Here is a 57671-nt window from a genome sequence, read left to right as displayed (position 1 = left end):
CGGCGTCGAAAACGATGGGGCGCATCCTCTTGGTGTGCGGGTGTGCGAGCCCGTCGGCACACTGCGCCCAACTGTTGGCGAGCGCCGGTAGCCGGAAAACCGGGCAGGTCTTGCGCAGACCGGTGGGGTCAGGCCAGAGGCCGGGGACTTCGGCCGGGATCAGGGCGGGTTGACCGGCCAGGTCCAGGCCGACGCGAACCACGTTCTCGATGTGCTCGGGGGTGAGGTTCAGCTCGTGTTGGGTGTCGTTGAGCTGGGCGGCGAGCTTTTCCAGTTGCTCGCGCAGCTTGCGCTCGAACTTGAGCATGCGGCGTACCGGCTCGGCCTCCTGCTCGGCCCGCGAGGTGTCGAGATGGAGACGACGGCCGAGCATGGCCTCTTCGACCTGGCGTGCGATCACGGGGCCGACCTTCCCGAGATCTTCGCGAATCGTCTCGACCTTGAGCGCCGCGCGCATCAGGAATTCGAGATCGTCTTCCAGCTCCGCGGGCTTGTCCGAGATCTGCGCGGTCTCGAAGCCGCGGCCGACGAAGTGGTGGATCTGCACCTCGGCGGCCTTTTGGCCGTGCCGATCCACCCGGCCGTTGCGTTGCTCCATGCGGTTGGGGTTCCAGGGGATCTCGAAGTGGATCAGCCGCGAGCAGTGGTTCTGCAGATTGACACCCTCGGAGGCGGCATCGGTGGCGAGCAGGATGCGCACGGCAGATTCCTTCGGGTGGGCCTGGAAGGCGGCCTTGATCGGCTCGCGCCGATCGTTGGGCATACCGCCGAAGATCATCTCCAGCCGGCCCTCTTCCGCAAAGCCTTCGCGGGCCAGCAGGTCATACAACCAGTTCTGGGTGGCGCGGTACTCGGTGAAGATGATGACGCGCGCCTGGTTCCACTGGCCGCCGGGGCGCAGGGTGTCCTTCAGCCAGTCGATGAGGGTCCGGGCCTTGCTGTCGGGGCGCAGACTGGTTTTGGCGGCGTAGGCGCTGAGCTGTCGCAGCAGTGCCTGTTCTTCGGCGGAGATCGGCGAGAGGGCCTGACTGACGGAACCGACAACCTCGCCGGTTTCAAGCTCGTACGCCTCATCGTCGGCGTAATCGTCGGAGAAATCCTCGATGTCGCGGGCGACCGCGGCGGTGCTCGCGGCTGCTCGGCGGCCGACGCTGGCGATGTGCTTTTCCAGTGTGATCCCGAAGGCGGCAGGCGAGGAGAACAGGCGCTTCTTGAGCAGCTTGAGGACGAACTCGGCGGCCATGCGCTCGCCGTCGGAGGTGGCCTGTTTGAGACGCAGCGCGGAATAGGTCTGCAAGGCGCGGTGGGCTTGGCGTTCCTCCTCGGTGTAGGGCACCTCCAGGTGTTTGACGACCCGTTCGGCAAAGCGCCGGCTGCCGTCCCAGCGCAGTTTCAGCTCCGACTTCATCCGCCGGACCATGACGGCATCCAATTGATTGCGGTCGGGTGTGACGGCACGGGCGAACCGCTGGCTGTCGAGCAGCTCCAGCAGGGCGGCAAAGCTCTCGCTGTAACCGTTGTGCGGGGTGGCGGAGAGGAACAGCTTGTGCTCGAAGTGCGGGGCCAGCAGGCGAATGGCCAGGGTGCGCATGGAGTCGGTGGCGTACTTGCCGCGCCCGGAGGGGGCCACGTTGTGGGCCTCGTCGACGATCAGCAGATCATAGGCCCGCGGGTAAGCGGACTGCTCGCCGGCCGGCAGGGTCTCGCGCAAAGCGCGCAGGGGGCGCTCTCGTTTGAGGTAGTCGATGGAGGTGATCAGGCGCGGGAAGTGGGACCAGGGGTTGACGTGGATGCCACGCTTACGGCGGAGCTGGCTGATGCTCTCGCTGTCGACGATGCGGAACTCCAAGCCGAACTTGTCGCGCATCTCCTCTTTCCACTGCACTTGCAGCGAGGACGGGCAGACGATCAGCACCGAGCGAACACGGTGGCGAAGGATCATCTCCTGGACCACCAGGCCGGCCTCGATGGTCTTGCCGAGCCCGACGTCGTCGGCGATCAGCAGGTTGACCCGCGGCATGGATAAGGCGCGCACGACCGGATCGAGCTGGTACTCGTCCACCTCGATACCGCTGCGGAAGGGGGATTGCAGGGCCTTGTCGTCGGCCTGCGAGACGGCGCCCCAGCGCACCGCGTCGAGGAACGCCTGGAGGCGCTTGGGGTGATCGAAGGTGTCGGGATCAGGGAGCATGGACTTCTCATGCACCGCGGTCCCCGGCTCCAGCTCCCAGATGACCTGAAGCTCCTCGCCGAGACCGTCGTCCTCGACCGAAGACAGTCGAATCAGGTTCGTGCGCCTGACGGCGTCACCGCCGATGCCGGGCGCGGCGGGAATGATCTCGGTGACGACGAAAGGTCGCTTGCGAACGATGGCGAGCTGACCAACGACGGGTACCGGCAACATGGTCTCTTCCTTTGCCAAGTACATGGCGCGTTTTCCACTAACATACCATCAAGTCTAAATCAAAACGCATGCGCAGGTCCTTGGCCATTCGCCGATCTCGGCCTATGCTGCGCCCTCCTCCACTTCAATCGGCATTGTCGAATGAGGGTATCCCGATCCGGCCCGGATCGGGTATTGAGAACGCCATCGGCATCGTGCGAGACACACCGACACCGCCCCCCAGTCAAAACAGGTCCGCAGCATCGTGACCGCGCCGTTGTCGACAGGCGCCCCGACCGAGCCGCTCAGCGGTGCCGTCGAGCGCGTCACCTACCACAGCCCGGAGAGCTGCTTCTGCGTGCTGCGGGTGCAGGTGCGCGGTCAACGCGATCTGGTCACCCTGATCGGCTCCGCGGCCAGCGTCTCCCCCGGCGAGCATCTCGAAGCCGAGGGGCATTGGGTCAACGACCGCCAGCACGGGCTGCAGTACAAGGCGACCAACCTGCGGATCGTCCCGCCGCGCAGCCTGGAGGGGATCGAGCGCTATCTCGGCTCGGGGATGGTCAAGGGCATCGGGCCGCACTTCGCCCGCATCCTGGTTGCGGCCTTCGGCGAAGATGTCTTCACCGTCATCGAGGAGACCCCGGAGCGCTTGCTCGCACTGCCGGGGATCGGTCCCAAACGCCAACAGCGGGTGACCTCGGCCTGGGCCGAGCAGAAGGTGATCCGCGAGATCATGGTCTTTCTGCAATCCCACGGGGTCGGCACGGCGCGCGCGGTGCGCATCTACAAGACCTACGGGGACACCGCGGTCGAGAAGGTCCGCGAGAATCCCTATCGTCTGGCGCTCGACATCTGGGGCATCGGCTTCAAGACCGCGGATGCAATCGCCGAGCGCCTCGGCATCGCGCGCGATGCGCCGATCCGGGCACAGGCCGGGGTGCGGCATGTGCTCCAGGAGCTCTCGACCGAAGGCCACTGCGCCGCCTGGCGGGATGACCTGAGCGCGCAGGCCGCGCGTCTCTTGGAGATCCCCGCCCCGATCATCGCGGCGGCGATCGACAGCGAGCTGGCCGAGGAGCGCCTGGTCGCCGAGACGATCGAGGACCGTCCTGCCCTGTTTCTTGCGCCCCTGCAGCGCGCCGAGCGCGGGGTCGCCGGTCATCTGCGCCGGCTCGCGCAGGATCCGCCGCCCTGGGGTCGGATCGACGCCGAGAAGGCCCTGCCCTGGGTCGAGACACGCACCGGGCAGGTGCTCTCGGCCTCCCAGCGCACCGCGGTCGCGACGGTGCTCGAGGCCAAGGTGGCCATCATCACGGGCGGCCCGGGAGTGGGCAAGACCACGGTGGTCAACAGCCTGCTGCGGATCCTCGCGGCCAAGGGTGTGGAGGTCCTCCTGTGCGCCCCGACCGGGCGTGCCGCCAAGCGGCTCTCCGAGTCGACCGGGCGGGAGGCCAAGACCATCCATCGGCTGCTCGAATTCGACCCGCAGGTGATGGGCTTCAAGCGTGATGCCGAGCATCCGCTGGAGGCGGATCTGGTGGTGGTCGACGAGACCTCGATGGTCGACATCGTGCTGATGAATCAGTTGCTGCGCGCCGTGCCGAGCTTTGCGGCGCTGCTCCTGGTCGGGGATGTCGATCAGCTCCCCTCGGTCGGACCCGGTGCGGTGCTCGCCGACCTGATCGCCTCCGGCACCCTGCCGACCCTGCGCCTGACCGAGATCTTCCGCCAGGCCGCCGCCTCGCGGATCATCGTCAACGCCCATCGCATCAACGCCGGTCACCTGCCCGAGGCGGCGGCTCCGGACGGCCTGAACAGCGACTTTCATCTGATCCGGGTCGACACCCCGGAGGCGATTCACGATCGGCTGCTGCGGGTGGTGACCGAGCGCATCCCGGCACGCTACGGTCTGGATCCGGTGCGCGACATCCAGGTGCTGACCCCGATGAACCGCGGCGGTCTCGGGGCGCGGGCGCTCAACGTCGCCCTGCAGGCGGCGTTGAACCCGGAGGCCCAGCCGCGCATCGAGCGCTTCGGCTGGACCTACGCCCCGGGCGACAAGGTCATCCAGCTGGTGAACGACTACGACAAGGAGGTGTTCAACGGCGACATCGGGCGGATCCGCACGATCGATCTCGAGGAAGGGATCCTGACCATCGACTTCGACGGGCGCCCCGTCAGCTACGAGACCGGCGAGCTCGACGCCCTTGCACTCGCCTACGCCACCAGCGTGCACAAGGCCCAGGGCTCGGAGTACCCGGCGGTGGTCATCCCGCTGGCGACCCAGCATTACACCTTGCTGCAGCGCAACCTGCTTTACACCGCGGTGACCCGCGGCAAGCGGTTGGTGGTGCTGATCGCCCAGCCCAAGTCGCTCGCCATGGCGGTGAAGCAGACCGGGGCCGGGCGGTTGACGCGGTTGCGGGAGCGGCTAGGGAACGGGTGAGGTGGTTGACCAGATCAAGGAACCCCGGAGCATGCGATCACCTGTGCGTCTCCTGGACGATCGAGCGATCAGGCGCGCCGATCCGGTCCAGGACTGCGGGGCGGCTGCATTCGGCAAAAACCTTACGCCCGGCCAAGACGCTCCAAGGGCAGGAAGACGCGCGTTGGAGACTCCCACGGCTGCTGATGCCACCGATCACTTCACGCCGGGAGGGGCAGATTCGTCGCGTTTGTTGCTGAAGGGAAGGCCCCAGGTTGCGGAAACTCGGATCTCGCCAACGTCCGAGGTCGGTGGAGCTTCGCTCATTCGAGCGTCAAAGCACTTCGTCATCCTCGTCCGCAATTGGACTGCCATAGATGTCTCCGTCGTCGTCCTCATAGTCGAATACGTCATCTAGGTCATCCATCTCAAGAAGCTCCGCGACAGTCTGAGCGTTGTGCTTCTTAAGTGCATCGGGTTTCGGCGCAAACAGGGGCGTCAGCTTTGCCGCATCGTTGTAAAATCGCACGTCAAGCTTACGAAGTTCTTCGAAGTGTTCGTTTTCTCGAATGTGGGTGTCCGACATACCTCCCCAGCCACGCACACCAGCTTCATAGCTCAGCATCCATAGATCCTCCCATAAGGCTTCGGAGCGCTCGAAGTTTCGCCATCGAGTCGGCGCCGGCAATTTGGGGAGCTGGCCAGTGGCTGCAAGATCAAGAAGGATCAGAACGCAGATGGAAGAATTCATTTCTGCGACGAGGTCCACGCTCTGCGGTGAAAGGGTTAGCCCGAGTTCCTTGCACATCCAGAGACTCCAAGTCACTTCACTGTGATGCTCAAGGGGTGCGTGCTCTTGAATTAGTGCGTTCACGAGGCGGGACAGGCGGCGCTTGTCAATGGTATAGCCGATGCTGGAATAAGTTGACAGCAGGCGGGCAATAGACTGAAGAGCGACTGGGTGCGACGTCGCAGCCAAGCAAAGTTGCGCCTCAAACGCGGGCCAGTTTTCCTTGCGTACGATGATAGAGCCAGCGCGACGCAGCGCATAGACCAATACGCTCCCGTCCCTGTGACTTCTGGCAAGTTCACGGGCGAGCTCAAAGTAGTGATTGAAGTCGTTTCGCTGCTTTTGGCCTCTGTGCGCTATAGCAAAGCTCCTCAACTTGTGCGTCCACCCATCCTCATCTAATTCTTCAGTCTTGCAAATTCTGGTCTTGTCAAAGTTGATTTGAAGTTCGAAGTCCTTGAGGCACCGTACAAGCTGGGCTAGCGCTGACTCTGCTGCAGAGTAGTTTTCGAAGAAGAAGTAATAGTCATCCACATACCGAAAGCCAGCAGGCGTTGCGCCTAGCCTCTTGCCAAGCTCGACGTCTATTGCGGTTGCGATGCACTCCGCAATGATGTGTGAAGTGTCCGGTCCGATGGGAAGACCAAACGTTTGCTCGTCTTGGCACTGTCGGACAACAAGGTCAAGCAGGTTCCCGTAGTACGTCGGCGTGATGTCCCTGTTCTTCTTCGAAATCGCCTTGCCGTGCAGGGCCCACGGGATGGAGTGCGTGTAGATTGTGGGAAAAAATCTGGATATGTCAGTGCGGAGCACATACCTGAATCCGGCTCCCTGCGAGAGCCTCCGCTCGTAAAGAGATTGCATTGACGGAAGCGCCGCCGCGCGCGTCGTGTCACGGCGAAATCGCGGGTGACTTGCGCTGATCTTGGAGCGGCGGAAGTGGCGGACTATGTCTGCCCAGTTGGCGACGAGAGCGCGACAAAGGTACGCCTGTGCGACCGGGTTTGGAACACTGGTTGCCCGCCGCTGGTGTCCTGCGCGCGCGACACTAAAGACCTCTGCCTTCGTAGGTGGTGACTTAGGCACTTTGACGCCACGCGCGGCGGGTGGCAGTCCATCCCAGACTGCTAGCACGGTCAGGTGACGCATCGCGAGATCAGCGGTAGTGAATGCGGGCGGCAGTTGGGAGGGGAGAAACCCTAAACGTAGGAGTCGTTCTACGCGGTCCATGTTCGAAGTCCTCCTTATTGGCGGCATGAAAACTTGCCTGTTATGGGCCGAAATTGACACGCCTGATTCGACGGAATCCTTAGTTATTCCGCTAGACGGATTCACTAATTGTTACACTACACAGACTCTGTCTAGCACCTTCTCTCGCTGACATTGGTCAGCGCCCGCTGTCCCTGCGATTGCGGACGCCGACCGACGAATCACCGGTGTCCGGCATTGGACGAAGGTACCGTTCAGCGATCTAAACCAGGAGACTACAAGACGCGCTTTAGGGTCATCCACGACGCTGATACTGGGGCGCGCGCTAACGACCCAAGCCGGCCAGTCCCGGTAGACCGCCAGGCGTCCGTTCCGGAACCAGAAACAGCCGCCCCGACTCTGCGATTGCGCGGCTGAGCCCGGCAGCCCGCCCGGCCCCTCTCGCTCAATTCACTCCCCTTGCACCTTCACAGGGTAGTACGGGCTTTGTTTCAACCAGTCCAACTCGACCTTCAGTCGACCATTCGCGGTTTAAGGGCGCTCAACGTCGTCGGTGGCGCCCGCTGTCTTTTCCCCGTGCTTGGTCGCAAACTGCGTCTCGGCCTGCTCTTGGATCGTCGCTTCCACTGACCCACCTGCGCCGGGTGAACACCCATACTTCGGACCGATCTCGTTGATCCTCTTCGCCACGCGGGTCATCTCCAGCCCGACCCACGCCTTGAACGCACTGTTTAACTCTTACGCTTCGATTCGGCAGTGCTCATAACGCCGGCCACTGCGATGATTCTGCGCTGTAGGGTGGACAAGCGAAGCGCAGTCCACCAGCGCCGGCGCGGGGTTCGGTGGACTTCGCTCCCGCTCGTCCACCCTACCTGCCGCGATTATGAACGTCGCCCTTCGATTCACCCAATCTCTCTCGGCCGCTTTCGGTTAGGCGCAAGGCAACGCTATTGTCCGGTTCTCGGCATCCACTTTACGGAAGCGGAAGGTGTTCGTGAAATATCGCGACGACAAGTTTGTCTTCTGACTCGGATACCGGAGGATGTAGATGCACGCGGTTGCGGTCGCCGCGCAGCTTCGCGTGCCACTCGCAATAAAGCGTTCTGCCTCCAAAAACGCGCTCTCGGGCCTCCCGGCACGTTTTGTCCCGCCGTACGTCCAATGCCTCCGGCGCCACCACGATACCGTAGGTATTGAATCGCTGCTGGATGAGCTTCGCGGATGGGTCGCCGGTCCTGGTCGGCACCTCATCCTCTTCGCGGATCGCCGGCGGCGGCGCGGTAAACGCCCAATGGCCGTGGTCATCCAGCACGGCCAGAAGTTCCCGAAGCGGCTCGCGTACTCCCGAGTACCCGCCAGCAAAGTCGCCGAGGCCGCGCCAGATTCCATCGACGAAACAGAGATCCGGGAAGGCATGTGTTGCCAAACGTTCCAGAGTAGCCTCGCAGTCGTGTTCCACGTCCATCGCCGCCCGGAAAAAAGCACGGTGCCCCGACTCGTCGATGACCCAATGTACATTCGCGATGCAGGCGGCAGTCACCGTTGGATGCACGCCCGCGCGTCGTAGCCCGAGACAAGCCACTGCATGCCCCGAGCGAACGCTGTGGTGCGCCCATGCCACGTCGGGATTGTCGGACGGCTGAGAACCCGATACAGATATCTCCGTATGCTCCGGTATGCCCTCTGGCCAGGCTTCCTCGTCCAGATAAAGGGGCGCCCGACCGAGCATGGCGGCAAGCTCCTGGCGCAATTCTGGTGGCAAATCGACCGGGCACTCGGGCCCCCAAAGCTCCCAAACGCTCAGACCCCAGAGCACCGATCGAGTCTGAAGATCGTCCCCAATCCAAACCCGCTCCCGACGCCCTTGGGCGATAGTCACCCGGTCAAGCAATCGCCCGAGCGCTATCTCGATCTCGGCCGCCGACCACCCGTCGAACTGCCACTCGGCCCCGTCGATTACGAACGCCACAAAGCGCCTCAGCGCCGCCGGCGCACGCGGCCGAGGGCGGCCACGTCGATCTGGTACTGGTCGAAGAAACCCGGAGGCCAATCCGAAACACCGCCGCTTGGGGTGAACCGCAACGGGGTGGTCGCGCAGGCATCGTTGTCGTCCGAACCGAAGAAATGGATGATCGCGTCGTTGTGGGATAGAAATGCATGCTCGCCGATCGCCCGCCGAATGCCATTTAGCACGTGGTCGGAGTGCGTCTCGACAACCACTTGAACACCGTGACCCGCGAGCCAGGCGAGGAAGACGCCCATGCGAGACTGCCCAGCCGGATGCAGATGAGCCTCCGGATTTTCAATGAGCAAGAGCCCTCCGCGCAAGGCAATCAGCCCCGCCAGCACGACGGGTAGTGCATAGGACACACCGAACCCCATGTTGGGTGCGCTGACAAACTCACCGCCGGGCGCACCGAAACGTAACGACGCAAACAAACCGTCTGCGTGCGCGACTGTTTCGATTTGGATCGGGCGCACGATCTCCGAGAGCCATGCCTCCAACTCGTACTTCAGAAACGGCACGGCGTCCTCGGACCGATCCGGGTGCAGTCGATCAGCTTGCTCCATCGGGTGACCCCCAAGAGCCGCAAGCACTTGCGCCGAAAACTCGCCGTGCACTCCGACTTCCAACTGCGCATCGGATACCGGTGACGCACGCAATACACTGCGGGGGCCTAGTCTCTCCGCGCCGAGATAGGTAAAGGCCCGGGGCTCTGAATGAATGTCGAAGGCAATCCCTGCAGACGCTTTGGAATCCACGATGTTGAGAAATAGAGCGTCAGGCGCTTGTGCAGGCACCACATAGCGCCAAGTGGCAGGTGATCCACAGAAATCGCCATTTAGCGAAAAGATAATGTCTCCTGTCGACTTGCGATTATGAATATCCTCTGCGGTACCCAGTTCCAAGCAAAACGGCCCACCGTTAAGCTGCACTGTTCCACGCTCTGCGTCCAGCGCGGAACGGCACAGTAGCAATGCCTGAATAACCGAAGTCTTGCCGGTACCGTTAAGGCCGGCCAGCACCACTAGAGGAGCAAAATCAAAGTTGTCATCAGCGAAACGCTTGAAACCGAAGATCTCCATTCGGTGAATCATTGAAGCGCCTCGGCTAGTAACTCGCGCGTTTTGTTGAGCCGCAGATCAATCGCACCTGAATCGCCGGTGCCGACGGTCACAGCCCGAACATAATTGGAATCGCCGAATGCCCCAAGCAACGCTTCTCGAATTCGGTTCGCTCGCGGCTTGAGTTGCTGTAGTTCATAGCCAGAGAAAGCGATGCTCTGCGCCTCGAAAACAGCTCTGTTGATAGGACCCCGACGAAGTGTTTCTGGATTTAGGCGTCGGAAAGCCTCATGTCCGAGGATACCCGCCGCGTTTATCATGCCGCGATTGAAGGCGTCGCTGAGTTCATTAAGATGGCAGTCTGACAACGCAGGCCCATTTGTCGAACGACCGTCGATTCGCCGAGTATATTCGACGAGATAAGCGTCAAGATTCTCGAACTTGCGATACTCGTCCGCCGAAAAATTCCAAAAGGCGCAAAAACGCAGCGCGAACTCTCGATCGGTCATACGCTTGCTGTCGCGGAAACCGCCCGGAGACGCCTGTGTTGATCCGCGATAGAAATAGAAATCAGTGGCTATGTCAAAAGAATTAAGTTGCACCAACTCATGGAGAAACCGGCGCGATCGATCTTTGCTCATCGCATGTCTTATCTCTTGAGCCGACAACGGCTCTCCCAACGTATTGACACGCCCGAAAATATCGTACTTGATCTCGTCGGGGGTCTGGGGCTCGATCACGTGCACCACAATTTGGGTGGTCCGAATCCGGCGCTGCAGTACGGGTGTCAGGTTCGAGTACGTGCGACCGTGCAGCTCACGAAGATATTCGAGGTCGGTTTTATCCAATGTGTGTTGGCCGGCCATAAACAAGCGAATGGTCGTCAGGCGCTGCACGCCGTCGACAACCTGGTAGGTTCCATCGCGGTCCTGATTGAAATAAAACGCTGGAAGAGGGATGCCAAGCAGAACCGACTCGACCAGACGGGTTCGTTGCCGCTGCTTCCAGACGAAGTCTCGCTGAAAGTCGGGTGCCAGATCGATCTCCTTTTCTTCGATCTGGTCCACGACCTCACGCAACGTGAAGTTCTTGGTGGTAATCCGTATCTTATTGGGATCCCATGGCTTTATGGGGGCAGAGTCCGACCGCGTATCCTCCGCGTCCAGATCGTCGAGGGAGTCCGGGAAATCGACAATCGGATCTTGGGCTGACATTTTGGAGCCTTCACTCGGCATCGTAAGCTGGCGCGTCATGTTGCCTTGGGTTTTGGTAGGTTACAAGTACACGAGCCTAGGACAGGGCTCCGCCTGTAACGGTCACCACCGCTCGGCGACAGGGGCGCGCGCCCGCACTCCGGAAGGGTGGCTCGGACGATGCCCGTCAAGCCGATTGTCTTTGCCAACACCGGCGGAGAGTATGTGGATCGAACGGTCTCGTGTCGTGTTCGACGCAACAGACCGCTGCGGAGTGCTTATCGGCTGCTCGCTTGGCGGGCGCCTGTGTCCCAATTTGGCCGTCCAGAGTCGCTCACAGGGTTGACTGCGACAGTCCGCTACGCGTCCGGAGCGGTCGCTCAGGACGTGGCGCCGAGCGGTAGTTCCGAGTCGTCTCCTCGCCCGACCACGTGAACTAGATCGACAGCAATGCCCGCGTACCGGGTCGCCGGCCGAGCTTGACCTTGTCTCCTCAGGTCGCGACAGGGTTGCGGTCTCCGTGGCCCATTCCCGTCGCGAACCCTCCTCGCATTCCACTGGCAACCATAATCCATCGACGGCGAACCAGCAGCCGAGATCGCATGCCGCGTACCCGCTTCGCTCCACGGTAAGGGTTGTGCTCCGGCGGATTATCGTCGCCATCGGCGGCGCTCAGGCTCGACTCGACCTCCCGATGCGCCCCGACTGTAACTTCCGCGGCACCACGCAAACTTACGCCACCTGACGCGGAACCCCGCGATAGAGCCGATCCACCCGGTCCCGGACCCAAGCGGGACGCGCGAGGAGAATGTACGCGAGCAGCACCGACGCAAGGGGGACTGCGAAGGCCGCGGTGTCTATGACGACGATCGGCAGGGCCAGAACCAGACGGTGGCCGAGATGCATGACGACCTCGGGGTTGGCAGGGTTCACGATGCGGGCGGGATTTCGGGCCAACTCCTGCGAGGTCGAGGGTTATTCCATCGGCTGCAGGCCGAACGCGAGATGCCCTGAAACAGCCTTCGGGCACTCGGGATCGGGGCCGACGCTCGGCGTCCGACCCGGCACGGGCTCGCGGTACGGCCGATCCGGACAAGGCGGTTCCGGTGTCCGGCCGGCAGATCCGCGTCGATCGGCGCCGGTCTCGATGCGTTCCAGGATCTCCTCGTCCGTGGCGGTATAGACCAGATCGAGGAAGGCGCCGATCGGCTGCGAAGCAACCCGCACCTCCCCGACCTCAAGGCGCGCCTCGCCGCTGCCGTGCCGCCCGGTCAGGAGGCGCGTCAGGCGCTCCCGACGGCGAGGGTCGCCGGCTTGGGCGACCGGCAACCCGGTCACGACCACGTCGATGGCGCGCTGCCCCGTCAGCCGAAGCGCGGCCAGGGCCAAGGCGTGATAGCTCGGGGTGGCCGGATAGTCTTCGTGCAGCGGGCGCTGCCAGTCATCGAAGCGCTCGGGCTCGATCGCCGCTGCCCGGAGCACGCCGTCCAGATCGACCGGGACCGGCCGATCGGCGGCCGCGCCCGTCGCGCTCCCGGCCTCCTCCTCCGCGCCGATGCGCTCGCCCAGACTCTCCCGCGGAGCGGCCCCGGCCGGGTGCAGGATCAGTCGCTGCAGGTCTCCGCGAGGCCCTGCCGCGATCTTCACATTCGAATAGCCGATATCCAGTCCGACGACGTACATGGCTCCGCCCGTTGGGTTCACACCGAATGCACTGGCGGTACACAAACGCGCTTCACGCCGTCGCCGTCCCGATGCATTCCGATGACAAGGTTCACAAGAGATCCGCAATCGGCGCACAAGAAGGCGACAGTGAACGCTCGGCATTCTTGGCGTCGAGGCGGTGCAACGCCAGCCGTTTAGATGGCACGAAAACGGTGTCTTTCCGGGCGGTGCCCGACGCATCACGCGTGCTAACCTCCCGGCGCCGAACGGCAATGGAAAACGGCTGTCGATCGCGGGAAAGAGAAACAGACGCGACCCGCAGGGCCCGCTGTTCTCACTTGCCGCGGGCAGCTTCCGGTCAGGGCAGGCAGTGCCGTGGTTGCTTGGTCGGTCGGCGCGTCGCACTCGCTGTTTCACCAAAGATAAGAGGGTGCGAACGCCCGGCCGGCGTGCCGCCTGCCCACAGGCTCGAGGCAGCCTTCCGGGCAGGCCCGCTCGGCGCAACGGGCAGGAGGCCGAGGATGACGACGCCACGGAGGAGGATGCGGCGCCGAGTCATGTCGCGGAGGCGCTCGACGCCTGGGTCGCGCGCAACCTGGCGGCCCTGTAGGAGCGCGCCGAGCAAGGCTGCAGCGCCTTCGAGCAACGCCTGGCGGAGGCCGGTCGCGGACTTCCCCGCAGTGCCCCTGGCAGCGCCCGCTCGTGGAGGATGCCGAGCAGGGATTCGGCGCGATCCGCGCCGCCGCGCGCCAACTCGCCGAGGTGCGCACCCGCTTTCGGGCCGCCGCCAAGCGGTGCCGCAAGCTCGGTCTGGACGGAAACCAGAGCGGCGTTTTGCGCCGTCCGGCGACATCCACCCGATGGATGAGCGAATAGGAACGCCCGTCCCAAACGATCAGGGATCAACCCATGACACGACGACCGAACGGCAATACGGAAGACGAGAACGCGCTTGCGCCTTCCGATCGAGGGAAGCGCGACACCGCAAGCGTCCGAGCGACCACGGCACTGCCTGCCCTGACCGGAAGCTGCCCGCGGCAGGTGAGAACAGCGGGCGCTGTTTCACCAAAGATAAGAGGGTGCGAACACCCGGCCGGCATGCCGCCTGCCCACAGGCTCGAGGCAGCCTTCCGGGCAGGCCCGCTCGGCGCAACGGGCAGGGACGCCGAGGATGACGACGCCACGGAGGAGGATGCGGCGCCGAGCCATGTCGCGGAGGCGCTCGACGCCTGGATCGCGCGCAACCTGGCGGCCCTGCCGAGCAGGGATGCAGCGCCTTCAAGCAACGCCTGGCGGAGGCCGGTCGCGGACTGCCGCGTAGCGCATGGGGTCGCATCGGCGTGCGGGTGCGCCCGCAGCGGGCCGACCGCGCCACCCCCGGCGCCTTCTCAATCGAGTGGGTCACCTACCGCCATGTGCATGCAGACCGCCGCGGGCGTCGTCTATCTGTCGGACGACATCCGCATGGGCGACGGAGATCGCTACCCGAAGAGCGCCTTTCGCGGCATTGCACGGGACTGGCAGCGCCCGCTCGTGGAGGACGCCGAGCAGGGATTCGGCGCCATCCGCGCCGCCGCGCGCCACATCGCCGAGATGCGCATCCGCTTTCGGGCCGCCGCCAAGCGGTGCCGCGAGCTGGGTCTGGACGGCGACTCGCGGCCGTAGCGGGCGGTCCACCGCAAAGCAGACCCATCCGCGCGGTTATCGCCATGGCCGGGCGCATCCGCGACGGTGCAGGATGCCCCGATGACACTCTTCGATCTGTTTCGCCGGTCCAAGCCGGCCGCACCGCCGCCCGCACCGGGTTCCGATGCGATTCCCGAATCGGCCCCCGATCCCGACGAGGACCTGCTGCGCTACCCGCCCTTCATCAAGGGGCTGCCGGCGTCCGACGTGGACGCGCTGCTCGCCAGGCAAACCGAATTGATCCGGGGCCTGCAGGACGGGGTAGGCATGACCGACACGGATGACCGCGACCTCGTCCGGCCGGTCGTACGCCGCCTCGATCCTTGGGCTCGTGATCCAGCGCGAAGACGTGGAGCATCGACGCCTGCGCGGCGAAGAAGCCGACCTCCAGAGAATGGCGCAGCAGCCCGCCCGAGCTGCGGTGATGATGAGTCTCGGAGGCGGCGACCCGCTGATCCTGGCGACTATCGGGCAGCGCTACCGGTTCGAGCTCCTGCATCCGGGCCAGCCCTTGGAGCCGGAACCTCAGACCACGCTCGGGCCTAAAAGCGGCATGCCGCTGCGCCTGCACCGGCGCACGCCGGCCCGCAGGGCGGCCTGATTTGCGCCACTCCCCGTCGCGCGCAACGCTGGACTTCAGCGGCTTGCTCTCGATCCCGACGCCTCGGTTTCGAGACACCGACCGAAGCTCGCGAGGACACCCTGGCCGGGCAACCCACGGCATGAGACCCACCGCAGGCATCGCCTGATCCCGGACTGCGGGGCGTCGGGGGTTCGGCCAAGAGCCGTCTCCCATCGACCGCAAGTGAGCGACTCTTGAATCCCGAGAGCCGACGAAAAAGCATATCGTCCGGACTTTCCGGTCTCGAGGGTTGACTGTGGGAGTCGCTACCCGGAAGGCAGAGCCGGTCCCCCTCCAGGTCAGTGCTTTCTCCGACGCCTGAGCCCGATTGCGCTAGAGCCGCTTGCACGGCGCCGCGTCGAGCGCTGCGCGCAGAATCTCCTGCTCCAGCGCCGCGGAAGGATGCCGGAATCCCCCGCGCGCGACGAAGCGGCTGCCGGCGTCAACCACGGCTTTCTCCGCGTCCACCCTTCGAGGTATCACGGGATCTATGGCCAGTTCCGCCAACGCCGCGTTCCGGCGTATGAACGCATCGCGGTCCAACCGCCCTTCGGCATCGAACCCGAGCATTTCGTAGACGAGCCGGACGATGGCGTAGGGTGCCCGATCACGCACCTCCACGATCACCTCGGCCATCCGCACGCGCTGGCCCGCGAAGCGCTCCAGTCGGTGGCTCTCGGGGTCATCGACCATGCGGGAGAACGTCGCGCTGGCCAGCCGGTAAAGGGTGTCGTCCGGTCCGAGGATGTAGATGCGGGTCGAGTAACTCACGCTGACCGTCCTTTTTAGGCCCAGGGTCCGTCCGTAGCGTACCGCACCGGTCACCAAGGCATCCGTGCGCCGTCGCATGGGTAGACACTACAGTCGTGTGACCGCCCTCGGAGCACTCAATGCCGGTCCGCCTGGAACAGGGAGGGTCGTCCCACCCCTCTGGCCAGGCAAGGGGCATCGTGATGACGATTGATCCGGAGCTGCCACCGCCGCTGGAGCACCCGTTTAACTGACGCTCTACTACGGTTGTGGCGACCCTAACTCGACGGGTTATTGCTTGGGATCTCGCGCAGCCGCCAGTTCGGCTCGCGACGCCCCACGTCCAACGAGGGAATCCAAGCAGAAGCTCCGCCGCCGCTCGCCGACCGCCGACCGTCGGCAGGAGCCGTCTCCCATCAACCGGAAGCGAGTGACTCTTCGATCCTGTTGGCGTTCCGTCGCGGCCGATACATGGGGGTTTTGGCCCAAACCGCCGAAACCCCCACTTTGGATGACTGCATCGCCCTGCCCGACATGGATTGCAGCCTGAGGCTTGCCGACGTCGATGAGCGGGGGCATTTCCAGCTCCGCCCGAGCAGCCCACGAGCCAGCATCCATAAGGCGGTCAGACGCCGGCGAGACAGGCTGCCTTCCACCCGGCATAGCGCTCGACCAACCCCTGTAACGCCTCGGGCTCATAGGCCCGCAAGCCGCTCAGGATGAGGGTCTTCGCGCCCTGCCCGACCGGCTCCCCGGCGGCAGTCAGGCGGAACCCGAGTCGGGCCTCGCCGCGCTTGCCCTTCACCTCCAGCTCGGTCGATTCCAGAGCAATGTCCACGTCGGGGCAGTCCAATCGGTCCAGCTCGAACGACATCCGGTCATAGATCACCAGGGGCCGATCCGGGTTGATCATCACACCCTGCTGCTCCATGAGCGGCACCAGGATGTGCGGAAAATTCCGACCCGGAAAGGCCACGTAGCGGCGCACCAGCGACTCAATCATGATCGAATCCCTGGTCACCGGTCCCGAACGCTCGACCTCGAGGCAGGGCTTGCCGTCGGCCGTCTCGACCACGACGCGGGCGTCGCTCTGAATGACATTCAATGCGGCATCCGCTCCGACCATTCCGGTGAAGCGAAAGGTCATCCGACTCGCAAGACCACATCCGGCGAGGACAAGCGCAAAGAGGAGATCGCCGGGGGCACAGAAACGCGGATTCGTCGCATCGTGGATCGGATTGAAGTCACCCGCGACCTCCTTGGCGAAGGCGCTGCCTTGCGGCGCGGAGATGCGCAGTGTGCCGTCTTCGGCCGCGTGGAATGGATCGAGAAACATGGCTCAAAGCTCCGAGGTCTGGGAGGCCGGACGACCTGCCACTGGGGCGAGGAAAGGACATCGACCGCGCGAGGGGTCGGGTTGGCGCTGATTGCCCTCGGGGAACACTGGCGCTTTGTGCCCACGCACCACGCGGTTCATCCCCGCAGACGCGGGGATCAATTGGAGAAGCAAGCGCGCGCCGGCGCCCCGGCAGTGTCGAGGTTAAGCCTAGATGCCGCTTCAGATCCACTAGGAGACGTTGGCGTTGGACAACGCCGCCCCACCATCAGCGAGATGAGCCATAATCAAATGCCACGTTCGAGAGAGCCTCGTCCTGCTTGGGTAACCCTATATGAACAGCGGAGACGGGGATGCCGCGGCGACAGCGCTTCATCGACGGCGAACGGATCCGGAAGGCTCGCACGCTGCGCCGTGTCGAGCCGATCTATGAAGTCCTCGCGCAAGCGCTGGCAACGATTCCGGATCTTCGCTTCATCAAGCTCTTCCCGGGAAGGCTGAGTGCCTCGAACCAGCTATCGACTGATGGGAAGCAGAGTCCAGTCGTGGCGGTCGGCGCTGAGGGGATCATCGGCGTCGAGTTACTGATCGACACGAAAACCCACGTGGTGCAATTCTACGGAATGACTTCCGCGCAGCAGGGCTGTGGGCGAATGATGGTGGAAACCGTTGTTGCCGCCACTCCCTCGGACTGGTTACTCGCCGTGCCCTTTGACTGGAGCGGCGGTTTCTGGGCGCACATGGCGGATGAATACCCGCGAATCCAGATATTCTGACGCCGTGCCAGACCCTGCAAGCACGCTGCCGATCCCGAGTATCACCGAAGCGGATACCGCGGAGTGCCTCCGAACAGGCTGATTCGCGTTTAATCGGACGAGCCGTTCGATGTCGAGCAAAGGCGGCTGACGACCCAGAACGACCACCGAGCCGAGCCAACCGACCAATCGCTGTGTTCCAGGAAGCCGTCACCGGTCGTTCGCAGCGTGGTGACTCCTCAATCCTGATACCGGTCACGCGCCATGCGGCGACTGACGGACCGGTCAGGACCCAGAGGAGACATCGGCGCTGCGAACAACGACGGCGGCATTGCAACCCAGAGCGGACATTGGGAGAGTAGGCGTCCTCATCACTGACGCCGCCGATCGCTCCCGCCCGCAGACCTCCCGCATGGGACGATGCGCCGGCGCCGGCGCCGGCGCCGGAGCCGATGCCGGACTGGGACCTCCCCGGCCAGCGCGAGCCCCACTTCGCGTTCGATCAGCGTATCGCCTGATAGCCGCTCTTAATCCTCCGCAAAGAGGGTGCCATCTCCGCCGTCTCGCGCTTACGCGCTACGCCCCAACATCTCGTCCCATCGCTCGACAAAGTGCGCGCTTGCACTGACCACGAGGTCCGTCGGCCACTTGGTGGGCGCTTGATCGATCTTCGAGTCCCCGCTAGCCTCACTTTTCAGGCCGCACAGGACGTGCAAAAGCGCTTGGATTCTCTATCCGTGCCCACCTCTGGGGTCGCGAGATTCAAGAAACGAAGAACAAACCGCACCTATCCGGTTGCCTCCCACGCCGCCTCCTGCGGTGGCGCCGTGCCGGCTGGATGGATCCAGGTGCCCTGGTAGATTCCGGCATAGGGCGGCCCGGCATTACGCGTTCCAATTCGCAGCGCTGCGTCGAACGCAGCCGCCGACCAGAACCGACGATTGAACCGGAAGACGAACTCGTTCAGGTAAGCCTGAAGGTGCTTGGAGCTGACCCCATGATGTGTGCCGAGAAGCCCTTCATCCAGGTTGCCAAAAACAATGTGGATCATTGGGAGGTGCGCGTGGTAATTGCGTGGTCGCGACGCACGGCGACACGCTCTTGGGCATACCCGGCGACCTCCATAGGAACGTATCCAGTCCAACCGTCAGTGCGCAAAATCGCCCCGGGCCGCACGGTCGCCGGAACAAAGGGTACCAGCGTTTACTGCTTACGTTTTGCAATAACCTGAAGCCTGAGCCGCCCCGCAACGACATTCCGGCCATGTCCGCCTTTGGCGGACTTCGGTTCTGCCTTCCGCCGGCTACCTTTTCGCGCAGCGCCTTTCGCTTCCTCGTGCGATTGTCCTCGGATCAGGTTCGGATCCTTACCCGCGAACGGAATGGATTGACGTGGGTGAACTTCGACGGCGCCGATGACCGGCGTCTTGTGGCGAACTCCTTTTCCTTCACCTTGCGTCGCGCCGCCAACCAGCATCTCGCCGACTTCGACGGGATACTCACTGCCGATCAAGTCCCGGTTGGGGCGCACCATCGCAGCACGCAGCATATGGAGCATTTGGAAAGCTGTTTCATAACCAGACATGCCCATCCACTTCTGGAACCGGAGGGCGCTCATGACGGGAGGGCCATGCGTCACAAGATAGGCGCGCCAAAACCACTTGGATATGAGAACCTTGCTACGGTGCATGACGGCGTTCGCTGTTATGCTCGTGTCATGCCTACAGTTCCGGCAGCGCACAACCCCCGGTCGGTGGCCAAGGCGAAAGGGTTCGCCAGTGACGCCGCAGCGCGGGCACTCGACGCCATTGGCAAACCCTTGCGCGTACGGGTAGTCGATACAGGCCGCATCGTTGGGGAAGTTTCGCTGGAGCTTGGGAAGGGACTTCGGCGTTGTCAAGTACCGGCGGTACAGTATTCGGCATGCGCGCAGAATATGCCTGTCTCGCTGTGGGAAGCAACCGGGTAGGCATGGAACAGACTACTGCTCCGCGGTAGAAATCCCGAGACCGTTCTCGGCGCTCAAGCGGCAAGGGGTTTGCCCTGATAGGTCCAGCGAAACGGCTTGGCCATCGTGGCGTTGAAGACGTCGATGAATTCGGACATCTTCTTTTGAAGGTCCTCGACCGACGTGAAGCTGCCGCGACGAATGACTTTGCGCGCGAGGATCGAGAACCACATCTCGATCTGGTTGAGCCAGGAGGCATGTTTCGGGGTGAAATGAATCACGATGCGGTGGCTCGGGTCGCGCAGGAATTTCTCGCGAGTGGGTACCGACTTGAGGATGCCGCGTTTGCCTTTGACGCCGAGGTCGCCGGTGAAGCCGATGGCCTCGGCGACGAGGCGCACCACGGCTTCGGCGACGTGGATGTTGAGGTTGTCCATGATCGGATGCCAGTGCGTGGCGGCGTCTTGACCGGCGAGCAGCTCGGCGAGCCACCGGGCGAAGTCCGCCTCGGTGCGGGTCGGTCCGAGCCGATAGGTGACTTGGCCGGTGGCGACATCGAAGGAGGCGATGAGGGTCAAGGTGCCGTGACGGATATACTCGAACTTGCGTCGCTCCGCCCGCCCCAAGCGCATCGGCAGGGTCTGGGTCGCCCGCTCGAGGGCCTGCACCCCGGTCATTTCGTCAATGCTGCGCGTCTGGATCCCGGCGGCCGCACGCTCGGGCGCCAAGCGGTAAGTCTCGCAGACATCGCGGCATTTCTCCTCGAACTGCGCATCGCGCGGACTGTTGATCCAGCCGCGGGTGCGATGCGGCTTCAGGTCGACCTCGCGCAGGAAGCGACCGATGGAGTGGGCGGAGATCTCCGTGACGATGCCGCGCGCGATCGCCTCCTCGGCGAGCGTGGCGTGGGTCCAGTGCGTGCGCTGCGCGCCATGGGGAGCGAAGCGAAGGCGCTTAGTCCCGGGTAGGCGTGGGCGCGAGCGTGTTGCCGCAGGTGAGTGCGGTCAGCCAATTTGATGGTGGCGCGATCAAGTTGCGTGATGGGGGTCGGCGAAGCGGTCTCCCCGCCTCGCGCGACCGGCGTGTCGAGCCGGCATCGCGCGATGGGTCAAGCGCGGTGATGGGAATCAGAATAACAGCGGATCGTCGAAGTCCGGGGCGTCATCGAACAGATCGGGTTGTCGCCGGTGGTGCTCGGCGGCGTGCTCGGCGTGATACCGACACAGCTGGCCGAAGTAGTGGCCTTCGAATTGGAAGAGCAGTTCCCTGAGCACCTCGATCAGGGCAACAGCGGCCTCGTCGGGCAGCGGCGGAAGGTCGATCGGTTGCAGGGTCTGGCGGGATTGTGGTTGTGTCATGGGCTGCTCCGAGTCGGTCAACGTGGCAAGGCCGTGCGCCGCGGGGTGGCGGTGGCGGGCGGGGTGAAGACCTCGAGGAAGAGCGCCTCGTCGAGGTGGGGGCGCTCGGTTTGGGCGGCGACGGCGAGCAGCTCGGCGGCCAGGGTGGCGAGGATGCGGTAATTGCCGGCGGCGTGGTCGCAGAGGGTGTGTTGCAGGGGCTCGCTCATGAGGGCGGCGTTGCCGGCGCTGGCGCACAGGTGTTGCAGGCAGGCGAGCAGCTCCTCGCGGCGCGCATGCTCGGTGGCCAGACGGGTGCGGATGCGCGAGCCCAAGGGCAGCAGCTCCTCGCGGCGCAGGTGATCGGTGAGGCGGGTGTCCCCGGCGAGGACGACGCACAGCAGGGGTTGGGAATCGAAGCGGGCGCTGGCGAGCAGGCGCAGCTCGTTGAGCACGGCGGGACTCATCTCCTGTGCCTCGTCCACCAGCAGCACGGCACGCCGACGCGTCGTCTCCAGATGGCCGAGCCAGGTGGCACGCAGCGCCTTGAAGCCGCCCCAGCGGTTGTGCGGACGCAGCGGGACGCTGAACAGCTCGCCGAGTTCGCGGTAGAAATCCCCGAGGCTGCTTTGGGGATGGTCGATGGCGCCGACGCTCAGATCCGGGAGCCGGGCGAGACGCTCGGCGAGCAGACGCAGCACCACGCTTTTGCCGGTGCCCGGTTCGCCGTGGATCATCGCAAACCCGCCTTCGCGGATCTGCGCCTGCTCGATGCGCCATAGGAACTGCTCCACGCGCGGGGGGATGTAGAGGGCCTCGATCGGCAGCTCCGAGGAGAAGGGATGCCATTTCAGGCCGTAGAGGGCGAGCAGTCGCGCATTCATCGGGTGTCCTCGGCGGTGTTCAGAGGCAGATAGGCCGGCGGCAAACCGGTGGCGGCATGGGTCTCGAGGAGCTGGCGCAGCAGCGGCGCGATGCCGCCGGGCGCGCTCGGTTGCGGGGCGGGCGCGCCGGGCACCAGCGCACGGCGGGCCTCCCCGGCATTGGCGGCCTTATCCAGCGGGCGCACGGGACTCAAGATCACGCCGCCGTGCGGATCCACCAGATCGACATGGGCCAGATCCCAGCGCGCGTAGCGCAGATGCACCGTCTCCAGGGCGCGGTAGCGCGCGGGGATTTCCAGGCGGATGCCGGCCAGGCTGACGGTGCCGTCGGCCTGGCGCTGGCGCCGGGCGACCTCGATGCGAAAGGCCGCGCGCAGGGCAGCGGCGTCCGGGCCGGGGCGCGCCACGGTCGGGCCCTCCAGATAGCGCGCCAGCGGCGTGGTGGCCAATTCCGAATGGGTGCTGCGGTGATACTCCTGCTCGACCCAGGCTTGGGTGGCGCGGTTGAGGGTGTCCAAGCTCAGCCCCGGCTCGCCTTCGAGCATCGCCATCAGGCGGCCTTCCACGCGGCCCCAAAAGGCCTCCTGCTTGGCGTTCTGATAGGGCGAATAGGGCAAGGTGGTCTGGTGCAGGACGCCCAGACGGGCCAGTCCGGCGGTCGTCTCCTCGGCCAGCATCGCCGCGCCGTTGTCGGTCATCAGGGCGCGCGGCAGGCCGCGCTTCATGAACGCCTGCGACAGTCCATGCACCAGCACCTCGGCGGTTTCCTGCGTGTACCACTGCAGGTGACAAACCAGGCGCGAGCGATCGTCCATGACCCCGAACAGCAGCGGCGTGAGCCAAATTCCGGACGCCGTGAGCACCTTGCGCGAGCCGTGATGGAAATCCAGGTGCCAGAGCGCCGAGACGTGCTCGACCTCGAAGCTGCGGACCTCGCGTTGCTCCAGGCGATCGCGCGCGGCCAGCGCGCCGGCGGTGTCGCGCTTGGGGGTGGCGCGACGCACCATCCCCTGCGCCTTCAAGTAGCGCCGCACGCTCGGATAGGACGGTACCGCGGTGGCGGTGCCGGCGAGGGTGGCGGCCAGGTTGTCGCGATGCAGCTGGGCAGTCCAGCCGGGATGGTCGCGGTACTGCGCCTGCAGGGCCTCGCGTGCGGCGGGCAGCACGCTCGGGAAGGCCCCGCGGTCGGCGCGCACGCGATTGCGCAGCACCGCCACCGGATCGGGCGCGGCGCGCGCCGCGTAATACCAGCGCTCCAGGGTCGACACGCCGAACCGAACATCCAGGCCGGTGACGGGATGGCGCCAGGTCTTGGCGGCCAAGGCGGCGAGTGCCGCCTGCAAGTCGCCGTCCGACGGCGGGGCGGCGAGCAAGGGTCCGATGATCGCAAAGCGCAGGCGGGCCCAACGCTCGCGTTGCGGAACCTCGATGGGGATCGGCATAGGGGTCTCCCGGCCACGGTGCCGGGGGTTCCGGCACCTTCGCGATCAGCCTAGCGGGGTGCCCCGGCGCCTTCGAGCTGCATCCTCTGCGTGGCGTCAGCCGCCCTCGTGCAGCCTGCACGAACGACTCGTCAAGGGACTCAAAAAGCGCAGCAACGCCACCAGGGCGTCCGCGGCATCACCGAGGAAGCGCTCCAGCAGACTCCCCGGCGCCTGCTGCAGATCCACCGGCGGCACAAAGCCCCCCTGCGCGCCGCACCACAGCGGGGTCTGCGCCAACTGCTCCCGCCACCAGGCCTGCCAGCGCCGCAGGGTGCGGATCGGGACCGCCAACGTCGCGGCCAATGCTGCCGCTTGGGGGTGATGTCCGCGATGACGCACGCAGGCCAGCACGACGATGAGGCCGAGATAGACCCGCCGGCCCAGGAACCGCACCGAGCGCGGCGTCAGGCGCCGCCGACACTGCGCACAGCAGAAGCTGCGACGCCTCGCGAACGCCTCGCGCCACGGCTCCGGACAGCCGCGGGGCTTACGGGGGTAGTCGGCCTGATGCAGCGTGCCGCCGCAGGCGGGACAACCCTCCGCTCGGGCGACCTCGGCGAGGTCCTCGTCGATGTGCAGCAACACGGCGAAAAACGTGGGGCTTTCAAGGAAGGCGTGGCACACTGTTGGAGTCTCTTTGTCTTCGCAAACAAGAGACTCTCCCGACGGGTGCTGTTGTTCAAGCACCCCGAGGGAGGCCCACCGCTCTCCCTCATGAAAGATGACGATTTAAGGGGAAAAACCCATCAGGGAAGGTGGCCGTACTCACAGGGGCGAAGGGGCGGATGTCCCGAAGCCGCGGAGGCAACATGCAGAGCACATCCCACACGCCGTGAAGCCATTTGAGGGCGCAGTCGTGCCCGGCGGACCAACGGGGAGTCGGGCACGGCTGCGACCGCAGGGCGAACCCGGGCCCAGAAGGCCGTCGCCAAGGACCGAGTCCTCGCGGCAGCAGGATGCCCCCGCGAGGCATCACGAGGGACACGCGACTCTCCGGATGGGCAAGCTGGCGTCGCTCGGGTTCTCGCAGGCCAGCGCGATGATTGCGCAGATCTGCTCGGGCGTGAACGTCGCCGGAGTTCCCGGGCGCGGTGCGTCGGCCAGTCGCTCCCGGAACGGCCGGCCCGCGGTGGCCGTCCAGCGTGCGCGCCACCGCTGGACGCTGGCACGCCCGAGGCCCAACTGCTCGGCGGTTTCGCGCACACCCGCGCCGGCAGCGCCGAGCAGAATGATCCGCGCCCGCATCACGAGGCTCTGCGGCGCGCTGTGCTCGCGCACGATGGCCTCGAGACGGCGGCGGGGTTTGTTGGTCAAGTCGATGGGGGCAGCAACATAGCGGGCCATGACGAACGCGTCGACACAAGTGATGATGAGCATAACCATGATGTTACCGTGCACTCTTCGCAAACGGTATCAGGCCTTCCACTCTTCAGCACAAACTATGCTTGCACAATCCAGCAACTTGTTCTTGAATACACCAACAGTGGTGTCTTTCGGCAATGAATCTGCCTTGCTGAGATACTCAGGAGCGGCAGTGTCATTTTGATCGGAGCTGCGCCTGATCGGGCTTCGCCGTCGAGACTGATTGGTGAGTCCCGTGCTCCAGGGCAACAGGGCAATCGCATCAACCGCGGCAATTATTGGATCACCTGATGGAGCGTTCTGACCCGCGGTCCGTGGCGTCCCGAAGAGGAGCTTCCCCAAGTATCGTTCGTCCCAGCCCGCCTGGAGAGGTTTGTTCTTGATGCCGAGTTTGGTGCTGTCGTTCTTCAGCCGCGACATGGCGATGTGGCGCAACACCGCGAGGTTCTCGCGGGCCTGAATCTCGCGCACGCGGCAGTCGTCCTCGCGCATCGCCACATCGAGGCTCCAATGCAGATCGTTTTCCACGCCCCAATTACGGCGCACGGCGCCCCCGAAGTCGGCCGCACCGGTGCCGATGAAAAAGCGCATTTCGCGGGAGATCTTGCCGTCGATCTCGCGCGTGAACTCGACCATGCCAATCATGTTCATGCCCTTCCACAGCGCGCTGCGCGGCACGCCGGACAGATCGCCGAGGGTGCTATAACGGCGCGTCTCGACCCGGCCGTGGCCGCGTTCGGCGGTGTCGAGCGCTTCGCTGTCGACCTCGGCAGAGTCCTTGGCGTCGGCCTCGATGAAGGCCTCTTCCACCTCCGCAGCCAGGACACCCTGGTTGCCTTTCAGGGCCAGGACATAGTTGCCGCCTTGGTCGATGATCTGCTCGCCGATCTTGGTCTGAGACCCCATCGCATCGATGGTGACGATGGCGCCCTCGAGCATCAGCAACGCAAGCAACTGCGGAATGACAGTGATCTCGATGGACTTGGCGTCGGTGGGGACCTGCCCGAGCACCATCCGGTTGGCGGTCGCCCAAGCGCTGACCAGATGCAACGGCGCAGCGTCTTGCCCTCGATGGCGATGATCTCACCGGGGATCACCGTGCGGATCGAGGCCGCGCAGGCGCGGAAACACGCCTCGAACGCTTCGGGCGCCAGCAGCGAGAAGACCCGCCCGCAGGTATCGTGCGACGGGATGCCCTCGGACGGTTCCAGGAATTTCCGAAACCATGCCTCCTTCGCGCGACCGAAATGTGCGATGGCCACCCAGCCGTCGGGGCCGGCGAGCGTCGCCGCGATGGCGATGATCACTATGTCGAGCAGATTGTGCCGGCTCCGCAGCGCATCGCGCGGGTCTTCCGGCACGCTGAAGTGGCCCACGAGGGAGGACTCGGTTTCTAGCGTCACCATCGTCGCAGTTCGATACGGCATAAAACTCGGTGCATTGTGGCTGCAACATGATGTCATTTCTAAAAGATAATCTAATTCTCTGATGCGAATGCCCTGCCCCGTATCCAGCGTCCGTCGGATTGGGAACAAAGGGGTGTGGATGGATGAGCGAGTGCGTCTTCATGCCATCGCGCTTGCGGACGATTCCAGGAGCGTCAGTCTCAAATCAAGCATCGCGCCGGGCGCGGGAAACTGGCCTTGACCAACGCCAAAGACCGATTATGCCTTTGGAAGCGCCTGCGCCGGATGCGCAACTGAATTGGGAGTTTGACCCGCAGACCGCCATTACTGCATGCCCTACGGGCACAGTGAACCACCGCCGGTACATCGACGAGGACCCTCATGTACAGAACACCTGGTGTCTATATCGTAGAGAAGAACGCGTTCGCCAACTCGATCGTTCAGGTCCCGACGGCGATTCCAGTTTTCATCGGGTATACCGAGAAGGCGGTGCGTGGGCGAGAGAGCTTGACGGATAAGCCGACTCGGATCTCGTCCATGGCCGAGTTCGAGCGGTTCTTTGGCGGGGCTCACCTGTCGGGCGTCGTGTCCGAAGATAACGACAGTTTCGCGGCCTCGCTCGAGCGATATCTGCTCTATCCCGCGATGCGGTTGTTCTTTGCGAATGGCGGTGGAGCATGCTGGATCGTATCCGTCGGCACGTACGGTGCCTCAGTCAGCATAGATGCCGAGCGCCTAAGAGTGCCTCTCGCGGATAAAGGCATCCTCGAGAGAGAGTTGGAGCCGTCGATGGTTGTCGTTCCAGATGCGGTCAGTCTGACGTCGGAGGATTGTACGGGTGTCGCGGAAGCGATCCTGAAGCACTGCAACAAGACAGGGGCGCGATTCGGCATCCTGGATGTGTACGATGGAGACAAGCCACGGACCAACGACGCCACCGATGACGTGATCGACAAATTCCGAAAGGTCTCGGGGGCGCTCAAATACGGTGCGGCGTACTATCCGTGGCTCAAGACCGCGGTGTTCTCGGCCCGGGACATCGACTACCGCGTACTCGACGAAGCCTTGCGCAAGCGGATCTTGTGGGAGGCCTATTTGGATGGAGAAGGATTCGACGCGACGAAGGGCGGAACCAAGCGACCGATAGAGCCAACGGCCCTGATAGACATTGCCGGCACGATTCGGGACGATGGGAAGGATAATTTCAAGTTCGAGTTGGGGACAATTGGGGGTTTGGGAGTAACCCAGTTGACCAAGTGGTACGACGTTGAAGGAGTTGTCGGAAAGATTACATCCCACGTTACGCCGACGCTTCCGTCGGGAGATGCTATTTCAAATCAGCAGGCAGCGGATGCACGGGAAGTATTCAGCGCGCTCTTATTGAGTGAATTCACCAGAAATACAGATCTTCCGCTGCCTCAACTCACATTCCTAGAGTCTGCAACCACACTCGAGACCAAAGCGAGAGAGATCGTGGATAGTGGAGCCACGGTGGAGGGGACCGCCATTACATTTGAGGTCGGTACGAATCCTACTGGCATTGCAGCCATTACCGATCTGAGCAGTCTTAAGGGCGGTGCCCAGAAATGGTCAGAGGCGGTCACGCCCTCGGGCGTGTCGGGCGAACTGCAGGAGCCGTTAAAGTCAAAGGCGAAAGACGAATTTAAGAGGCTGCTTGTAGGCAAGGCGCTAAGAACCATTCAAGAGGGTCCGGCGGATGCGTCCGTTAAGCTGTCTACCGACATCGAGGGCAATCCGGATTACGGCGGACTGGATGATGAGATCCGTCGGCAAGCTCACTCCGAGTTGTTGAATCGAAACAAGCGTTATGCGGAAGCGATGTCCGATGCGCTGGCCGCCCTGAATTGTCTGCCCCCGTCCGGGGCCATGGCAGGTATCTATGCCAGGGTGGACAAGGCCGAGGGCGTCCATCGCGCGCCGGCCAATGTCGGGATCGCGCTGGCCGTGGAGCCGGCGGTCAAGATCAACGACGACGAGCAGATGGAACTCAATGCGCCGACCCAAGGCGGCAAGGCGGTCAACGCCCTGCGCACCTTTCAGGGGACCGGGCTGACGGTATGGGGTGCGCGGACGCTGGACGGGAACAGCCAGGATTGGCGCTATATCAATGTGCGCCGGACCATGATCATGATTCGGCAATCGGTGAAGAATGCCGTCAAGGACTTCGTCTTCGCGCCGAATACCCCGCTGACCTGGAGTCGGATCGAGTCGATGATCTCCGGCTTCCTGTATACCCAATGGCGCGCGGAGGCGCTGGTGGGGGATGCACCCGAGGATGCCTACTACGTGCTGGTGGGCGAAGATGCGGGTACCACCCAGGACGACATTCGTAACGGCTTGCTACTCGTCAAGGTCGGTTTGAACTTCTCGCGTCCCGCGGAGTTCATCGAGATCGAGTTCACCCAGATGCAAGCGATCGCGTGATCCGGAGGATTCTGAGCAATGGCAGCAACAGGCGACAAACAAGAGCAGCCCTGGCCGCTCCCGAAGTTCTACTTCAGCGTGTCGGTGTCTGGAGACGTAGCGCAGTTCCATGAGGTCTCCGGATTGGACATGGAGGCGCAGGTCATCGAGTACCGGCACGGCGACAGCAAGGAGTTCGCGCCGGTGAAGATGCCGGGCTTGAAGAAGTTCAGCAATGTCACCCTCAAGAAGGGGGTGTTCGCGGCCGACAACAAGTTCTTCGACTGGATCAACGAGATCAGGCTCAACACCATCGCTCGGCGGGACGTCGTCATCGCCCTCTTGAACGAGGCGCAGCAGCCGGTCCAGGTCTGGTCACTGAAGCAAGCTTGGCCGACCAAGATCGTCGGCACGGACTTCAAGTCCGATGCGAACGAGGCGGCCATCGAAACTCTGGAACTGGCCCATGAGGGCCTGACGGTCCAGACGAAGTGATGTCGGTGCCGGGAAGTCGGCGACGGGGCAGTCTGCGCGGCGGACACCGTCGGGGTGTGCCGACGTCGGTCGCACTCAGGGACTCCGGCGCCGCGCCATGACGCCGACCTATCCGCCGGTTGGGTTCCACTTCACCGCGGCGATCGGCAGCTACGGCGCGGGGGTCGATGCCAGCTTCGCCGAGGTCTCCGGGTTGAGTACCGAGCTCGGCGTCTTCGAGATCAACGAGGGCGGGGTCAATACGCACGCTCATCGCGTTCCGGACCGGGGCAGAAGTGGAAACCTGGTGTTGAAGCGGGGTCTCGTGCTCGCGGCGTCCCCGTTGTTCCTGTGGTGCAAGGAAACACTGGAGGGCGGATTGGGGCGTCGGGTGCAGGTGCAGGACGTTGTCGTCTCGCTGCTGAATGATCGGGGGAATCCAACCCTGAGCTGGATCGTCTCCCGGGCCTGGCCTGTCAAGTGCTCGATCGCGGATTTCAACGCCATGGAGGGCCGGGTGGTCACGGAGACCCTAGAGCTCGCCTACGCGACCGTGGTGCAAAAGCGCACGCCATCCTGAGCGAATCCGTTCTGGGAGGGGGCGGCCTCGATCCGCGGGATTGGTCTTTTTTCCGGGCATGTTTGGGGGCAGAGATGGCCGTAGAGATCAGAGAGTTGATTGTTCGCGCCAATCTGGTGGAGGACGAGTCCGTGGAGTCCGCAAAGCAGCTCGACGTAGAGGCGCTGAGGGACGAGTTGCTCGCGGCCTGCGAGGCGATGATCCGCGAGGCCATTGATGGGGAACGGGAGCGCTGATCATGCCGCGGGCACCGAGCAAACTGATCATCAAGGCCTACCGCGACGAGCTCTGTAATAAGGAAATCGACAACTTCCAAGTTCAGATCAACCCGGAGCGATACGCCCAGACGTTTACTACGGCCTTCACCGAGGACGGCGGCGTCGACACCGCCGGCGTCATTTCGAAGTTTAAGACTCAGCAGCCTCAGGAGGTTTCCTTCGAGTTCTATCTCGACGCGACCGGCGTCGTTGACGGTATCGGAGGCGGCAAGGACCTGACCGCTCAGATCAGGGCTTTCAAGCGTGTTGCCTACGACTACAATCGTGATCTGCACAGCCCGAATTACCTGAAGCTGTGGTGGGGCAGTGAGTGGAGCTTCAAGTGTATGTTGGCGTCGCTAAACGTCGACTACATGCTCTTCGACCCCGACGGTTTGCCGTTGCGGGCCAAGTTGTCGACGCGCTTTCGACAGTTCCTCACCCCCGAGGAGGTGCCGAAACGCTCTCCCTCGCGCTCGACGGATCTCACCCACTCGCGCTTGGTGAAGGATGGCGTGTCGCTGACCGGGCTCTGCTTCGAGGTGTATAGGGACAGTACACTGTATGCCAAGCTCGCCCGCGCTAACGATCGGGACGACCTCGTCCACCTCCCCCCTGGGGAGGTTCTCTTGTTTCCCCCTGTCAGGGATTGATCGTGTCGGATTCGCCGCGCAAAGGCCGCCGCCTCGGACCATCGGTGCAAGTCTCCGTCGATGGTCGGGCGATCCCCGAGCATCACATCGTCAGGGCCGTCGAGGTCCGGCGCGCCGTCAACCGCATTCCCACCGCCACCCTGGTGATCGGGGATGGCGATCCCGCGCGGCAATGCTTCGAGGGGAGCCAGTCGTCGATCTTCGAGCCGGGCAAAGCAATCGAGATTCGAGCCGGATATGAGGGAAAGCGGGAACGGTTATTCCGAGGCGTCATCGTGCGGCACAGCATCAAGGTGCCGCGACGCGGGGCCTCGCAGCTGCGATTGATCTGCAAGGACGTGGCGGTGCGGATGACCTTGGCCCGGCGCGACGCGTTGTTCACCGAGCGCAAGGACAGCGAGGTGATGCGCCTGCTGCTCGGGGTCTACGATCTCGACGCCGAGATCGCCGACACCAGCGTCACGCATCCCCAGCTGGTGCAGCATGACTGCACAGATTGGGACCTGCTGGTCACCCGCGCCGAGGCCAACGGGATGGTCGTCGTCGTCGAGGATGGCACGGTGCGGATCGGGGAGCCGAAGACAGACGGCGACGCGACCCTGGGTGTCGGCTTTGGCGAGAGCATCCTGGACTTGGATCTGGATATCGACGCCACCGCTCAAGCAGAGTCCATCGCCTGTCGCGCCTGGGATCCCGCAACGCAGGCTGTCTTGGACGAGACGGCCAGAGAGCCCAGGGTCAACCAGCAGGGAAACCTCGACGGTGGCAGGCTGGCGGCCGGTGCCGGGGCGGATCTCATCTCATTGCGGACCTTCGCCGACAAGCAGCCGGAGGAGTTGAAGCTATGGGCCGATGGCTTCCTGCGTCGCATGCGCATCGCTCGAATCTGCGGGCGGGCGACCTTTCCCGGAGATGCGAGGGCCAAGCCCGACACCTTGCTGCGCCTCGAGCACCTTGGAAACCGGTTCAACGGTGACGCCTATCTCAGCGGGATCACCCACCTCATCGAGCGCGGGGACTGGACCACGCGTGTCGACATCGGCTTGTCGCCCCGCTCCTTCAGCGACAGTCACCGCGAGATGGAGGGGCCGGCGGCCGGCGGCCTGGTGCCGCCAGCCAGGGGGCTGCAGATCGCGACGGTGGTGCAGAGCCATGAGGATCCCGATGGCGCGGGACGTGTCCTGGTTAGCTTGCCCTGTGTCGGCGGTGATACCCGGAATCTCTGGGTGCGTCTGGCCCAGCCTTACGCAAGCAAAGACGCGGGCTTCTGTTTTTTTCCGGAGCCGGGGGACGAGGTCGTCATCGGTTTTCTCGGGGAGGATCCCTCGTCTCCTGTTCTCCTCGGTGGACTGCACAGCAAACCCCGCCAACCACCCTGTACGCCGGACGAGGGCAACCGACGCAAGTCCATCGCGACCGCCGGGCAGTTGAAGATCGTCTTCGACGACGGCGAGGGGCGGTTGCGCATCGAGACCCCGGAGGGACGCGTCGTCGAACTGGATGACGAGGCACAGCGCGTCAGCATTCTGGACGGCAATGCCAACAAAGTGGTCATGAGCAAGGACGGTATCACCCTGGAGAGTGAAGGGGACATCAGGTTGAGCTCCAAGGGAAAGATCCAATTGAACGCAGCCGGGAACCTGACGCTTGACAGCGGCGCCAATCTGGAGGCCGCAGCGCAGAAGGTGTCAGCCGAGGCGGTCCAAACACTGGGTATCAAGTCTGCCAGGGCGCAGCTCGAGGCCTCGGGCACCATGATCATCAAGGGTGGCCTGGTCAACATCAACTGACCGCGCCGCCGTTAACAGCGAGGACCCGTCAATGCCTCCTGCCGCGCGAGTGACAGACATGCATACCTGTCCAATGCAGAATCCGACCGTACCGCCTACGCCGCATGTGGGTGGGCCGCTGAATCTGCCAGGCGTCCCGACCGTGCTGATCGGTCAGCAGCCGGCCGCGGTGGTCGGCGATACGGCAACTTGCGCCGGCCCGCCGGACACCATCGTCAAAGGTTCGAGCACGGTGAACATTAACGGCAAACCGGCGGCAAGGCAGGGTGATACCACCGCCCACGGCGGTTCGATCGTCGGCGGCTTTCCGTCGGTCATGATTGGGGGCTGAGCCATGGCAACGGGAGAGCGGCCGTTTCTCGGACGTGGCTGGGCATTCCCGCCGACGTTTCATCGCGTCGGTGCGCGGGTTGGGTTGGTCGAGGAGGAAGAGGACATCCGCCAGAGCATCGGCGTCCTGCTATCCACGGTCCGCGGGGAGCGCCTGATGCTTCCGGAGTGGGGGTCGGGTTTGAGCACCTTCGTGTTCGACACCATGGGCCCGAACACCCTGGGTCAACTGCGCCGGGACGTCGAGGACACCATCATCCTCTACGAGCCGCGCGTCGTGCTGGAGCGGGTCGACGTCGAGGTCGATCCAGGGAGCCAGGGGGAGCTGCTGATCAGGATCGACTACAAGGTGCAGGGGACCAATAGCCGCGGCAACCTGGTTTACCCGTTCTACCTGGACGAAGCAACGGACCAGAGGGAGTTCTGAAGGTGAACGACCTAGAGGGCACCGTGCGCGCACAGTCCGATACCCTGGATCGTCGCAATTGGCGGGGTAGCCGGTTTCCACCGGCATTGGATGCCGAGCGGGTGCCGCTCGACAGTCGCACCGAGGCGGAATTGATCGATTACGCCTATCGGTACTCGACGCTTTTGACCTATGTCGACGAAGAGAACCAGCCGCGTGGGGATTGGAGTGCATTCCTCGCAGATGATGTCAGCTTCCTCCTGGCCCGTATCTGCGTGACCGACGCGCGGGGTGAGTATGCAGCAGGGCAACACAAGAGTCTTCAGGAGCAGCTGGATCTGGCGAGGCGGCACCTCCAGCGCTTGCGCGACTGGCAGGATCACGCCCAGGCGCTGGCGGAGCGTCGACCCGGCGCCGCGGTCGAGCGCCTGTTGCGCGACGCGATCGACACGGTCATAGAACAGGAGACCGCTGACCTCGGCTTGGGCAAGTTGGAGCAGCAAATAACGACGCTCGAGAACCAACGTACGACGGACGAGGAATGGATCCCCCTACGCACCCGCACTGCGTTGGAATTCAGCGCGGTCAACCGAGCGACTCGACGGTTGGTGGAGGTCGCGCCGGGTTATCTGGACATCTCGTTGCGGGAGAAGTCGGATCATCCCCCGCAGACCGGACTGTTACTGGCGTTCGTCAGTCTGCTGCGCGACGCCAAGTCCCATCTCAATCGAATCCCCGCGCGCCACCTGGATTATTACTACCGCACGGTGCTGGGCCTCGAGCCGCAGCCTGCGGTTGCGGATCGAGCCGCTGTCTGTCTGAGCCTGGCGGAGCCCTTTCGTGAATCCGTTGTGGTCCCAGAGGGTACACTGATCGACGCCGGCAAGGACCATCGGGGCCTGGCCATCCACTATCGCCTGGATAAGGAGTTGGTGGTTCGCCCGGCCCGGGTCAGGGAGCTGCGGGCGATCTTCGCACAGCGCCTGCCGGGGGACGGCGGCGATTGGATCCAGGGCATCCGGTTTCACCGAGAGACCTCGACCAATGCGTGGGACGTCCCGGGCGCGACGCTGAAGGATTCGGTTGCGGCGGGCGCTCCCACGCGGCTTGGTTTCGCCATCGCATCACCGGTCCTGCTGCTCCGCGAGGGCCGGCGTTATGTGGAACTCGATCTTGAGTTCGGGGCGGCCGAACCAAGGTCGCTGCGGCAGGCGATGGCAGCCTATGCCGATCGGGTGCGGGAGTTTGCAGGAGGACCGGTAGCCGATGCCGTGTTGAAGCGTTACCTGAGCGATGCCCTGTCTCTCAGCTACTCGGGTCCCCAAGGGCAGCCGGTGGCGGTGACTCGATACTGGATCGGCCCCGCTCCCGAGCCCGACAGGCTTTGTATCGCTTTTCTGCTCGAACCCTCGGACCCGCCGATGCTGCCCCGTGACGTCGAAGGCGATTCACCGGGCGATCCGACGGTTGTGGTCGAGCTCAACGCCGATGCCATGGTGCCGATCTACAGCGCGCTGCTTGGCCTCCAACTGGAGGGAGTCGCGATTCGCGTAGCGGTTCGCGGTCTGCGCAGGCATCTGGTGCTGCACGGCCCGCAAGGGCCGATTCCCCCCGGTGAACCCTTCCAGCCCTTCGGCGGAATTCCAGCTGAGGGCGCCTATTTCGTATTTTCCAGCGACGAGCTGTGGCGGAAGCGTCTCACCGATCTCAGCGTCCGGGTGATCTGGAACAATCTGACCGGCCCGGCAAAGGACCTGAAGAACTACTACGCGGGCTACGGCCTGGATATCCGCAACGACAGCTTTCGCGTGCGTTTCTCACGTCGGATGAATTATCGATGGATGCCCCTGGGGGCTTCTGCCGGAGACAGGCCCGCGACGGAGGAACGCGTAAGGCTCTTCGCCGAATCCCCGGAAAATCAGTCCGAGATTGCACCCGAGTCCCGTTGGCGGCTGGATGTGAGAGACACCTTCTTCGATATCCTCCGGCCGCTGGGGTCCGAGGCGAGTTTCGATCAGTCGGTGGAGACCGGATTCTTCAGCATGGTGCTGGACGAACCCGAATTCGGGTTCGCTCACTCCCGCTATCCCACGGTGCTGACCGATGCGGCGATGGAGCGCGCGCAGCGTGACAACCTCGGCAAGAAGATCGTCAAGCGTTCCAAAGATTTGATTTCGGCACTGACTCCGGGGGGGATCGGCAAGAAGGATGAGGACAAAAAGGACGCGAAGAATGGCGGCGCACAGGGTCAGGACGCCGCCAACAAACCGTTGCCGAATGCACCTTTTGTACCGGAGGCGGCCGCGATCACACTGGACTACAGTGCCACCGGGTATGTCGCCATCGAGCCATCCGCGCAGGTGCGCACCGATGCGGGCGATGGTCGCATCTATCGTCTCGATCCCTTTGATCCGTCTCGACTGCAGGCGCCGTCGTCTGCAATTCTCAGCGACTTCACGGACGATGGCTATGTGTTCATCGGCCTGGACGGGCTGCAGCCGTCCCAGACCTTGTCACTCTTCGTCGGACTGTTGGATCACGAGGGCGACGGGCGCGACTCGGATTCCCCGCCTGCCACCGATCGGCTGCGTTGGCGCTACCTGTCCGTCGATGGTTGGGCGGAATTGGTGCCACGCCAGCAGATCGCCGACGCGACTAACGGCTTCACCCGCTCCGGGATCGTCATCATTCGCCTACCTTCGGATATCGCCGTCCATCGAGGTTCGGACTCGGGCGCCGAGGTCTGGCTCTCGGTGTCCTTAATCTGCCCGCTTAGGAGAATTACCGAAACGACGGTACCCGGATCACGCCGTGAAGTGGAGCCTGGGACCGCTGGCGTCCCGCCGGCAAGTTTGGTCGGTACCGCGCGCCCGGGCCGGCAAGATGCCGGCGGTCCCAGTTGCGCCGGTAAGCGCGATACCGGAAATCGCCTGCGTTTGATCGAAAACCTGCGCGAGCTTCGTTGCAACGGGGGCACCGCGACCCGGGTCATGGTGCGGCGTGAGCAAGAACTCCCTGCGCAAATTCCGCCGGGGACGCTCAGCAAGTTGGTGGGTCGATGGCCGCAGATCGGCGAGGTCAGACAACCGGAGCCCTCTTGGGGCGGGCGCCGACAGGAGAGCGAGCGGGAGTTCCGGGTTCGCGTCAGCGAACGACTTCGTCACAAGCAGCGCGCCGTGCTGCCCGAGGACTACGAGAGCCTGGTGCTCCAAGAGTTTCCCTGGGTGCGCCAGGCGGAGTGTCTGCGGGCTGACCCCGGCGAGGTGAGGGTGGTGGTCGTGCCCTGTGCGGAGGCCGCGAGCGACAGCGCTCACCCCCGGGTCCCGGAGTATCGGCTCGACGAGATCGTTCGGTTTCTGGAGGTGAAGGTGAGCCCCGGGGTGCGCCGCATCCATGTCCGCTCCCCGCGGTACGAGCGCGTTCGGGTATTCGCCTGGGTGAGCTTGAACCCGGTTTTCGACGCCTCCGCGATCTCGCGACTTTACCGCTCCGTCGACGCGCACATTGCCCCCTGGCGTTCGGACCCCAATGAGCGAATAGAGATCGGCAGCGGGCGGGTCGATCTGGATCGGCTGTCCGAGGTGTTAATTGCAGAGCCCGCCGTGGCGCGGGTTCACCGCCTTTCGGTCCTGCACGCCTATCAACGGGCTCATGCAGGGGCATCGGACTCTGGCTGGAGGTTGTTCGACACTAGCCGCGTGGATCCGTCGAGCTCGCGCGCCCGGCGCGTGCGCTCCAGCACGCCATGGTCGGTACTCGTTCCCTCGTCACGACATCGTTTCTCAATCTGGCAGGGAGGGGTTGTCGGTCAGGCGTCGATCGGTGGCGAGCTCGAGGTCCTGGATGGGGAGGCTCCCGAGCGCTTCGGTGTCGCACCCGTGAGATCGATTGGTATCGGTGATTTGAGTATCGGCGAGGATTTCATCGTTGGGCTTTGAGCAGTGGCGCAGGGAGCCGGTGAGGTTCCGCGTAGCCGCCCGTGTCGAATTCAGCAGGCAAAGCTTCGGATCCCATGGGGACCCGAATCAGACTTGAGGAAAGGGAACATGACAAAACGAGACCAGGAGCAGACTGCGCCTGACGCGGAATGCGAAAAACATCCAACCAGTCGCGATGACCTCAAGCGGCGCTTCGGCCCCGGCGCAGTGCCGCGAGCCACGGATTTCTCCGCGCTGATCGATTCGATGGCGCACGTTTCCGAGGTCGAGGCGTTGGAGGCCCGGGAGGAATTGACCGTCGGGCCCAGGGACCGCCAATGGCGTCTCGCCGTCGAGAAAGAAGGCGCGCTGAGATTCACTGGAGCCGATGGCGGTTCGCAAGACGCCGATGATCAGTCGGAGCGGCGCACGGTGCGGATGCCGCGCCTGGAACTGGAGGAACGCCTCGGAGCCGAGGTTAAGAACCAGCCCAAGGGATCCGGAGCGGTGGCGGACAACAACTGGCACGAGATCGTGGATCTTGGCGACAGCCCCCGAGTGGTCGAGGTCGTCGCATCGACCGAAGGAATCCCCACCGCTTTTCGCCGCCTCTGGCTGGCCACTCGAGGCTTATTCGGGAAGACACAGCCGATCGAGCAGAGGAGCGCCGCCTGGGCGATCGTGGTCAGTACGGGCCGCGAAGCAAATGTCGGACGGGTCGACTGCATCGCGAACCCGAGGCGAGCCCGTGGTTGGCCATTCCTGCTCTGGCCGCTCGCGGTGCTGCTGATCCTGGGGGCCTTTGTCCTCAAGCCGATGCTGCTGTTCTCGTTCACGACGATCGATAAGGGTGAGCTCCTGCGCAACGGTTTGACCCCGAGTGGGATCCAGCAGGATCTTCACGACATCGATGTCGGTTTGCTGCAATTCATCGAGCGATGGTTGACGGCACCCCTGTTCTTCGAGGTCTGCGACTGGCAGCTGGAGCCCGATACGATCCCCGACGCGGGAGACGCCGATCAGCGATTGGAGAAGTTGGCGTCCGAGACGATCGAGAACAACTGGGAATGTGCTGCCCGCGCGATCCCCATCGAAGGAAATGAGGACGCAGGACAGAAGCTCGAGGTCAACCAATGGCTGGTGATGGCGGTCAAGACCGTGCAGGGAAAGGGCTCGGGCGCCGGGGAGCCCCCGCCGCCCGTGGTCGAAGTCAAGGAATCCAAGGTCGTGACCTATATCGGGGACGACAAGCCGCAGCCCGGATTGAGGGAGGACGGATATCCCGAGCAGCGTCTGGCGGCGATGCTGAAGCACGACGAGGGTACCGCTTCGGACAGGGTCAACGCAGTGTTTGCGGTTCTCGGCATATCCCGGGACTATCGCTTCGTCGGCTTTCGCACCAACAGTGTCTGGGCGCTGTCGCTCCTGCTCTTGGCGGTGATCGCCTTGGTCCTGTTGTGGCGTGTGAGCAGCCCCGCCGTTCACGCGTTGCAGTTTAGGATCGAGAAGGCTGACACCAAGGGTCCCCATGGGACACGACTGGCCCTGCAGGTTCGGTGCGGGATCTTGACGGTTCCCCCGGGCCGCGAAAAGGCGGGCGACTGGGCGCCGATCCACTGTCGCGTTACCCGCGTAGGCTAGGTTGGCGTTTACTCGGATTCCATGGTCGCGCGGCGCGGACTCTCCACGTCGTCCGGTCACCGGATCCGCTGGGTGGGCTCGATGAACACTGACGATCTACAGCCGATCAGCCGCTCCGCGCTGCAAGAGCCGGCCCTGGACTTCGCCCGACGTTACCAGGCCGGTCTGGAGCGGGTTCAGGCGTTGTCCGGCGATTTGTGGACCGACTACAACGATCACGATCCCGGCGTCACCATTCTTCAGCAGCTGTGTTTCGGTCTGACCGACGCGGCCTATCGGACCGAGCACAAGCTGGAGGACCTACTCGAATCCCTGGCGAACGAAACCGATCCGCCACGTCCCTCCCTGTTCACGGGAGACCGCATCCTCACCACGGCGCCGGTCACCGTCGACGATTACCGCGCGTTTGTAATCGACCGGGTGCCTAAGGTGAGGAACCTATGGTTCGAAACTGGGGAACCGAATAAGCCGCTGCGCGTCCTCGTCGACCTCTGGGACGATGGAGACGCACTATCTGAGGAATTGACAAAAAATGCGAGCGATAAGACGCTTGAGTCGGTACGGGAGTGTCTTAACCAGGCTCGTGGACTGGGCACCGCATTTCGGGTTCGGCAGATCGATCTACGCTTCTTCAAGCTGAGGATGGAGGCCCTGATCCTCGCCCCCGACGTCGCCGACATCGACGTGGTCGCGGAGCTCCTGTTCAGGTTAGACCTCTTCGTCAATCCGCCGCCCGAGTTCCTCGCCGTGGATACGCTGCTGCAGGAGGGGCAGGCGCCCGACCTGATCTTCGAGGGACCCCGGCTTTGCCATGGTGTCATCTCTCGGGCAAGCCTGGAGCGCAAGCCCGAGATCGCGTTGAATCGAGTTCGGTCGCTGGTGTTGTCCGTCGACGGCGTGCTTGATGTGAAGGGCCTTGAGGTCGAGGAGACCGGAAGCAAGCAAACCAATAGTGGCAGTGAGGCGCCACCCTGGGTGCCGCGCTTCAAGATCAGCAAAGAAGTCGTCGATGACATCCTGAACAAGTTGCGCTCTGGACGCATGCTGCGTTGGCCAACCCGTGCGAGCACCGATGGCGTAGACGACGTTTCTGCCGAGCAATCCAGCGACTACGAGTTGGTATTGGCAAGGCTCAGGCATCGCATGGAGCAGCGCCGACGCATTGCCAGCTACGCGGTGAAGAAGAACCAGGATCTCGCCTATGCATCATTGCCGCGAGGAAAGCCCGGCGGTCGGGGCCTGTCGCGCTACCGTTCGATCCAACACTGGTTTCCCGCGGTCTACGGATTGGGAGCCCGGGGGCTGCCGACCTCCATCATCGATCTCGACGCGGATCCGAACGTGCCCAGAGAGGTTCGCAGGCGTCGCCACCTGGCGCGGATTTTCCAACTGAAGGCGTACCTGCTGCTGTTCGAACAACTGCTTGCCGATCATCTCGCGCAGCTCGATGGCGCCAAGCGGCTGCTATCGCTGGCCCCCGATGAGCTGCGGACTTACTATTGCGCCGATTTCGTCTCGGACCCCGATGATCCTGATGCCCCGCCGCGCATCAGTCATTTGATCGGCCACGGCGAGTCCGCGGGAGATCTCGATACCCAAGCTAGGATTCGCCGGCACCGCGCGGCGATTGACGGAATCGTGGCCTGCGGCGATCCCGTCGAGCTGCGCCGAGGGATGTTCCTGGAGCACCTCCTGGCTCGATTCGGGGTCGGCTTCCCGGTTCGGCATCGGCGGCAGTTCTTCGATCCTCGCGTCCCATCCGAGGAGTCTTCAACGAATCGCCAAGCGCAGCCGGACCTTTCCGATTGCCTAAAGATGCGGCAGGAGGACCGGTTCAGGGAAAGCCTGGGACGAGACCAGCAGCGCTTCCTGGAGCAGGTGCCGGGGCTCACGGCGGCACGGGGACATACGTCCTTGTCCTTCGATTCACAGTGCGACGTCGAGAACGAGACGAGCGCAACGCTTGCGCCGCCGGGGGTGCCCGCCGACGATAGTCGTGACCTACACCCGATCCAGGAACGAATCCGGTTGCTGGCCGGGATGCAATCCGGCCCCTTGCTGGTGGAGCATCAGCTGCTGCGGAACCCCGCAGCTCCTGCGGGCATTGGGTGTCTGAGAATCCCACGCGACGGCGAGCCAACCCCGGAGGAACCGTGGTCGGAGAACTTCTGTATTCCGGAGGAAACCGGCGTCCTTCGCCTTTCCCTGGATGGCCCGTCCAGTGAGTACGTGCTGCACCTGGCCCGCCGGTACCTGGACTCGTCTTGGTCGGACGCCTTGTCCCGAGCGCTTTCCGTGGGTCGTTGCTGGAGCCAGGGCGAAATCGGCGACGAGCGCTATCGCGTCGGCTTCTGGTCAGGGTCGTTCGACGACGAGCCGATCGTCGTCCTCGAGGAGTTCCCATCCCTGGAGGATGCTCAGAAGGCGCTTCGCGGAGTCGTAGCCGCGTTGTCCCTCGCGCTGTGTTCCTGGTCGCAGTGGCTAAGATCCGTCGTGGAGGTTCCCCCATGGCAGTTCGCGCTGAGTCTTGGCGGCGATCGCGTGAGCGCACTCATCAAGTCGAGTCCCGACGACCACACGGAGGATCTCATAGAGGACTGGCGCATCTTCGTGGAGCAAACCGTCGCGGACAATATCCCCGCGCATCTTCAAGTGCAGTGCTACTGGGATCTCGAAGCCGACAAGGATGCTGCCCCCGAGCCGCGGTCCAAGGACGCCGCGACCGAGGACGGGGGAACCGCGGACAACAGGGACATGGAGCGTCGGTGGCGAGAGGCCGCGGGCAAGATTGCGCGCGCGATCGCGGTAGGGTGTGCCAAACGATCTGGCCCCGACGGGGATGAGGAGACGGGGACCTGCAAGACGCCAGCTCCCGAAGCGATGCTGCAACGCGAGATGCTTGATCGGATCGGACGTCTGGAGACGACACGGCTCATGGAGGAACCGATGCGATGGTTGTGCGAGTTGTCGCGACAGTCGAATTCGACACCCAGGGCACAAACATGAGTTGGCCCGAGGTCCAAGCCGAGTCGTTGCGCGCGACAGACCGGACGTTGCGGGGTTAACGGTCGTGGCTGCTCACGTGATTCGAGCGCTCCGGCTGGATCTCACCGTGCCAAGGCAGGCAAATGATTTCGATCTGGATGAGCTTCTGAATCGATTTGATGCCCGGTGGTTCGAACAGCGACTGAGCCCCATACTGGACGCCGTCTCACCCGGGGACCGTCGTGTCAAAGCGCACACCCTCGTGCTGGATCTCGGCGCGATATCCCTGGGGGCTTTGGAGGCCCGGCTCGCCGCGGCACTGGACGACCATCTGCAAGGCGCGATCCGTCAACAGCTGACCCAGGCGTCCAATGTCGCAGCGGGGGAAAGTGCAGGCGAGGCGGCATCCGATGTGTCGGCTCGGTTATCCCAATTGCGTTGTCTGCTCATTGACGGTGCGCGGCCCTGGTCCCTGGAGAGCGGCATCAAGGATACCGACGCCTTGCTCGAACTACTGATCCATTCGGCTCCCAAAGAGTTGCTGGAGGCCTTGAAGCGCTGGTCGAAAGAGCCGGTATTGGTCCCCCGGCTGACGGCCGCATGCTCCGAGGCGCGCCTGAGGGAACTGTTGGGTCTCCTTGGCCGGGATCGCGGCGAGGCCATCATAGACGCTGTTGACAGCCTCGTGGCGCTGCAGAGATCCCAGGGATTGATCGGGCTTCCTGCCGCCACCGTCGAACGCGAACTTTGGTCCGCGGCGTTCGGCGTCGTCCTCTCCGGACCCGGCCTGGTCGCGACGGGAGAGCCTGGGCAGGCCGTGTTTGCCCGATTCGCCGACCGGATCGGACTGGCGACGAATGCATTGCGCGAGGCTGTCAGGTCCAAGCCGGCGCCTTCGCAGTCATCGGGCTCGGACGACAGGGGCTCCCCCGGCCGCGAGATTCCTGTCGACGACCTCGACGCGCTTCGCCTGATACTCGTCGAGGGCCGGATATCCCAAAGTCATCTGAGCCTGGTCTTGAACCAGTTCGATCAATGGTTCGGGGCCTTGCTCGAAGGGCGTCGCGCCTTTCTGCTTGCGTTGTTGCGCCAGTTGCGGCATCGGCCCTGGACCATCGGACGTTTGTCGAGGTATCTCGATGGGGCCTTGGCCGAGCGTCTCGTCACCGCCCTGGAGCCATCCTACGCAGGTCTGTTGATCAGCTTGCTGCTCGCGGTTCGACGCTTGGAGGAGCGCGGGATGCTGGGCGTCGGGGCTGCGAAGTTGGCGCTGCAGGTGGTGCTCCTGCAGCTCCTGGCCCCGCGTGGGGGCGTCGATGCCAGGCTGTTGCTGGAGCTCGCAGTGGCGTCACTGGCTCTACGACTCGGAGTCACCGAGGCCGCACTCGCTCGGCTCCTGGCGGCCCACGCAACTCGTTGGGCCGAGACCGAGGCGCGTTTCTCGGTTCTGGCCGAGCTTCTGCACGCGCTGGTCGACCAAGGGGAGGAGACGCAACAGGAGGAGACTGCGGACTCTACGGCGTCAGCCCCGGTTGTGGAAGCACGGGGGTTGGCAGGGACGACGACCAGGGCAGCGCTGCTGACGGCGATACGCCGTTATCTCTATTCGGGGGAGGTCGTTCCTCCCTACCGCGACGCCTACGAGTTGCTGAGCCGGTTCGCCGCAACACAGCGTGGGACCGCGACCGACCTCAGCGGAAAGATGTCGCTGGCGGTCGACGTGCTTGCTCGTATCGCCGCGACGGCGGACCTGGACCGCGCCCAGTCCAACGATTTGCTGGCGCAGCTCCTGGACCTGGATGTAGTCGCCCGGGACAGCGACCTGAAGGCGCTCATCGTCGAGGTGCAAACCAGAATTAGGGCCGCCAGGCCACTGGCGGCGACGCGCCCTGGGACCAGTCAGTCGGCCGCCCACCAGGTCCCCGAGGCCGGCAATGACACGGAAGAGCACTGGTTCGTTCAGAACGCCGGTCAGGTGCTGCTGCATCCATTCCTGCCGCGCTTCTTCGGGGCGCTGGAACTGCTCGACGGAGACCGATTCAAGACACCCGAGCATGCGTGCCGTGGGGTGCATCTCCTCCAATACCTCGTAGACGCCAACAGTCACAGTCGCGAGCCCGACCTGCTGCTCAACAAGATCCTATGCGGTCTGCAGCCGAGGTTTCCGGTGCTTGAGGGAATCACTCTGAGGTCGGAGGAGATCGAGCTGAGTCGGGAACTCCTGGGTGTCGGGGTCGTGGGCAACTGGAAGGCGCTGAAGAACACCTCCGAGGACGGTCTCAGGGAGGCTTTTCTGCGAAGACCGGGCCGACTGAGCCGGCGCGACGATCAAGACTGGTCGCTGGCGGTCAGCCGCAAGACCCTCGACATCCTGTTGGACCGCTGCCCATGGTCGGTCTCGGTGATTCGGCTACCGTGGATGCAACAGACGCTTTACACCAGTTGGCGATGAAGACCGTTGACGACAGCGTGGCCATGATCGAGGCGGAGCTTGATTGGCTCTCCCGTGTGATCGACGCGTCGATCGGCCGGTACTTCGACGACCAACAAACGGTGTCTGAGATCACCGAGATTTCCCCCCCGCAACTGGACGACAGCGCGCTAGGTCGATTCATTGGGATGTTGGATGCTTCGTTCTCCGAGCGCGTCGTCCTCGCGCTCGCCCTCGCACCGCACCTGCGTCCACATTTGCTCGATCCCTTTTGGACCAAGAATCGGCAGATCGAGCGCGGCTTCACCCAGTTCGGGGGGACGGTACTGGAACCCCACGGCGGGTTTTGGCCGACGCTGGAAACGGCGGCGTTCATGGTCGCCGGCGACGATCTACGGCGACGATTGAGCCTACTGCAATTGCTGCAGCCGGAGCATCCGTTGATGGCGCATGGCGTCCTGGATACCACGGATGCCGCTGCCTATCCGAGCCTATTCGATACGCCCATTCGGATTCGCAGAGAACAATTCACCCGCTTGACGATCAATGCGCCTTATCGACCCGTTTTCAACAGTCATTTCCCGGCGAAACCCTTGGAGTCGCTGAAGGAGTGGGATGACCTGGTGTTGCCTTCACGGGTGCTGAACGACGTGCTGGCGATCAAGGCATGGATCGACCACCGGCAGACCTTGTTCGGCGAATGGCAGTTGCATCGGCGCCTCAATCCGGGGTTCCGGGTGCTGTTTTACGGTCCCCCGGGTACCGGTAAGACCATGACCGCCGCGCTCTTGGGCAAGGCCACCGGTCTCCCTCTCTACCGCATTGACCTCTCGCTGGTCATCTCGAAATGGATTGGCGAGACCGAAAAGAATCTGGCGAACATCTTTACTCAAGCGGAGCATCATGACTGGATCCTCTTCTTCGACGAGGCCGATGCACTTTTCGGTCAGCGCACACAGACCAGCAGCGCCCATGACCGATACGCGAACCAGGAGGTTTCCTACCTGCTTCAGCGCATCGAAGACTTTCCGGGGGTCGTGCTTCTGTCGAGCAACCTTCGGGGAAACATGGACTCGGCGTTCTCGCGCCGATTCCAGTCGGTGATCCATTTTCCGGTGCCGGAGGCCGAGGAACGCCTGCGCTTGTGGCAATCCTTGTTTGCGCCGCCGTTGGTGCTGGATTCTGATGTAGTGATGGAGGATCTGGCGGAGCGATATGAAATGACCGGCGGGGCGATCTGCAACGTCTTGGGCCATGCTTCGTTGATGACCGTGAAGCAGGGGGGTAAGTCGTTGCGACTGAAGGATATCAAGGAGGGAATCCGACGAGAGTACGCAAAGGACGGGCGGACGCCATGAGGACAACAAAGCAGGGTAGCATCGGTTTGTCGTTCCGCCGCGTGCAGCAGATCGATTGCCGGACTGATCGAGAATCCAGGGGGTGCGAGTGATCTTCAAGGTACTTGAATTTCTGCGAAGCGAGATCGACGAGCACTTGATGTCCCGCTTCGAGGTCAGCGAGAGCATCGCGGTACTCTCGAACCTTGTCGATCGCGATGGCACGCCTGCCGCGAACATAGACGACAAGATCGTTCTGACCTTGGCAAAGGTCGAGCGGGTGGCCGCGGTCGCCCCACCACTGGCCTCGTACCGGCCGGACGGCAATCAGAGCATGCTGACCGAGAAGACGTTGCCCTTGAATCTATCCCTGCTGATATCGGCAACGAGCAAGCATTATCCCGAAGCCCTCAAGCATCTCAGTGAGACGCTGACATTCCTCCAAGCCTGCTCGTTCTTTACCTCGGAGAATGCAAGCAAGCTCCCCGATGAAGTCCAGAGAATTGCAGTGGATCTGGTGGACCTGGATTTTCAGCAATTGAACAATCTCTGGGGAATTTTCGGAAATCGCTACATCCCGTCGGTGCTGTTCAATCTGCGACTGGTCTTGTTGACGCGTCGGGACTCGGCGGATTCGGTTTCACCGATCCGCGGCATCGATACCCAGTTATAGCGGGGAGGCACCATGGATTTCTGGTTCGAGCACCTGTTCAGCATCGAATGCCGCCATGATTTCTACGGCGATGGCCCCTGTCGTGCGATCGAGATGCGCCCGACGCCCGAGTGTGATGCGTTGCTGCAGCGCTTTGGCTGCATTTTCCGTCCCACTGCCGAGGGCGGCGCGGTGTATTTCGATTTCAGGAGGGCGGACCCCGGGTCGATTACCTACAACGGTTCCACGCGGGGTGAGGCCCTCCTGGGGGCTTTCGATGGAGTACGGCCGTTCAGCTTCATTGTGGTCAATCGGGAACCATCTTTCGATGCCTTCACGAAGGTGCCCCAACGCACGCATGATCGTTCGCAACAGCTTCGGCTGTTCGACAATCGCCAGTTGCGTGATGGGGGTGAATTTCTGCTATTGCATGAGACGGGTGCGCTCGGTCGGTCTCTGCCTTTAAAGCGCCCGGCCTTTCGACACGAATTCGAGGACGAGCAAACTGCGACGAAGTGGCGAGTAGGTCCGCTTGGTGCGACCTGCGAGGAAGCGGAGGCGGAAGCCGATGCGCCCGGTGAACCTTACCGGGAGGTCACGATGGATCTCTCGGGTCTGTCGCCCGGCGCCTACCAACTGATGCTCTGCAAGGACGATTTCAGCACCCTGGAAACCGTCGAGTTTTATCTCGACAGGGCTTTCGCCAAGCCGAATTGGGGGATTATCGAGATCTTTCTGCGCAGCCCCGGCGCCGCGGAAGGAGCCGAATGCATCGACGCGTCGGGCAAAATCACGAGCAGGCGTTTCGGCCTGCGGCTCCCGGCGCGGGAGGCGGTGTTGAAGTGCTATGTCGCGCCAGAGGATGCCGACAAGAACCTCACCGGCTTTCGCATCAAGGACAAGGTAAAGAACGGTACGAAGGTCATCGAATTCTCCGATCCGGAGGAGAAGCCGACTGGTGAGCCCCCGTTCACCGGTAAGCGAGCGTGGGTCTTCCAGACCAGCGTCGCGGTCCCGTTGACGGAGCGGATGCGGCGGGGGCATGAGTTGACGCTGGTCGACGACGGCGACAACGCCGCATTGAGGATTCGGTTCCCCTCTCCGCGATCCGCGAAGCCCCAGAGCGATCGGCCCGGCGATCCGTTTGTCGCCGCAGTTTTAATCGACCTGCCCGACAAGGAGAAATGAGAGCCCTCGCCACCAAGACCGAAGGGGAGCGCTCAGCGCCGGGCGGGGCGACGGCTGCGGCGAACCGGCAGCGGGACCTGGATGGTTTCACCGGTCCCTCGCTCCTTGAACCCGCGCTGGAACCGGCGATCGGACCTGAGTCGGAATCTTCGTCCGCCATCGGAGAGAAGGTCCCCGAGGCCGTTGCTTCAGATTCCAAGTTGGGCCCCGGTCAACGGGCGATGGGGTCTCTGAGTCGGTTGAACGCCATCGTCAACCGCAGCGCGAAGGTGGCCGCTCTGAGCAAGCTGGACGTCGCGTTGAACGCCCGGCCCGATTCGGGCGAGGTGGCCAGGGTCGCGACACCGCGCAGGAATCCGGTGGCGGACGAAGGACTGAGCACAATCGCGGCTGCGCCGATGGGCGCTGGCCGCGGAGCTGAAGGCACCACCGTGGAGCAGCGATTCCCGGTGATTGACGCCTCCGCGCCGGCTGAACAAGCCGGTGGAGAGCAGGAGGCATCGGGTGCGGCTCCCGAGCGCAGCTCGGCTTCCTTGATCGCCTTCATGCGCCAGCCGGCCTCTGAGATCGCCGGCGGATTCGACGCCATTGGCCCGGCGCTCGCCGGGCAGATGGGCACGGAGCGCATGGAGTCAAATGCGCGCCCGCCGGAGATCCAGGCGTTCCTACCCGGGGCCGACCCTGGCGCGTCGGACCAGGGGCCCAGGCTAGGTCAGAATCCGTTGCCAAACGCGGTCGGGGACCTGCTCGAACCTGCCGACCCCGCGGGGCCGGAGTTTGGCGCGCAGGAAGCCCAGGTGCCCGGGCAGCCAGGCGGCCACAATCTCAGTACCGATGCCGGCCCGGCGCCGACCTACAGGGTTGATGGCGAGACCTCACCGGCGCGCGCCGACGCAACCCGCGCCAACGCATCGAGCCAGGCCGCGGGGGCACGGGACGCGCTGGCCGGCGACATTGCGTCGGATCGATCCGGGGAGCGCATCCAGCCCATCGGTGTAGACCGTGCCGACGCGCTCAAGCTCGAGGAGAAGGACAGGTCGATTCGCACCGAGTCCAGCCTGGAGATGCTGGACTATGCCGGTGCGCCGGTTCCCGGCTCGGTGTTCCAGATCGCCGACGGCGACCTTGCCCCGCTGCTCGACGCCAGCCTCGAAGGCCCAAGACGCCAGATCGCAGACGCCGCGGCCAAGAGGGACCAGTCGCGCGCCGAGGCCGTCCAGCAGGGCCAGCAGGAGGCGGATCAGGCCCGCGATCAGGCGCACGCCGAGCAGCAGGCGGCCATCGCCGACGGGCGCCGCCAGGTGGAGGCCACCAAGCAGCAGGGTCTGACCGAGAGCCAGGCGGAGCTGCGGCGCTTCGAGACCCAGGCGGATGCCGAGCACGAGCGGACCCGCGGGGACATCGAGAGCCGCATCGCAACCGATCAGGCGGCGGCGGACAAGGCCATCGCCGATGGCGAGCAGCAGGCACGCGCGGAACAGGCCGAAGCAGAGCGCCAGGCCGCGGAGGCCGAGGCCGAGAAGCAGCGGCGCAAGACCCGGCGCAAGAAGAAGGGACTTTGGGGCAAGATCGTCGGCTGGGTCGTCGAGATTTCCCAGGCTGTTCTGGACTGGTTCAAGGCGCGTCTGAACGACATCTTCGACCTCGCCAAGCGTGCGATCAAGGGCATCCTGGAAGGCGCCAAGAAGCTCGCCGTCGGCATCGTCAGGAGCCTGCGCACGGCCGTGATCGGCATGATCAAGGGCCTCGCCACGGTCCTGACGACCCTGGTGAGCACCTTCCTGTTCTTCCTGCCGAGTCTGCGCGATCGCATCAACGGCGCCATCGACAATGTGGTGTCGAATACCGTTGCCGTCGTCGACCGCATCGCCCAGACCCTGGAGGACAAGGTATCCGCTCTAGTCGACAAGGTCGGCGGCCTCCTGAACCGGGTCGTCGAGGTCTTCGAGATCGCGGTGATGACCACGTTGACCGTGACCGCGGCCCTGCTGCGTGGCGACTTCAAGGGAGCGGCGCGGGCGCTGTTCATCGCCGCCTGCAAGACGCTCGGCATCGACGGTGAGATGCTGCTGTCCATCCTCGCCGATGCCGCCAGCGCCCTGATCCACATCATCAAGAAGCCCGCGTCTTTCCTCGGCAATCTGCTCAAGTCGGTCAAACAGGGCTTCGGCAGCTTCGTCGCCAACTTCAAGGACCGCTTCAGTCAAGGCATGGGCGGCTGGCTGTTCGGCAACCTGGCCCAGGGCGGTGCGCAACTGCCCAGCAAGCTGGACCTCAAGTCCATCTTCACCATGATCACCCAGGTGCTCGGCTTTACCTTCGAGTTCGTCCGCGGGCGGGCGGTGCGCAAGGTCGGTGAGCACAAGGTCGGCATCCTGGAGCAGGTCCTGACCCAGGTGAAGACCCTGGTCACCGAGGGGCCCGCGGCGGTCTGGAACTGGGTCAAGGACCAGGCCGCCAAGTTGAAGACCCTGGTGGTGGAAACCGTCAGCGACTGGATGGTGACCCAGCTGGTCGCCAAGGCAGCCATGAAGCTGGCCACGATGTTCACACCGGTCGGTGCGTTCATCCAGGCCATCAAGATGATGTACGACACCATCATGTTCTTCATCGAGAAGGCCAAGGACATCATGGCCCTGGTGAAGTCCATCACCGCCAGCTTCAAGCAGATGGCCCAGGGCGCCGTCGCCGCCGCCGCCAACTACATCGATCAGTCCATGGCCAAGGCCATCCCGCTGATCATCGCCTTCCTCGCCAAACTTGTCGGCCTCGGCGGACTCGGCGCCAAGGTGCGCCGGATCGTCACCAAGCTGCGGGAGCCGGTAACGAGGGCGATTGATTTTGTGCTGGATAAGATCATCGGCGCGGCCAAGGCTACCTGGAAGGGCATAAAGACAGGAGTACAGCGCCTGGCGGATTGGTGGAACGCTCGGGAGACCTTCCGCGATCAGGATGGTGAGGAGCACCAGCTCTATTTCGAGCGAGCGGCCGACGGTGGGACTTACCGCCTCATGCTAGCCAGTGACCCGCAAGACATGGAGATTTTTCTGAGGGAAACACGGGGAGAAAGAACGCCCGCGGAAAGCGCTGAGATCGACGCCTGTTACGTGCCGATCAAGCGGGCTACGCATGAACCAAGCAAGACCGAAGATGACGAGGCACGTTCCAATATCGTTCGCCCGAGCCTTGCAAAGCTAAGGGGCGTTCTTGAGCGCATGCGCTCCGGAAAGCCCATGCTCTATCCGTCGGGAGAAGAAGTCGGCGTTGGCGAGCAGCTATTTGCTGGGGCGCTGCTCGGGAATTTCGTTAAAGACCCGAGTTACTGGCATCTGATTGGTCAGGCGATTGTCGGTTTTACACCGTACGGTGTTGCAGCCGATATACGCGATACGATCGAGGTGCTGAATCGGCTTTTTCTCGAGAAACAGTATAGCGATCCCTATGTTTGGCTAGAATTAGCACTTGTTCTGATTGGGTACATCCCTGGAGTCGGTGATCTCATAAAGCTTGGAGGTCGCGCTGCACTAAAATCAATGCGTCGACTTAAGTACGTTGAGGCGCTATTGAAGTACGGCGCCGAAGCGATCCAAAGGATCGTAGCAACTACGGCTAGGTACGCGGTCGATCTCGTTAGTCGCGCTAAGGAATTTCTAGGAAGGTTTGTCTCAAGAATTTCTCAAAGACCTCAAACAATCGAAGAGCTAGTCTGGGTCAATACGAGGTCTAAGAAGTACCATCGTGCGGGCTCCCGCCATTATGAAAGGATAGAGCGTACTCAAAGTCCGGCATCTCATTGGGAGAAAATGCCGGTTCCTGCTGCGGAAACCAGGGGTGCAGAAATTGCGGGCGACTCTGTGCTTGGGTCGGGAGGATTCACAAAAGCCGATGAGCGGCGCCTGCGTAGCCGTGTGTCAAAACCAATCAGAGATGCAATGGTTGACGTTGGCGATGGTCCGTTCTTTGATCCGTTGGTGAAAGGAATTGTGGCAGGAGCGCCAGAAGCAGATCATATTGTGCCTTTCTCGAAGATTATACGCATGGAAGGGTTTGATAAACTTACCCCACAACATCAAAAGCAAGTTTTGAGTTACTGGCGAAACTTCCAAGCTTTTGCGCCGGATGTGAACGCATCTCGGGGGAATCGAACATTTGCCGAATGGCGGGGGAAAATGAAGGGGTGGGAGCATAGAGGAATTGACGAGAAGTTCCTCGATAAGATGATTGGGCTCGAAACGGAGTTGGACTTTGAATTGCGTGAACTAATCAACGCGAAGCTTCGGCGTCAATAGGTAGTCGGTGATGGCATACCATTGGATATGCTGATACTTGTTTCCGCGCTTTCCGAGACAGGCCACAATTTTGGAGGAGATCGATATCGCTTCGCTATAGGCCACCCAACGCGCTCGTCTGGGACGGCGCGCGTAGTGGCAGGATTTAGCCTCAAGTCATTTGTGAGTGGGCAGCCGGCCCGGCCTTACGGGTGCGCGTTCCGAGCGTCGGGCTTGCAGGCGCGAATAGGCTGTTGCGGTCTACAGAATGCCATTGCTGAGCCGCGCAGCTCGAAACTGGAGCAGTCATGAGCGACAAAGGTGGGGGAAAGGAAGAAGCCGGCAGCGACGTCGCAATCCTCAGCGTCCACGGCGTTGGCGACCCTGCGCCCGGGGTGCCGTCGCGCGAGGTGGCCAACCTGTTGCTGCGGGACGATGTCTTAGGCGGACCGGGTGCTGGGGGGAGCTGCTTTGTGTCGTCAGCTATCAGCCTACCGGTGGAATCGAGCTGGGCGTCGCCTGGCGACAAGTCGGCAGGGAAGGACGACATCGGGATTGCATGGTCTCGCGCGGTGCTGGCCGGGATGCGCAGGGATCACAGGACGCAGATGGGAGCCACGGCGACCGAGGGCGAGGACACCACAACGGAGATCTACGACACGGTTTGTCGCACCGTTTCCATGGACGGACCAGGCGGCACCAAACCGCGAGTGGATCTCTACGAGCTGCTGTGGGCGGACCTCTCCCGCGCCCCCGGATGGCTCCCCCGGTTCCTGCTCACGCTATATCAGCTGACCTTTCGACTCGCGCTGCATGGCGGTCGTGCCGCGAGACAGGCCCTGGAGCATGAGCCCGATTCGTGGGTTCTGAAGCTGTCGGATCGCGTGCATTCCGTCGTGGGTTGGCTGCTGCCGACGACCATCCCATTGCTGAATCTGTTCCTGCTGACACTGGCGTCACCGATCTTTCTCGAGCTCATGCCAGGGGAAGCGCGGCCCGCGATCGGCGCTGGCCTGGCGGCGCTCGTCGTGCTCTTGGTGCTGACGAAGATCAATGCCCAAACGCGGTTGATCGGTCCCGGCATCGTCGCGTTGCTTTCTGGTATCGCTGCGGCGGGTATCTTCCTGTGGCCAGTAGAGCAGCAGATTGCGCTCGCCGGCTGGCTCACGCTCGTGCTGGCGGTCGCGTGGGCAACCTGGGCCTCGCGATTGCTCGTTCGGGGCTGTGCGTGGCCGTTGCGACTTCTACCTTATCTCACGCTCGTCTACGTAACCGGCTGGATCATCGTTGGATTGCAGGGTCCGGGCGATGTGGCCGCCGCGCACGCCCCGCTGGTCTCGGCCGCGACCGCCATCCACGGAGTGTTCTTCGTGCTCCAAATCGTCTGGTTTCCCGTTTTCGCGGCGCTCCTTGTGCTCCTTCTTGTGTGGATGTTCGAAAGGGCCCGATCCGGGGACGGGTCGCGCCAAAGGGTTCAGGCGCAGTTCACGGGGGTGCTCGGCGTCTCATTGTCGACCACTTTGTTCCTGCTGTTGACGGTCGTGCTTTGGGCGGTAGTGCTGGCAGCCCTCGGGGAGTCGTCCCTCAAGGATGTTCAATTCAAACGGCCGTTCCCCCTGGTGAACGAACAATTGGCCGAGTACGCGCTGAACATTGATGCGAACGGCACTCCGGAAGAGGGGTCTGGTCTAGACGAGGACAGCGCGGCTGGCGGGGTGCCGGCGGGTCGGATTGGCGATGGGACTTTGCAGGCACCAAACAGCGCCAGTGCTCCCGATCTGAGCGCTGCCGACGACGACAGTAGCGGCAAAGAAACTGCGGCGAAGCAACCCAGGCCTTGCCCGACAGATCAGGATTCGCTGGCCTGCTACGCCGATGAGCTGATGGTTCTGAGCACCGGACTCGGCGTGAACACCTTCTTGCTTGCCCTGGTGCTCTGTCTGCTGATCCTGCTCGCATCGGTCCTACCGAGCACGGCGCTGGAGGGGAATCCTCTGCCTCTGCGTGAACGGATGGATGGGTGCCGTACGGATCGCTTGAAGCGCTGGCTGGATAGTGGCTTCGTCGCGATGGCCGGAGCGGCCTGGGTCTTATTTACGGGTCTTGCCGTTTTGGTGGCGGGCTATTCTCTCGGCCTCGTCAAAACTGAATGGCTTCCACAGACCTTACTGGGGAATACTTTGGTCACGGCGTTGGGCGCTGCCATCTCGTTATCCGTGCCCATGGTATTGCTGTTTCGTGACCAGCTCCCGAATGCAATTCGCATCCCGCTGGACATCATTCTGGACGTGGATACATGGCTGAATCGGCACAGTGGGCCGTCAAGTTACCCGCGCGGGAAGATCCTGGCGCGCGCGCTGAGCCTGCTGCGTTGGATGCACTCGACCCATGGATATCGGCGCATCGTCATCGTCGCCCCCAGTCAGGGCTCGGTGATCACGGCGGATCTACTGCGCCTGCTGAAATCCGATCCAGGCATGGTGCGCCGGGTGTTCGGCGATTCGCCGCCTGATATCCGGCTGATCACCGCCGGTTGCCCACTGCGCCAGCTCTATGCGTTGCGCTTCCCCACCGAGTACGGATGGGTCGAGAAGGCGGAGACCCGGGGTCCGGATCCCGACGACCTCTTCGGGGTCTCCAAATGGATCAATCTCTATCACTCCGGGGACTATGTCGGCCGGGCACTCTGGGAACCGGAACCGGACAGGCCGATGCCGTTGGGAGACAACGCGATCCCGGACGAGGTCGACAAGATGGATGTGCTGCTCGGCGCCGGTGCCCATACCCACTACCTCGACGGGGACGACCCGAGGGTGCGCGACATTCTCCGATCCGAGCTGGAGTGAGCTGCTCGGAGCAGCACTGGGAAGGAGCGAGCGGCGGACAAATTGAGTCGTTACGAAGGATTCGATGACATTCGAAGTGGAATTCACGACGGATATCCGGGAGCCCTGGAAAGATCAGAGTCTGCCGATGACCCGTCGCTGGCGTGGGGTCGCCGAGGTCGATGAGGCGATGATCAGGCGGCTGATGCAAGTATGGTGGGAAGAGATCGAGCGGTAGGTCGAGTGGGCTCCGGCGCTCGGCTTGATACGCGCGGTTCTGCCGGTCTCCCGTCGCTTCCATGCCTATCCGGTTAGCTCCCAAGATGGTAGATCCTGGGTAGCGTCACCCGTGCCAAACACGATGATGTGTCCACCCTGCCTCGCAACGCCTTGCACTGATGTGAGTTCTCGCCCGGCACCGCGGTCCCAAACATGTTGCGAGTTTTGATCATCCGCCTGAAGCTTGGCTTGGGAGGCAACCGGATAGGCATGGTCGCTTCTACCGCCCCGAGCTCGCGGTCTACAAGCGGGAGGTCGTCTCAAACTCCAAGCAACTGGACCTGGCCCTAGGGCACCTGGCGCTGCTCCAGAGCATGTACTCCCTGGCGCAGATCGGCGACGGTGCGCCGCCGAGAGAGCGCGAGGATTCGGATTGGTGCCTCGCGGATGTGGCCTGCACCAAAGGTGAGATCAACGGGCCGCCGTTCACGCTTGTCAGATGAAATAGCGGACCTACCACGCAATCTCCCATCAATGATGGCTCCCGCATTGCGCGAGCGGCCTGGCCCAGTCTTCGCGTTGCCGTTTCAGCCCAGTTCGATTTAGTGTCTGCTAAAGGAGCGGTTGCGGCCGATCACTCGCTCCGGCTGAGCGTCCGGACCTGGCCGACAACGACCCTTCAGGACCGCAAGACTGAAAGGCCGCGACTGACCGCTGATGGGGCCATGCTGCCCATGAGCAGTCAAACGGCGGTGTCTGCTTTGAGGCCATACTGCTATCCGGATTTACGACCTGAGGTTCCCCCGAAATTTAGTCTTCCAAGGGTGGCGTAGACTGTCTGTCAAACTGGAGACGATGATGCAGAAGATCCCGAAGCAAGAGTACACCGCCGAGTTCAAGGAACGAGGCGCACACGGCCTTTGCTTCCGTTCATCGGGTTCAGTGAGCCCAGCGTCCACCGATGGGTTTGGTGCCCTGAAAGCCAAATGAAGAGGTGGCGTCATCCGCCGCATCCCAGTGTCCGTTACCGTTGACATCGAGGAACCACCTGCCAGCGCTGGGATAGTAAAGACCGATCGCGTCGACGTCATCACCGTTCCAATCGCCGGTTACCGGGAGAGAGCCTTCCCCGCCGCCAAAGCCGAAGTCAATGTCGGTACCCTCTGCCCAGAAGCCATCGCCGTTGACATCGAGGAACCACCAGCCCGCATGGGGGTAGTAGAGGCCGATCGCGTCGACGCCATCACCGTTCCAGTCGCCGGCGACCGGGAGAGAACCTTCTCTGCCGCCAAAGCCGAAGTCGATATCGGTACCCTCTATCCAGAAGCCATCGCCGTTGACATCGAGGAACCACCAGCCCGCATGGGGGTAGTAGAGGCCGATCGTGTCGACGCCATCGCCGTTCCAGTCGCCGGCGACCGGCAGAGAACCCCTCCCGCCGCCAAAGCCGAAGTCGTTGTCGCTACCCTCTGTCCAGAAGCCATCGCCGTTGACATCGAGGAACCACCAGCCCGCATGGGGATAGTAGAGGCCGATCGTGTCGACGCCATCGCCGTTCCAGTCGCCGGCGACCGGCAGAGAACCCTCCCCGCCCCCGAGGCGAAAGATGGCATCGGCACCGCCTGTCCAGAAGCCGTCGCCGCTGACGTCGAGGTACCACCAGCCGGCGCTGGGGTCGTAAACGCCGATAAAGTCGTCCTGCGGCGCGATCTTGACGATGAAGATGTCATGATCAGATGCAGGGGTCGGATAGACGGCGTGGACCGTGGGGAAGTCTTCCGAGTAAGTATCCCCTGTGATATACGCGTTGCCGGAGCTATCCACCGCGATTCCGCCACAACCGCAATCAAAGCGACTACCGCCCAGGTAGGTGGAATAGTCCAGGGCGTTGCCGGCGGCGTTGAGCATCAAGACGAAAGCGTCTGCATCGCCCAATGGGTTTGGATAAGGAGCGTCCACGGTGGGGAAGTCCGAAGAGAACGTGGCCCCGGCCACGTAGGCATTGCCGGCGCCATCCAGAGCGATTCCGTAGCCTGCGTCATCTTCGCGGCCGCCTAGGTAGGTGGAATAGATTATCGAATCGCCCGTGGCGTTGAGCTTGAAGAGGAAGGCATCGTACTTCCCCAGATGGATTGGATAGAGGGCGTTGACGGTGGGAAAGTCCGAGGACTCGGTCAACCCCGTGACATAAGCGTTTCCGGCACCGTCCACCGCAATGCCGTAGACGTCGTCATAGTCACTTCCACCGAGGAAAGTTGAGTAGTGTCCCGCATTGCCCGCGGGGTTGAACTTGAAGAGGAAGACGTCGTAGTTTCCTGTAAGGCTTGGATAGAGCGCGTTGACCGTGGGAAAATCTTCCGAGTGAGTGATCCCAGTTACATAGGCACTACCAGCGAGGTCCACCGCGATGCCCCAACCGGAGTCACCGTCACTTCCGCCCAGATGGGTCGAATAAGCCAACGCATCACCCGCGGCTGTCAGCTTTGTAACGAAGGCGTTTCTCCATCCGGAAAGGTTGGGATCGAAAGCGTTTACCGTGGGGAACTCCCATGAGGAAGTATTCCCTGTTACGTATGCGTTTCCCGCATCGTCCGCCGTGATGGCCGCACCCTCGTCCCACCTGCCGCCTCCCAGGTAAGTCGAGTAGATGACCGAGTCGCCCGCCGCGTTGAGCTTGAAGACGAAGGCGTCGTCCTCGCCGGCGAGTTTCGGATAGAGGGCATTGAATGTTGGGAAGTCTGGCGATCTGGTATGCCCGGTTAGATAGGCGTTGCCCGCACTGTCGATGGCGACGTCCGCGCCGAAGTCAAAGTCGTTGCCGCCGATGTAAGTGGAGAAGACCAGCGTCTCGCCTGTAGCGTTCAACTTGACGAGGAAAACATCGGTAGATCCCGAGCTGTGCGGATATACCGCGTTGACTGCGGGGAAATCTGCCGAAAATGTGTACCCTGTCACATAGGCGTCGCCGGCATCGTCCACTGCGATCTCTTC

The 57671-nt window shown here is 63.2% G+C and carries 42 protein-coding genes and 3 pseudogenes (1 of these 45 running past the window's edge); 24 read left to right on the top strand and 21 right to left on the bottom strand.

All coding sequences use genetic code 11. The annotated features are described in order from the left end of the window. On the bottom strand, positions 1 to 2428 hold the 5' portion of the coding sequence (gene drmD, locus THIMADRAFT_RS08090) for a DISARM system SNF2-like helicase DrmD (RefSeq protein ID WP_007192515.1). It extends 776 nt beyond the left edge of the window; the window shows 2428 of its 3204 coding nt (coding positions 1-2428); its start codon is at positions 2426 to 2428; its stop codon lies off the left edge, out of view. A gap of 220 nt (positions 2429 to 2648) precedes the next feature. Between drmD and recD2 the strand changes: the two genes are divergently transcribed. Continuing rightward, on the top strand, positions 2649 to 4832 hold the full coding sequence (gene recD2, locus THIMADRAFT_RS08085) for an SF1B family DNA helicase RecD2 (RefSeq protein ID WP_007192514.1): 2184 nt from the start codon (positions 2649 to 2651) through the stop codon (positions 4830 to 4832). Between the two features lie 313 nt (positions 4833 to 5145). Here recD2 and THIMADRAFT_RS08080 read toward each other — a convergent pair whose 3' ends face one another. The 6 genes from THIMADRAFT_RS08080 to THIMADRAFT_RS08055 all read right to left on the bottom strand — a co-directional run bounded on the left by THIMADRAFT_RS08080 (position 5146) and on the right by THIMADRAFT_RS08055 (position 12752). After that, the gene (locus THIMADRAFT_RS08080) at positions 5146 to 6750 is read right to left on the bottom strand and encodes an RNA-directed DNA polymerase (RefSeq protein ID WP_233490217.1); all 1605 of its coding nucleotides are present in this window, start codon (positions 6748 to 6750) and stop codon (positions 5146 to 5148) included. Between the two features lie 1033 nt (positions 6751 to 7783). After that, a complete protein-coding gene (locus tag THIMADRAFT_RS27040; RefSeq protein ID WP_007192512.1) occupies positions 7784 to 8779 on the bottom strand; it encodes a hypothetical protein in 996 nt (331 codons plus the stop codon). Between the two features lie 8 nt (positions 8780 to 8787). After that, positions 8788 to 9897: an AAA family ATPase gene (locus THIMADRAFT_RS08070; protein WP_199484225.1), complete on the bottom strand. Its 1110-nt coding sequence runs from the start codon at positions 9895 to 9897 to the stop codon at positions 8788 to 8790. A gap of 8 nt (positions 9898 to 9905) precedes the next feature. Continuing rightward, the gene (locus THIMADRAFT_RS08065) at positions 9906 to 11129 is read right to left on the bottom strand and encodes a DUF262 domain-containing protein (RefSeq protein WP_199484224.1); all 1224 of its coding nucleotides are present in this window, start codon (positions 11127 to 11129) and stop codon (positions 9906 to 9908) included. A gap of 672 nt (positions 11130 to 11801) precedes the next feature. Then, complete coding sequence (locus THIMADRAFT_RS26275; RefSeq protein ID WP_139052753.1) at positions 11802 to 12002, bottom strand: hypothetical protein; 201 nt, start codon at positions 12000 to 12002, stop codon at positions 11802 to 11804. Positions 12003 to 12044: 42 nt separating this feature from the next. Next, entirely contained in the window at positions 12045 to 12752 is a 708-nt protein-coding gene (locus tag THIMADRAFT_RS08055) for a ParM/StbA family protein (RefSeq protein ID WP_007192508.1), read from the bottom strand. Between the two features lie 412 nt (positions 12753 to 13164). Here THIMADRAFT_RS08055 and THIMADRAFT_RS27835 point away from each other — a divergent pair, with 412 nt between their 5' ends. The 3 genes from THIMADRAFT_RS27835 (at position 13165) to mobI (ending at position 14399) form a co-directional block, all read left to right on the top strand. Beyond that, positions 13165 to 13344 carry a hypothetical protein gene (locus tag THIMADRAFT_RS27835; protein WP_040730403.1) on the top strand — a complete coding sequence of 60 codons (180 nt, stop codon included), beginning with the start codon at positions 13165 to 13167 and terminating at the stop codon, positions 13342 to 13344. A 92-nt stretch (positions 13345 to 13436) separates the two neighbouring features. Continuing rightward, entirely contained in the window at positions 13437 to 13610 is a 174-nt protein-coding gene (locus THIMADRAFT_RS27830; protein ID WP_233490206.1) for a hypothetical protein, read from the top strand. A gap of 222 nt (positions 13611 to 13832) precedes the next feature. Next, positions 13833 to 14399, top strand: a complete 567-nt coding sequence (mobI, locus tag THIMADRAFT_RS25540) for a conjugative transfer protein MobI(A/C) (protein WP_233490205.1) — start codon at positions 13833 to 13835, stop codon at positions 14397 to 14399. A 205-nt stretch (positions 14400 to 14604) separates the two neighbouring features. Here mobI and THIMADRAFT_RS28555 read toward each other — a convergent pair whose 3' ends face one another. After that, positions 14605 to 14823, bottom strand: a complete 219-nt coding sequence (locus THIMADRAFT_RS28555; RefSeq protein WP_407635146.1) for a hypothetical protein — start codon at positions 14821 to 14823, stop codon at positions 14605 to 14607. On the opposite strand from THIMADRAFT_RS28555, the gene THIMADRAFT_RS28550 reads away from it, so the two are divergent. After that, on the top strand, positions 14752 to 15021 hold the full coding sequence (locus THIMADRAFT_RS28550) for a hypothetical protein (RefSeq protein ID WP_407635150.1): 270 nt from the start codon (positions 14752 to 14754) through the stop codon (positions 15019 to 15021). The genes THIMADRAFT_RS28555 and THIMADRAFT_RS28550 overlap by 72 nt on opposite strands. Positions 15022 to 15375: 354 nt before the next feature. On the opposite strand, the gene THIMADRAFT_RS08035 is transcribed toward THIMADRAFT_RS28550, so the two are convergent. Both THIMADRAFT_RS08035 and THIMADRAFT_RS08030 read right to left on the bottom strand, forming a co-directional pair. Next, positions 15376 to 15891, bottom strand: a complete 516-nt coding sequence (locus tag THIMADRAFT_RS08035) for a hypothetical protein (RefSeq protein ID WP_007192505.1) — start codon at positions 15889 to 15891, stop codon at positions 15376 to 15378. A gap of 526 nt (positions 15892 to 16417) precedes the next feature. Continuing rightward, positions 16418 to 17128, bottom strand: coding sequence for a DUF3581 family protein (locus tag THIMADRAFT_RS08030; protein WP_007192504.1), 711 nt, complete (start codon positions 17126 to 17128; stop codon positions 16418 to 16420). 353 nt (positions 17129 to 17481) lie between these two features. Between THIMADRAFT_RS08030 and THIMADRAFT_RS08025 the strand changes: the two genes are divergently transcribed. After that, a complete protein-coding gene (locus tag THIMADRAFT_RS08025) occupies positions 17482 to 17904 on the top strand; it encodes a hypothetical protein (RefSeq protein ID WP_007192503.1) in 423 nt (140 codons plus the stop codon). A 907-nt stretch (positions 17905 to 18811) separates the two neighbouring features. Here the strand turns inward: THIMADRAFT_RS08025 and THIMADRAFT_RS28545 are convergent. The 10 genes and pseudogenes from THIMADRAFT_RS28545 to THIMADRAFT_RS07985 all read right to left on the bottom strand — a co-directional run. Then, positions 18812 to 19027: pseudogene (locus THIMADRAFT_RS28545) on the bottom strand (transposase); the annotation flags it as partial. Positions 19028 to 19086: 59 nt separating this feature from the next. Next, a complete protein-coding gene (locus tag THIMADRAFT_RS28540; protein WP_407635149.1) occupies positions 19087 to 19467 on the bottom strand; it encodes a hypothetical protein in 381 nt (126 codons plus the stop codon). A 144-nt stretch (positions 19468 to 19611) separates the two neighbouring features. Further along, a pseudogene (locus tag THIMADRAFT_RS28535) lies at positions 19612 to 19782 on the bottom strand (transposase); the annotation flags it as partial. 122 nt (positions 19783 to 19904) lie between these two features. Beyond that, positions 19905 to 20558 carry an IS630 family transposase gene (locus THIMADRAFT_RS08015; protein ID WP_007192500.1) on the bottom strand — a complete coding sequence of 218 codons (654 nt, stop codon included), beginning with the start codon at positions 20556 to 20558 and terminating at the stop codon, positions 19905 to 19907. 399 nt (positions 20559 to 20957) lie between these two features. Continuing rightward, positions 20958 to 21188, bottom strand: a complete 231-nt coding sequence (locus THIMADRAFT_RS08010; protein ID WP_007192499.1) for a hypothetical protein — start codon at positions 21186 to 21188, stop codon at positions 20958 to 20960. Positions 21189 to 21205: 17 nt separating this feature from the next. Beyond that, entirely contained in the window at positions 21206 to 22051 is an 846-nt protein-coding gene (locus THIMADRAFT_RS08005) for an ExeA family protein (protein WP_007192498.1), read from the bottom strand. After that, positions 22048 to 23493: an IS481 family transposase gene (locus tag THIMADRAFT_RS08000; protein WP_007192497.1), complete on the bottom strand. Its 1446-nt coding sequence runs from the start codon at positions 23491 to 23493 to the stop codon at positions 22048 to 22050. Before THIMADRAFT_RS08000 ends, THIMADRAFT_RS08005 begins: the two co-directional genes overlap by 4 nt. 96 nt (positions 23494 to 23589) lie before the next feature. Continuing rightward, a complete protein-coding gene (locus THIMADRAFT_RS07995; protein ID WP_233490204.1) occupies positions 23590 to 24120 on the bottom strand; it encodes a hypothetical protein in 531 nt (176 codons plus the stop codon). 387 nt (positions 24121 to 24507) lie between these two features. Next, positions 24508 to 24912 carry a helix-turn-helix domain-containing protein gene (locus THIMADRAFT_RS07990; RefSeq protein WP_040730398.1) on the bottom strand — a complete coding sequence of 135 codons (405 nt, stop codon included), beginning with the start codon at positions 24910 to 24912 and terminating at the stop codon, positions 24508 to 24510. Between the two features lie 36 nt (positions 24913 to 24948). Then, a pseudogene (locus tag THIMADRAFT_RS07985) lies at positions 24949 to 26303 on the bottom strand (ISAs1 family transposase). 381 nt (positions 26304 to 26684) lie between these two features. Between THIMADRAFT_RS07985 and THIMADRAFT_RS24575 the strand changes: the two are divergent. The 18 genes from THIMADRAFT_RS24575 to THIMADRAFT_RS27030 all read left to right on the top strand — a co-directional run bounded on the left by THIMADRAFT_RS24575 (position 26685) and on the right by THIMADRAFT_RS27030 (position 54699). Continuing rightward, positions 26685 to 28748, top strand: a complete 2064-nt coding sequence (locus tag THIMADRAFT_RS24575) for a phage tail sheath C-terminal domain-containing protein (RefSeq protein ID WP_007192493.1) — start codon at positions 26685 to 26687, stop codon at positions 28746 to 28748. Positions 28749 to 28766: 18 nt separating this feature from the next. Beyond that, a complete protein-coding gene (locus THIMADRAFT_RS07970) occupies positions 28767 to 29222 on the top strand; it encodes a phage tail protein (RefSeq protein ID WP_007192492.1) in 456 nt (151 codons plus the stop codon). Positions 29223 to 29319: 97 nt separating this feature from the next. Further along, positions 29320 to 29781, top strand: a complete 462-nt coding sequence (locus THIMADRAFT_RS07965; RefSeq protein ID WP_007192491.1) for a phage tail protein — start codon at positions 29320 to 29322, stop codon at positions 29779 to 29781. Between the two features lie 74 nt (positions 29782 to 29855). Next, a complete protein-coding gene (locus THIMADRAFT_RS27035) occupies positions 29856 to 30017 on the top strand; it encodes a DUF5908 family protein (RefSeq protein ID WP_007192490.1) in 162 nt (53 codons plus the stop codon). Between the two features lie 2 nt (positions 30018 to 30019). Next, on the top strand, positions 30020 to 30691 hold the full coding sequence (locus THIMADRAFT_RS07960) for a CIS tube protein (RefSeq protein ID WP_007192489.1): 672 nt from the start codon (positions 30020 to 30022) through the stop codon (positions 30689 to 30691). Positions 30692 to 30735: 44 nt separating this feature from the next. Then, on the top strand, positions 30736 to 32481 hold the full coding sequence (gene vgrG / locus THIMADRAFT_RS07955; protein ID WP_007192488.1) for a type VI secretion system tip protein VgrG: 1746 nt from the start codon (positions 30736 to 30738) through the stop codon (positions 32479 to 32481). Positions 32482 to 32554: 73 nt separating this feature from the next. Beyond that, positions 32555 to 32812: a PAAR domain-containing protein gene (locus THIMADRAFT_RS07950; RefSeq protein WP_233490203.1), complete on the top strand. Its 258-nt coding sequence runs from the start codon at positions 32555 to 32557 to the stop codon at positions 32810 to 32812. A gap of 3 nt (positions 32813 to 32815) precedes the next feature. Beyond that, positions 32816 to 33238 (top strand): GPW/gp25 family protein, encoded by a 423-nt coding sequence (locus THIMADRAFT_RS07945; protein WP_007192486.1) that lies wholly within the window; start codon positions 32816 to 32818, stop codon positions 33236 to 33238. 2 nt (positions 33239 to 33240) lie between these two features. After that, on the top strand, positions 33241 to 37155 hold the full coding sequence (locus THIMADRAFT_RS07940) for a baseplate J/gp47 family protein (RefSeq protein WP_007192485.1): 3915 nt from the start codon (positions 33241 to 33243) through the stop codon (positions 37153 to 37155). Between the two features lie 108 nt (positions 37156 to 37263). Continuing rightward, a complete protein-coding gene (locus THIMADRAFT_RS07935; protein WP_007192484.1) occupies positions 37264 to 38775 on the top strand; it encodes a hypothetical protein in 1512 nt (503 codons plus the stop codon). A gap of 81 nt (positions 38776 to 38856) precedes the next feature. Further along, complete coding sequence (locus THIMADRAFT_RS07930) at positions 38857 to 41781, top strand: hypothetical protein (RefSeq protein ID WP_007192483.1); 2925 nt, start codon at positions 38857 to 38859, stop codon at positions 41779 to 41781. Between the two features lie 64 nt (positions 41782 to 41845). After that, entirely contained in the window at positions 41846 to 44212 is a 2367-nt protein-coding gene (locus THIMADRAFT_RS24570) for a contractile injection system tape measure protein (protein ID WP_267878400.1), read from the top strand. Then, positions 44209 to 45549 (top strand): ATP-binding protein, encoded by a 1341-nt coding sequence (locus tag THIMADRAFT_RS07920; RefSeq protein WP_007192480.1) that lies wholly within the window; start codon positions 44209 to 44211, stop codon positions 45547 to 45549. The genes THIMADRAFT_RS24570 and THIMADRAFT_RS07920 overlap by 4 nt, the downstream gene beginning before the upstream one ends. A gap of 82 nt (positions 45550 to 45631) precedes the next feature. Further along, complete coding sequence (locus THIMADRAFT_RS07915) at positions 45632 to 46201, top strand: Pvc16 family protein (RefSeq protein WP_324603132.1); 570 nt, start codon at positions 45632 to 45634, stop codon at positions 46199 to 46201. 12 nt (positions 46202 to 46213) lie between these two features. Continuing rightward, the gene (locus THIMADRAFT_RS07910; protein ID WP_007192478.1) at positions 46214 to 47368 is read left to right on the top strand and encodes a hypothetical protein; all 1155 of its coding nucleotides are present in this window, start codon (positions 46214 to 46216) and stop codon (positions 47366 to 47368) included. Then, entirely contained in the window at positions 47365 to 51657 is a 4293-nt protein-coding gene (locus THIMADRAFT_RS07905; protein WP_007192477.1) for a hypothetical protein, read from the top strand. Before THIMADRAFT_RS07910 ends, THIMADRAFT_RS07905 begins: the two co-directional genes overlap by 4 nt. Before the next feature lie 287 nt (positions 51658 to 51944). Next, complete coding sequence (locus THIMADRAFT_RS07900; protein ID WP_007192476.1) at positions 51945 to 54482, top strand: hypothetical protein; 2538 nt, start codon at positions 51945 to 51947, stop codon at positions 54480 to 54482. 64 nt (positions 54483 to 54546) lie between these two features. Further along, positions 54547 to 54699 (top strand): hypothetical protein, encoded by a 153-nt coding sequence (locus THIMADRAFT_RS27030; RefSeq protein WP_007192475.1) that lies wholly within the window; start codon positions 54547 to 54549, stop codon positions 54697 to 54699. A gap of 920 nt (positions 54700 to 55619) precedes the next feature. On the opposite strand, the gene THIMADRAFT_RS24565 is transcribed toward THIMADRAFT_RS27030, so the two are convergent. Further along, positions 55620 to 57671, bottom strand: a 2052-nt coding sequence (locus THIMADRAFT_RS24565; RefSeq protein ID WP_007192474.1) for an SBBP repeat-containing protein, incomplete at its 5' end; no start/stop codon positions are given.

Origin of the sequence: Thiocapsa marina 5811, assembly GCF_000223985.1 — a bacterium.
Lineage (GTDB): Bacteria > Pseudomonadota > Gammaproteobacteria > Chromatiales > Chromatiaceae > Thiocapsa > Thiocapsa marina.
This window is presented reverse-complemented; position numbering and strand designations above follow the sequence as displayed.

Bases quoted from the DNA above. Each gene is read 5' to 3' on its own strand.
- THIMADRAFT_RS08080 (WP_233490217.1), bottom strand. From the start codon at position 6,750: ATGCGTCACCTGACCGTGCTAGCAGTCTGGGATGGACTGCCACCCGCC.
- THIMADRAFT_RS08070 (WP_199484225.1), bottom strand. From the start codon at position 9,897: ATGGAGATCTTCGGTTTCAAGCGTTTCGCTGATGACAACTTTGATTTT.
- THIMADRAFT_RS08065 (WP_199484224.1), bottom strand. From the start codon at position 11,129: ATGACGCGCCAGCTTACGATGCCGAGTGAAGGCTCCAAAATGTCAGCC.
- THIMADRAFT_RS08055 (WP_007192508.1), bottom strand. From the start codon at position 12,752: ATGTACGTCGTCGGACTGGATATCGGCTATTCGAATGTGAAGATCGCG.
- mobI (WP_233490205.1), top strand. From the start codon at position 13,833: ATGCCGCCTGCCCACAGGCTCGAGGCAGCCTTCCGGGCAGGCCCGCTC.
- THIMADRAFT_RS08035 (WP_007192505.1), bottom strand. From the start codon at position 15,891: ATGCGACGGCGCACGGATGCCTTGGTGACCGGTGCGGTACGCTACGGA.
- THIMADRAFT_RS08030 (WP_007192504.1), bottom strand. From the start codon at position 17,128: ATGTTTCTCGATCCATTCCACGCGGCCGAAGACGGCACACTGCGCATC.
- THIMADRAFT_RS08025 (WP_007192503.1), top strand. From the start codon at position 17,482: ATGCCGCGGCGACAGCGCTTCATCGACGGCGAACGGATCCGGAAGGCT.
- THIMADRAFT_RS28540 (WP_407635149.1), bottom strand. From the start codon at position 19,467: ATGTCTGGTTATGAAACAGCTTTCCAAATGCTCCATATGCTGCGTGCT.
- THIMADRAFT_RS08010 (WP_007192499.1), bottom strand. From the start codon at position 21,188: ATGACACAACCACAATCCCGCCAGACCCTGCAACCGATCGACCTTCCG.
- THIMADRAFT_RS08005 (WP_007192498.1), bottom strand. From the start codon at position 22,051: ATGAATGCGCGACTGCTCGCCCTCTACGGCCTGAAATGGCATCCCTTC.
- THIMADRAFT_RS08000 (WP_007192497.1), bottom strand. From the start codon at position 23,493: ATGCCGATCCCCATCGAGGTTCCGCAACGCGAGCGTTGGGCCCGCCTG.
- THIMADRAFT_RS07990 (WP_040730398.1), bottom strand. From the start codon at position 24,912: ATGCTCATCATCACTTGTGTCGACGCGTTCGTCATGGCCCGCTATGTT.
- THIMADRAFT_RS24575 (WP_007192493.1), top strand. From the start codon at position 26,685: ATGTACAGAACACCTGGTGTCTATATCGTAGAGAAGAACGCGTTCGCC.
- THIMADRAFT_RS07970 (WP_007192492.1), top strand. From the start codon at position 28,767: ATGGCAGCAACAGGCGACAAACAAGAGCAGCCCTGGCCGCTCCCGAAG.
- THIMADRAFT_RS07965 (WP_007192491.1), top strand. From the start codon at position 29,320: ATGACGCCGACCTATCCGCCGGTTGGGTTCCACTTCACCGCGGCGATC.
- THIMADRAFT_RS27035 (WP_007192490.1), top strand. From the start codon at position 29,856: ATGGCCGTAGAGATCAGAGAGTTGATTGTTCGCGCCAATCTGGTGGAG.
- THIMADRAFT_RS07960 (WP_007192489.1), top strand. From the start codon at position 30,020: ATGCCGCGGGCACCGAGCAAACTGATCATCAAGGCCTACCGCGACGAG.
- THIMADRAFT_RS07950 (WP_233490203.1), top strand. From the start codon at position 32,555: ATGCAGAATCCGACCGTACCGCCTACGCCGCATGTGGGTGGGCCGCTG.
- THIMADRAFT_RS07945 (WP_007192486.1), top strand. From the start codon at position 32,816: ATGGCAACGGGAGAGCGGCCGTTTCTCGGACGTGGCTGGGCATTCCCG.
- THIMADRAFT_RS07935 (WP_007192484.1), top strand. From the start codon at position 37,264: ATGACAAAACGAGACCAGGAGCAGACTGCGCCTGACGCGGAATGCGAA.
- THIMADRAFT_RS07930 (WP_007192483.1), top strand. From the start codon at position 38,857: ATGAACACTGACGATCTACAGCCGATCAGCCGCTCCGCGCTGCAAGAG.
- THIMADRAFT_RS07920 (WP_007192480.1), top strand. From the start codon at position 44,209: ATGAAGACCGTTGACGACAGCGTGGCCATGATCGAGGCGGAGCTTGAT.
- THIMADRAFT_RS07910 (WP_007192478.1), top strand. From the start codon at position 46,214: ATGGATTTCTGGTTCGAGCACCTGTTCAGCATCGAATGCCGCCATGAT.
- THIMADRAFT_RS07905 (WP_007192477.1), top strand. From the start codon at position 47,365: ATGAGAGCCCTCGCCACCAAGACCGAAGGGGAGCGCTCAGCGCCGGGC.
- THIMADRAFT_RS07900 (WP_007192476.1), top strand. From the start codon at position 51,945: ATGAGCGACAAAGGTGGGGGAAAGGAAGAAGCCGGCAGCGACGTCGCA.
- THIMADRAFT_RS27030 (WP_007192475.1), top strand. From the start codon at position 54,547: ATGACATTCGAAGTGGAATTCACGACGGATATCCGGGAGCCCTGGAAA.